The 57,671-nt window shown below is 72.5% G+C and carries 46 protein-coding genes (2 of these 46 running past the window's edge); 28 read left to right on the top strand and 18 right to left on the bottom strand.

The genetic code is table 11. The annotated features are described in order from the left end of the window. Window positions 1-250: the 5' portion of a hypothetical protein gene (locus ACWGKT_RS05385; protein ID WP_453272549.1), read on the bottom strand. 158 nt of this gene lie to the left of the window's left edge; the window shows 250 of its 408 coding nt (coding positions 1-250); the start codon lies at window positions 248-250; its stop codon lies off the left edge, out of view. Between the two features lie 74 nt (window positions 251-324). Between ACWGKT_RS05385 and ACWGKT_RS05390 the strand changes: the two genes are divergently transcribed. Next, window positions 325-864, top strand: a complete 540-nt coding sequence (locus ACWGKT_RS05390; protein WP_453272550.1) for a GNAT family N-acetyltransferase — start codon at window positions 325-327, stop codon at window positions 862-864. A gap of 92 nt (window positions 865-956) precedes the next feature. Here ACWGKT_RS05390 and ACWGKT_RS05395 read toward each other — a convergent pair whose 3' ends face one another. After that, on the bottom strand, window positions 957-1,796 hold the full coding sequence (locus tag ACWGKT_RS05395; RefSeq protein WP_453272551.1) for an SDR family oxidoreductase: 840 nt from the start codon (window positions 1,794-1,796) through the stop codon (window positions 957-959). A 127-nt stretch (window positions 1,797-1,923) separates the two neighbouring features. Between ACWGKT_RS05395 and ACWGKT_RS05400 the strand changes: the two genes are divergently transcribed. The 3 genes from ACWGKT_RS05400 (at window position 1,924) to ACWGKT_RS05410 (ending at window position 4,661) form a co-directional block, all read left to right on the top strand. Continuing rightward, window positions 1,924-2,355, top strand: a complete 432-nt coding sequence (locus ACWGKT_RS05400) for a MarR family winged helix-turn-helix transcriptional regulator (protein ID WP_453272552.1) — start codon at window positions 1,924-1,926, stop codon at window positions 2,353-2,355. A gap of 115 nt (window positions 2,356-2,470) precedes the next feature. After that, on the top strand, window positions 2,471-3,328 hold the full coding sequence (locus ACWGKT_RS05405; RefSeq protein ID WP_453272553.1) for a DMT family transporter: 858 nt from the start codon (window positions 2,471-2,473) through the stop codon (window positions 3,326-3,328). A gap of 100 nt (window positions 3,329-3,428) precedes the next feature. Continuing rightward, window positions 3,429-4,661: an FAD-dependent oxidoreductase gene (locus ACWGKT_RS05410; RefSeq protein ID WP_453272554.1), complete on the top strand. Its 1,233-nt coding sequence runs from the start codon at window positions 3,429-3,431 to the stop codon at window positions 4,659-4,661. Between the two features lie 24 nt (window positions 4,662-4,685). On the opposite strand, the gene ACWGKT_RS05415 is transcribed toward ACWGKT_RS05410, so the two are convergent. Further along, the gene (locus ACWGKT_RS05415) at window positions 4,686-5,492 is read right to left on the bottom strand and encodes a hypothetical protein (RefSeq protein ID WP_453272555.1); all 807 of its coding nucleotides are present in this window, start codon (window positions 5,490-5,492) and stop codon (window positions 4,686-4,688) included. A gap of 306 nt (window positions 5,493-5,798) precedes the next feature. Between ACWGKT_RS05415 and ACWGKT_RS05420 the strand changes: the two genes are divergently transcribed. The 15 genes from ACWGKT_RS05420 (at window position 5,799) to ACWGKT_RS05490 (ending at window position 29,901) form a co-directional block, all read left to right on the top strand. After that, on the top strand, window positions 5,799-6,671 hold the full coding sequence (locus tag ACWGKT_RS05420; protein ID WP_356141144.1) for a Crp/Fnr family transcriptional regulator: 873 nt from the start codon (window positions 5,799-5,801) through the stop codon (window positions 6,669-6,671). A gap of 230 nt (window positions 6,672-6,901) precedes the next feature. Next, on the top strand, window positions 6,902-8,584 hold the full coding sequence (locus ACWGKT_RS05425) for a hypothetical protein (RefSeq protein WP_453272556.1): 1,683 nt from the start codon (window positions 6,902-6,904) through the stop codon (window positions 8,582-8,584). Next, window positions 8,581-9,156, top strand: coding sequence for a hypothetical protein (locus ACWGKT_RS05430; protein WP_453272557.1), 576 nt, complete (start codon window positions 8,581-8,583; stop codon window positions 9,154-9,156). The genes ACWGKT_RS05425 and ACWGKT_RS05430 overlap by 4 nt, the downstream gene beginning before the upstream one ends. A 66-nt stretch (window positions 9,157-9,222) precedes the next feature. After that, window positions 9,223-11,871 carry a dynamin family protein gene (locus ACWGKT_RS05435; RefSeq protein WP_453272558.1) on the top strand — a complete coding sequence of 883 codons (2,649 nt, stop codon included), beginning with the start codon at window positions 9,223-9,225 and terminating at the stop codon, window positions 11,869-11,871. 1 nt (window position 11,872) lies between these two features. Next, the gene (locus tag ACWGKT_RS05440) at window positions 11,873-15,343 is read left to right on the top strand and encodes a hypothetical protein (RefSeq protein WP_453272559.1); all 3,471 of its coding nucleotides are present in this window, start codon (window positions 11,873-11,875) and stop codon (window positions 15,341-15,343) included. After that, window positions 15,343-16,863, top strand: a complete 1,521-nt coding sequence (locus tag ACWGKT_RS05445) for a hypothetical protein (RefSeq protein ID WP_453272560.1) — start codon at window positions 15,343-15,345, stop codon at window positions 16,861-16,863. Before ACWGKT_RS05440 ends, ACWGKT_RS05445 begins: the two co-directional genes overlap by 1 nt. 3 nt (window positions 16,864-16,866) lie before the next feature. Next, a complete protein-coding gene (locus tag ACWGKT_RS05450) occupies window positions 16,867-18,315 on the top strand; it encodes a hypothetical protein (RefSeq protein ID WP_453272561.1) in 1,449 nt (482 codons plus the stop codon). Then, window positions 18,312-19,640: a protein phosphatase 2C domain-containing protein gene (locus ACWGKT_RS05455; RefSeq protein ID WP_453272562.1), complete on the top strand. Its 1,329-nt coding sequence runs from the start codon at window positions 18,312-18,314 to the stop codon at window positions 19,638-19,640. The genes ACWGKT_RS05450 and ACWGKT_RS05455 overlap by 4 nt, the downstream gene beginning before the upstream one ends. Beyond that, entirely contained in the window at window positions 19,637-20,326 is a 690-nt protein-coding gene (locus ACWGKT_RS05460) for an Hsp70 family protein (RefSeq protein ID WP_453272563.1), read from the top strand. The genes ACWGKT_RS05455 and ACWGKT_RS05460 overlap by 4 nt, the downstream gene beginning before the upstream one ends. Further along, window positions 20,281-22,125, top strand: a complete 1,845-nt coding sequence (locus tag ACWGKT_RS05465; protein WP_453272715.1) for an Hsp70 family protein — start codon at window positions 20,281-20,283, stop codon at window positions 22,123-22,125. Before ACWGKT_RS05460 ends, ACWGKT_RS05465 begins: the two co-directional genes overlap by 46 nt. Before the next feature lie 10 nt (window positions 22,126-22,135). Then, complete coding sequence (locus tag ACWGKT_RS05470; RefSeq protein WP_453272564.1) at window positions 22,136-23,002, top strand: hypothetical protein; 867 nt, start codon at window positions 22,136-22,138, stop codon at window positions 23,000-23,002. Window positions 23,003-23,076: 74 nt separating this feature from the next. After that, on the top strand, window positions 23,077-25,137 hold the full coding sequence (locus ACWGKT_RS05475; RefSeq protein WP_453272565.1) for an Hsp70 family protein: 2,061 nt from the start codon (window positions 23,077-23,079) through the stop codon (window positions 25,135-25,137). A gap of 80 nt (window positions 25,138-25,217) precedes the next feature. Beyond that, entirely contained in the window at window positions 25,218-27,323 is a 2,106-nt protein-coding gene (locus ACWGKT_RS05480) for a dynamin family protein (protein ID WP_453272566.1), read from the top strand. Continuing rightward, a complete protein-coding gene (locus tag ACWGKT_RS05485) occupies window positions 27,323-28,882 on the top strand; it encodes a dynamin family protein (RefSeq protein WP_453272567.1) in 1,560 nt (519 codons plus the stop codon). Before ACWGKT_RS05480 ends, ACWGKT_RS05485 begins: the two co-directional genes overlap by 1 nt. Continuing rightward, window positions 28,879-29,901: a hypothetical protein gene (locus ACWGKT_RS05490; RefSeq protein WP_453272568.1), complete on the top strand. Its 1,023-nt coding sequence runs from the start codon at window positions 28,879-28,881 to the stop codon at window positions 29,899-29,901. The genes ACWGKT_RS05485 and ACWGKT_RS05490 overlap by 4 nt, the downstream gene beginning before the upstream one ends. Window positions 29,902-30,114: 213 nt before the next feature. Here ACWGKT_RS05490 and ACWGKT_RS05495 read toward each other — a convergent pair whose 3' ends face one another. Together ACWGKT_RS05495 and ACWGKT_RS05500 are read right to left on the bottom strand one after the other, a co-directional pair. Then, window positions 30,115-31,713: a glycerol-3-phosphate dehydrogenase/oxidase gene (locus ACWGKT_RS05495; protein WP_453272569.1), complete on the bottom strand. Its 1,599-nt coding sequence runs from the start codon at window positions 31,711-31,713 to the stop codon at window positions 30,115-30,117. After that, the gene (locus ACWGKT_RS05500; protein WP_453272570.1) at window positions 31,710-32,309 is read right to left on the bottom strand and encodes a TetR/AcrR family transcriptional regulator; all 600 of its coding nucleotides are present in this window, start codon (window positions 32,307-32,309) and stop codon (window positions 31,710-31,712) included. The genes ACWGKT_RS05495 and ACWGKT_RS05500 overlap by 4 nt, the downstream gene beginning before the upstream one ends. A gap of 77 nt (window positions 32,310-32,386) precedes the next feature. On the opposite strand from ACWGKT_RS05500, the gene ACWGKT_RS05505 reads away from it, so the two are divergent. The 4 genes from ACWGKT_RS05505 (at window position 32,387) to ACWGKT_RS05520 (ending at window position 37,342) form a co-directional block, all read left to right on the top strand. Then, on the top strand, window positions 32,387-33,982 hold the full coding sequence (locus ACWGKT_RS05505; RefSeq protein WP_453272571.1) for an FAD-binding oxidoreductase: 1,596 nt from the start codon (window positions 32,387-32,389) through the stop codon (window positions 33,980-33,982). Window positions 33,983-34,073: 91 nt separating this feature from the next. Next, entirely contained in the window at window positions 34,074-34,955 is an 882-nt protein-coding gene (locus ACWGKT_RS05510) for a YegS/Rv2252/BmrU family lipid kinase (protein ID WP_453272572.1), read from the top strand. 415 nt (window positions 34,956-35,370) lie between these two features. Then, a complete protein-coding gene (locus ACWGKT_RS05515) occupies window positions 35,371-36,525 on the top strand; it encodes a glutathione-independent formaldehyde dehydrogenase (protein WP_356141106.1) in 1,155 nt (384 codons plus the stop codon). An 82-nt stretch (window positions 36,526-36,607) separates the two neighbouring features. Next, window positions 36,608-37,342 carry a DUF899 domain-containing protein gene (locus ACWGKT_RS05520; RefSeq protein ID WP_453272573.1) on the top strand — a complete coding sequence of 245 codons (735 nt, stop codon included), beginning with the start codon at window positions 36,608-36,610 and terminating at the stop codon, window positions 37,340-37,342. Between the two features lie 34 nt (window positions 37,343-37,376). On the opposite strand, the gene ACWGKT_RS05525 is transcribed toward ACWGKT_RS05520, so the two are convergent. Both ACWGKT_RS05525 and ACWGKT_RS05530 read right to left on the bottom strand, forming a co-directional pair. After that, the gene (locus tag ACWGKT_RS05525; protein WP_453272574.1) at window positions 37,377-37,604 is read right to left on the bottom strand and encodes a hypothetical protein; all 228 of its coding nucleotides are present in this window, start codon (window positions 37,602-37,604) and stop codon (window positions 37,377-37,379) included. Then, window positions 37,601-38,578: a nucleotide-binding protein gene (locus ACWGKT_RS05530; RefSeq protein WP_453272575.1), complete on the bottom strand. Its 978-nt coding sequence runs from the start codon at window positions 38,576-38,578 to the stop codon at window positions 37,601-37,603. The genes ACWGKT_RS05525 and ACWGKT_RS05530 overlap by 4 nt, the downstream gene beginning before the upstream one ends. On the opposite strand from ACWGKT_RS05530, the gene ACWGKT_RS05535 reads away from it, so the two are divergent. Together ACWGKT_RS05535 and ACWGKT_RS05540 are read left to right on the top strand one after the other, a co-directional pair. Then, window positions 38,499-39,809: an MFS transporter gene (locus ACWGKT_RS05535; protein WP_453272576.1), complete on the top strand. Its 1,311-nt coding sequence runs from the start codon at window positions 38,499-38,501 to the stop codon at window positions 39,807-39,809. The genes ACWGKT_RS05530 and ACWGKT_RS05535 overlap by 80 nt on opposite strands. Window positions 39,810-40,293: 484 nt before the next feature. Continuing rightward, window positions 40,294-41,586, top strand: coding sequence for a cytochrome P450 (locus ACWGKT_RS05540; protein WP_453272577.1), 1,293 nt, complete (start codon window positions 40,294-40,296; stop codon window positions 41,584-41,586). A gap of 18 nt (window positions 41,587-41,604) precedes the next feature. Here the strand turns inward: ACWGKT_RS05540 and ACWGKT_RS05545 are convergent, their stop codons facing one another. The 3 genes from ACWGKT_RS05545 to ACWGKT_RS05555 form a co-directional block, all read right to left on the bottom strand. Then, complete coding sequence (locus ACWGKT_RS05545) at window positions 41,605-42,192, bottom strand: GNAT family N-acetyltransferase (RefSeq protein ID WP_453272578.1); 588 nt, start codon at window positions 42,190-42,192, stop codon at window positions 41,605-41,607. Continuing rightward, complete coding sequence (locus ACWGKT_RS05550) at window positions 42,189-43,595, bottom strand: FAD-binding oxidoreductase (RefSeq protein WP_453272579.1); 1,407 nt, start codon at window positions 43,593-43,595, stop codon at window positions 42,189-42,191. Before ACWGKT_RS05550 ends, ACWGKT_RS05545 begins: the two co-directional genes overlap by 4 nt. Before the next feature lie 69 nt (window positions 43,596-43,664). Beyond that, window positions 43,665-46,889 (bottom strand): tetratricopeptide repeat protein, encoded by a 3,225-nt coding sequence (locus tag ACWGKT_RS05555; RefSeq protein ID WP_453272580.1) that lies wholly within the window; start codon window positions 46,887-46,889, stop codon window positions 43,665-43,667. Between the two features lie 200 nt (window positions 46,890-47,089). On the opposite strand from ACWGKT_RS05555, the gene ACWGKT_RS05560 reads away from it, so the two are divergent. Then, window positions 47,090-47,599 carry a DoxX family protein gene (locus tag ACWGKT_RS05560; RefSeq protein WP_453272581.1) on the top strand — a complete coding sequence of 170 codons (510 nt, stop codon included), beginning with the start codon at window positions 47,090-47,092 and terminating at the stop codon, window positions 47,597-47,599. Between the two features lie 48 nt (window positions 47,600-47,647). On the opposite strand, the gene ACWGKT_RS05565 is transcribed toward ACWGKT_RS05560, so the two are convergent. Both ACWGKT_RS05565 and ACWGKT_RS05570 read right to left on the bottom strand, forming a co-directional pair. Beyond that, a complete protein-coding gene (locus tag ACWGKT_RS05565) occupies window positions 47,648-48,778 on the bottom strand; it encodes a PP2C family protein-serine/threonine phosphatase (protein ID WP_453272582.1) in 1,131 nt (376 codons plus the stop codon). Continuing rightward, window positions 48,771-49,898, bottom strand: coding sequence for an FUSC family protein (locus tag ACWGKT_RS05570; RefSeq protein WP_453272583.1), 1,128 nt, complete (start codon window positions 49,896-49,898; stop codon window positions 48,771-48,773). Before ACWGKT_RS05570 ends, ACWGKT_RS05565 begins: the two co-directional genes overlap by 8 nt. Window positions 49,899-50,003: 105 nt before the next feature. On the opposite strand from ACWGKT_RS05570, the gene ACWGKT_RS05575 reads away from it, so the two are divergent. Further along, on the top strand, window positions 50,004-50,990 hold the full coding sequence (locus ACWGKT_RS05575; RefSeq protein WP_356141085.1) for an LLM class flavin-dependent oxidoreductase: 987 nt from the start codon (window positions 50,004-50,006) through the stop codon (window positions 50,988-50,990). A 29-nt stretch (window positions 50,991-51,019) separates the two neighbouring features. On the opposite strand, the gene ACWGKT_RS05580 is transcribed toward ACWGKT_RS05575, so the two are convergent. The 3 genes from ACWGKT_RS05580 to ACWGKT_RS05590 form a co-directional block, all read right to left on the bottom strand. Beyond that, the gene (locus tag ACWGKT_RS05580) at window positions 51,020-51,802 is read right to left on the bottom strand and encodes a calcium-binding protein (RefSeq protein ID WP_453272584.1); all 783 of its coding nucleotides are present in this window, start codon (window positions 51,800-51,802) and stop codon (window positions 51,020-51,022) included. A gap of 76 nt (window positions 51,803-51,878) precedes the next feature. Beyond that, entirely contained in the window at window positions 51,879-52,961 is a 1,083-nt protein-coding gene (locus ACWGKT_RS05585; RefSeq protein ID WP_453272585.1) for a M23 family metallopeptidase, read from the bottom strand. A gap of 84 nt (window positions 52,962-53,045) precedes the next feature. Continuing rightward, on the bottom strand, window positions 53,046-53,642 hold the full coding sequence (locus tag ACWGKT_RS05590; RefSeq protein WP_356141079.1) for a TetR/AcrR family transcriptional regulator: 597 nt from the start codon (window positions 53,640-53,642) through the stop codon (window positions 53,046-53,048). Window positions 53,643-53,836: 194 nt separating this feature from the next. Here ACWGKT_RS05590 and ACWGKT_RS05595 point away from each other — a divergent pair, with 194 nt between their 5' ends. Further along, window positions 53,837-54,628, top strand: a complete 792-nt coding sequence (locus ACWGKT_RS05595; RefSeq protein ID WP_453272586.1) for an SDR family NAD(P)-dependent oxidoreductase — start codon at window positions 53,837-53,839, stop codon at window positions 54,626-54,628. A gap of 57 nt (window positions 54,629-54,685) precedes the next feature. Here ACWGKT_RS05595 and ACWGKT_RS05600 read toward each other — a convergent pair whose 3' ends face one another. The 3 genes in view from ACWGKT_RS05600 to ACWGKT_RS05610 are tightly spaced (at most 25 nt apart) and all read right to left on the bottom strand, a layout consistent with a single transcriptional unit that may run on beyond the window. After that, window positions 54,686-56,119, bottom strand: a complete 1,434-nt coding sequence (locus ACWGKT_RS05600; protein ID WP_453272587.1) for an aminobutyraldehyde dehydrogenase — start codon at window positions 56,117-56,119, stop codon at window positions 54,686-54,688. Then, complete coding sequence (locus tag ACWGKT_RS05605) at window positions 56,112-57,431, bottom strand: flavin monoamine oxidase family protein (protein ID WP_453272588.1); 1,320 nt, start codon at window positions 57,429-57,431, stop codon at window positions 56,112-56,114. The genes ACWGKT_RS05600 and ACWGKT_RS05605 overlap by 8 nt, the downstream gene beginning before the upstream one ends. Before the next feature lie 25 nt (window positions 57,432-57,456). Further along, window positions 57,457-57,671 carry the 3' portion of an ABC transporter ATP-binding protein gene (locus tag ACWGKT_RS05610; RefSeq protein WP_453272589.1) on the bottom strand. 856 nt of this gene lie beyond the right edge of the window, so 215 of the gene's 1,071 nt are visible here — the last part of the coding sequence; its start codon lies beyond the right edge, outside the window — the gene reads right to left on this strand; it ends in the stop codon at window positions 57,457-57,459.

Below are 57,671 nucleotides of genomic sequence, written 5' to 3' on the forward strand. Positions count from 1 at the left end.
ACTCGGCGTCCGTCCAGTCGACGCCGTGCTTCCACGGTCGCGGGGACGCCTGGAAGGCCAGGGACGCGAACTTCTGCTTCGCCGCATGGAGTTCGTAGTCGGGGAATTCCGCGACCACCGCCTGGTGGCACTCCAGCAGGAGTTGCCGCCAGCCGGGTCCCACGTCGAAGTCGTACGCCGGATCCCGGTGCCGCAAGTGGTGCCTGACCGGCTCCAGCATGTCGCCCGGAGCCGGAGAATGCGCAGACATCCGTCCCCTTCCCGCAGTTACGATGCCCGATGCTACGGGTCGGGGCTCGCACGACCACCTGTTAGCGTGCGTGGATGGAAGATCTGGGACCCGTGACGTGGCCGCCGGAGCCGGTCAGGACCAAGAGGCTCGTGCTGCGTGAGCCCGAGACCCGGGACCGTGAGGCGTTCATCGAGCTGTACGCCTCAGCGGAGGTGCACACCTACCTCGGCGGCCCCCGACCACGTGACGAGCTTGAGCAGGAGATGCCTGAGGTGCCCGGGCGGCGGCCCGGGAGTTTCGTCGTCGATCTCGACGGGGCGATGATCGGCCAGATCCTGCTCAGGAGAGCAACCGGGCACAGTCACCCGGCTGCCGAGGGGAAGGCCGATCTCGGCTACCTGTTCCTGCCGCGGGCGTGGGGATTCGGGTACGCCGCCGAGGCGTGCGCGGCGGCACTAGGCTGGCTCGCCGGCGTCCTTCCCGGCGAGCCGGTGGTGCTCACCACCCAGACCGCCAACCTCGGCTCCATGCGCCTCGCCGCGAAGCTGGGGTTCACCGAGGTGGAGCGGTTCGAGGCCTGGGGCGCCGAGCAGTGGCTCGGCATGCGGTCCCCGGTCACGCCGTCCGATTGAGTTAGTGACGGGACCGCCGGGGAGCACCGGCCCATCCATGCGCGCGAGCGGCCTGCAACCGCGAACTGCCCGCGCGCAGGCCCGGCCTCACCTCAGCCGAGGTACGCACCCGTGAGCGCGAGGACGGCCGAGCCGTCGTTGTCGGCGAGCTTGGTGGCCGTGAAGGTGCGCGACCAGTCGGAGGTCTGGAGCCGGAACGCGGGACGCTCGGCGGTGAGTGCCTCAAGAACGGTGACCGCGGCCTGTTCGGGGGTCTGCGCGGCGTTGGCGAACTGCCCCTGGGTGCGGGTGACGTAGGCGCGCAGCGGCTTCGCGTAGTCGCCCGCGGCGGCGATCACCTCGGCCGGGTCGAGGCCGATGTTGTTGACGAACTCGGTGGCCACAGCCCCGGGTTCGACGACGGAGACGGTTACTCCGAGGGTGCCGACCACGGGGGCGAGGCTCTCCATGAAGCCCTCGACCGCGAACTTGGCCGCGCAGTACGCCTCGTTGAAGGGCTGGCCGACGACTCCGCCGACCGAGGTGACGGTGATCAGCCGGCCGCCGGCGGCGCGCAGGTGCGGCAGCGCGGCCTTGGTGGTCTGTACGACGCCGAAGAAGTTGACCTCCATCACGCGGCGTACGTCCTCGACGGTCTCGTTCTCGATCGTGCCGACGTGGCCGGCGCCGGCGTTGTTGACGAGGGCGTCGAGTCGGCCGTAGTCGGCGACGACGCCTTCCACCGCGGCGGTCACCGAGTCCGGGTCGGTGACGTCGAGCCGGCGGATGTCGAGCGTGACCCCGGCGCGCTTCGCGGCGTCCCGGAGCGCGCCCGCCCGGTCCGGGTCGCGCAGGGTGGCGACGGTGGTCCATCCGGCGCGGGCCGCTCCGACGGCGGCTTCCAGGCCGATGCCGGAGGAGGTGCCGGTGATCAGGACGACTTTGGAGGACATGGCTGCGCCTTTCTGGGGCGTACGGAGGGGGCACAGGGTGCTCAGAAAGCTCGTAGAGAATACTTATGGAGTACCACCATTATTGTCAACCGTGGTGGTCGGTGACTGGTTGGCCTAGGCTTCGGGCATGAACGCCCCGGACCAGCTCACCGCCGAGGTGATCGCCCTCTTCGCGAAGATCACCGCCCTGTACAGCCGCGAGTACGAGACGGCCTCGGCCCATCACGGCCTCACTCCGCAGCAGGTCAAGGTGCTGCTCACGCTGGACGAAGCGCTCCCCATGCGGCGCATCGCGGAGCGACTGGGTGCCGACCCCTCCAACTTCACGGGGATGGTGGACCGGCTCCAGAGCCGCGGCCTGGTCGAGCGCGTGCCGGACCCCACCGACCGACGGATCAAGCGCATCGCCGCCACCGAGGCCGGCAAGGCGGCCGCACAGGACCTGCGCGACCGCCTCCGGTTCGCGACCGACCCGCTGGTCGCCCTCGACGGCGCCCAGCGGCGGGACCTGCGGGACCTGCTCCAGCTGATGGTCGACTCCCAGCGCCCGGGCGGCTGACCGGCGGCTGAGCGGCAACTGAGGGCGTCCGATCCCGAGGCGCGGGTCCGCGACACCCGCCACCGGTGCCGGTGCGTACCGGGAAGTTGCGCGGGGGTGCGGGCATGGTGGACATGTGATCGTGCTTGCCGTCGTCAGCGCCGTCGTGGGCGCCGCCAGCAATGCCGTGGGGACGGCGTTCCAGCGCAAGGCCGCCTCCTCGGTGTCCCGGGGCGGCGGCCTTCGTCTGCTGGCCGCGCTCGTCCGGCGTCCCGCCTGGATGGTCGGCATCGCCGGCGTCACGGGCGCCGCCCTGTTCCAGGCCCTGGCCCTGGTGAACGGGCCCATGGCGCTGGTCCAGCCGCTGTTCATCCTGGAGCTGCCGTTCGCCCTGCTGATCGCGGTTCCGCTGATGCGTCGCAGGTTGCCCGCCGCGGGCTGGTGGGCGGTCGCGGCGGTGGTCACCGGGCTCGCCGTGGTTCTCGCCGCCGCGGCGCCGGAGGGCACCCGGAACCAGGCGGGCATGGACCGCTGGGTGCCAGTCCTGGCGCTGGTGCTGGGCGCGATGGCCGTGGCCGTCGTCCTCGCCCGCCCGTCGCGCTCTTTGCTGTTCCGCGCGGCCGCGCTCGCCACGGCCGCCGCGCTCGGAAACGCCCTGACCGCCGCGCTGATGAAGTCGGCCACGGGGAGACTCGCCCAGGCCGGTCTGCCCGCGTTCCTCACCAGCTGGCAGACCTACGGCTTCGCGCTCGTCGGCGTCAGCGCGCTCCTGCTGCTGGAGAACTCGCTCCAGGCCGGTTCCCTGGCCGCCTCTCAGCCCGCCCTGACCATCGGTGACGCGACGATGAGCCTCGCGCTGGGCGTGGCCCTGTTCGACGAGCGGATTCGCACGGGCTGGTGGCTGGTGCCGGAGCTGGCCGGCGCCTTCCTGATCCTGTGGGGCGTCGTCCGGCTGACCCGCGTGGTGCCCCGCCTCGTCGAACTCGCGCATTAGGGGCAGTGCGGCGGGCGCGCCGCCTTGTTTCTCCGGAGAGCGCGAAGAGTAAGGTATTCATCGACTGATGAATTACTGCTCTCCGAAGGGTGGGGCCGTGATGGAGCGGACAACGTGTTGTGTGGTCGGGGGTGGCCCCGCAGGCATCGTGCTCGCCCTGCTGCTGGCCCGGGCCGGCGTCGATGTGACGGTGCTGGAGAAGCACGGCGACTTCCTGCGCGACTTCCGCGGCGACACCGTGCACCCCTCGACGCTGGCGCTGCTGGACGACCTCGGACTTGCCGAGCGCTTCGCCCGGTTGCCGCAACGCCGGGTGCGGACCGTCCAGTTGCCCGTCGGGCCCGGCCGGTCGCAGGTCACGGTCGGGGACCTGTCGGTGCTGCGCGGACCGTACAACTACGTGGCGATGGTGCCCCAGTGGGACCTGCTGGACCTCCTCGCGGACGAGGCCCGGCGCGAACCGACCTTCCACCTGCGGATGAACACCGAGGCGATCTCCTTCCTCATGGAGGGCGGAAGGGTGAGCGGGGTGCGCTACCGAACCTCCGACGGCGAGGTCGGTGAACTGCGCGCCGTCCTCACCGTCGCCTGCGACGGCCGCGGCTCGCTGGCCCGCTCGCGGCAGGAACTGGGACTGCACAGCTTCGGCTGCCCGATGGACGCATGGTGGTTCCGGCTGCCCCGGCGCGACGGCGACCCGAGCGGACTCGTCGGCGGGGCCGGCGACCGCTTCCTGACTGCGATGATCGACCGCGGGGACTACTGGCAGTGCGCCGCGCTCATCCCCAAGGGTGCGGACCGCGAGCGCCGCGCCGCCGGTCTCGACCGGTTCCTGGCCGACTACGGCGCCGCCGTCCCCTGGATCGCGGACCGTACGCACCAACTGCAGTCGTGGGACGAGGTGAAGCTCCTCGACGTACGCCTGGACCGGCTGCGCCGCTGGCACCGCCCCGGACTGCTGTGCATCGGTGACGCCGCCCACGCGATGTCCCCGGTCTTCGGCATCGGCATCAACCTCGCCGTCGAGGACGCCGTGGCCGCCGCCCGCCACCTCATCGAACCGCTGCGGCGCGGGAGCGTGGGGCTGCGCGATGTGCGGGGTGTGCAGCGCCGTCGCCTTCCCACCACGGTTCTCACGCAGACGCTCCAACGGGCCGCCCACGCCCGGTTCATCGCGCCCGTCCTGCGGGGGCAGCCGCCGCTCGGCAATGTGGACAGGGCCCGGCGCGTGGCAGGCCTGCTGGCGGGGTCACGGTGGGTACGACGTCTGCCCGCCTACTTCATCGGGTACGGCGCACGGCGCGAACGCCCGCCGCACGCGGCCGTGCGCTAGCGGATCCCGCACGGGCGCGGCCGGTCAGAAGCTCGGTACGTGGGTCAGGAGGCCCGCGAGGCGCTCGGCCGGTTCGAACAGGGGGCACAGGCGGGCGTATTCGGCTGTCGGGCCGGTCGCCGGAGTCAGCCGACGGGCGGGGGCGATGACCGTCTGCAGGGCCAGACCGCGGCCCGCGATGGCGTGGTGGAGGCTCCACAGTACGGGAATCGTGATGTTGACCGGCTCGCGCCCGCAGGAGACGAGGGCGACGGCGCCCCGCAGATGCTCGGTGGCCGCCACCGCCTCGACGAGTTCCGTGAACGGGGCGGTGAGGTCGTCGAGCAGCGTCGTGCGGGCGATGCCCGGCACGTGCGCACGCGGGACGAGGTCGCACTTGGTGAACGCGAGGACCAACGGGGTGAGTTGACGGCCGCGCTCGGTGAGGGCCTGCCGCAGGCAGTCCGCCGCCCGCCGCAGTTCGGCGCGGTACGCCGTGTCGTCGAGGAGCCGGGGCGCCTCGGCGAAGAGCACGAAGCCGTCCGCCGTGAGGGCGCGGCGACGCAGTCGGCGTCCGGTCGGCCCGCTCAGCTCCCGGTACTCGTGCCAGCGCAGCGGAAGGACCGCGCGCCCGCGGTAGTGGAGCGCGAACTCGAACACACTGCGCTCCCCGGGGTGTTGGGGGCGGCGGCCCGCCAGCACGTCCTCGGCCGCGGCGGTCAGCGTGTCATGGTCGGCCGAGGCCCGGGCGCGCAGGCCGAATCCCTTGATGCCGTCCCGCATCGCCGCGTACATGAGCGAGACATAGGTGGTCTTGCCGACCCCGCTGTGGCCCAGCATGACGAAGTCCATCGGCCTCCTTCGGACAAGGGGAGAGCGGCGCGGGCGGGGGAGCGCGGGAGAGGGAGGGCAGGTGCGGGGCGGGCGGCGGCGATGCGCGCGGCCACGCTGCCATGGTGCCGGGATCGCCCCGGTGAGAAACGGTCAAGTGACGGGATGCGGCCCTGGTGAAGGGCGGCGGGGGCGATACGGAAATCGCCCACATGTGCTATCTCGTCCGTCTGATACTCGGACAGGCTATTTATGCGCTAAGTTCCTCGCATCCCTGCATCGCCCGCCTGCCGCGTCGCGGGCGGTGGGGGACGAGGGGGGACGTCCGTGCATGTTCAATCCAGCGGCAGGGTCCGCGCGGCCACCGGGGGGCGGTGGCCGCAGGGCACGCTCATGGTCAATCTGGCGGCTGACGACCGGGAGGCGTTACTGAGTCTGGGGCGCACCGTTCGGTACGAGACGGGTGACGTCCTGATCCGGGAGGGGAGTAGCGACACGACCGTACTCCTTCTCCTCGACGGCTGTGTGAAGGTCGTCGGTGTCGCCGAGGACGGCGGCATCACCCTGCTCGCCTTACGGGTGCGCGGGGAACTCGTCGGGGAGGTGTCGGCGCTCGACGGCCAGCCACGGTCGGCCACGGTGATCGCCGCCCGCCCCACCGTCACCCGCGCGATCACCGGCGCCTTGTTCCGTGACTTCCTACGGGACCGTCGCGGCGCCGCCGACGTCGTACAGCGGTCCGTCCTGGGCAAGTTGCGGGGTGCCACCCGCTATCGCATCGACGGAAGCAGCGGTACGGCCGCCGTCCGGCTGGCCCGGGCGCTCGACAACCTGGTCCGCAGCTACGCCCGTGCCGTGCCGGAAGGGCTGCGGATCGACGTACCGCTCAGCCATTCGGACCTGGCGGCCCTGGCCAGTGTGTCCGAGGCGAGTGTCCAGCGCGCCCTGCGCAGCCTGCGGGCCGCGGGAGCCGTGACGACCAAATACCGCATGGTCGTGATTCGCGACGCGGACATCCTGCGTGCCATCGCCGGACAGAGCGGCTGGCCGGCCGCCGACGGCCCCGATGTGACCGCCGCTCCGCGTCAGCCCAGGCCGCCCCGGCCGAAACGGGCCACACCGACGTCGCCGTCCGCCGCGGAACCCGTGCGCGTCGAGTCCGGAGTGAGCGAGGGCGACCCGCTGTCCGAGGCGGGCTGAACCCACCGGGCGACAGCCTGAAGTTGTTTCGGCGCATTGCTGTGAATGCGTCACCTGACCACATCTGGCCGTGCCACCCCACTGACAGTGGACCGGTGACAACCGGCCACTCAGGGGGGTGCGGTGTGAGACGTCCCGCATGGTTTCGGTTCCGGTCGAAGGAGAGCACGTCGGCGAGTCCCGCACTCCCGGGCCCGACGTTCCGTCAGCCGCAGAACCTGGCAAAGGAGTTGGAGGAACTCTCGGTCCACCCGAGGCTCGTCCCGTACAGCAGGGCACTGGCGGAACTGGCGACATCGGTACGGCAGGGCACGGGCCTGGAAGTGTGGGCCGGTGGCAGCCTGGTCGCGGCCTACGGCGGGCCCGACGCCGTCGCTCCCGGCGACGGGGGACGCAACGGGGGCCGGTTCGGGTTGCTGCCCACGGGCCTGGTCTTCGTCCCCCTGATCATCACCTGGGCGGGGCTGGGGGCGGCCGCCTGGGCGAACCAGCGGATGAGCGAGCGGCCCGGCGACGCCAAGGGCACCTTCCTGACACTGTGGCAACAGGGCTTCGACGGCCATCTGTGGTCCGTTCTGCGCTTCGACATGATGGCGCTGTGGACCGTGCTCACCCTGCTCGCGCTGGCCACCACGACGATGCTGCGCCACCGTTGGGAACAGCGGGACGAGGACGAACGCCTCGCCCTGTCCCGACGGTTGTCGAACGCCCTGGCCCAGACCGAGGCACTTGCCGCGCGCGCCGCCATCGCCGCGCCCCGCGAGTTCACCGAAGTACTCCAGCGGTCGGCCGAACAACTGCGTGACCTCATCCAGCGGGTCTCCGGCCTGCAGGAGAACGCCCGTACCGTCGTCGGCCAGGCCGACGGGGCCACCGACCGGGCCACGACCGCGCTGACCACGCTCAACTCGGCACTCGCCGCCCTGCGCGCCGGTGCCTCCGAGGTGCGGACGGCCGTCCAGGGCGCGACCACCGCCGCGGGGGTGGTGGCCCGCAGTGCCCAGGAGATGAAGGAGGGTCTCGCCGGTTCCGTGACCGGTCTGCGGGACGCGGTCGCCGATGCCGGCCGCGTGGCCGCCGAACAGATCGGCGCCGCGGGGGAGTCGGTCGCCGCCCGGTTCGACGCGATCGCCTCGGCCGCGGACCAGCGCGAGGCGGCGATCACCCAGCACGCGGCCGCCTCGCTGGAGCAGGTGGGCGCCGAGGCGCGGGGCGTCCTGGAGAAGACGCGGGCGTCCATGGCCGAGTCGTCGCAGATGCTGACGTCCTCGGTGCGCGACCTGGACGGGACCATGGCGGGCCTGCCCTCCGCCCTGGAGACATCGGCTGCCGAGGGCGCCGACCGCATCGGCACGGTGTACGACATGGCCGTCACCGCCCTCGCCTCCTCGCTGCGCCGCGAGGTACTCGCGGTCTCCGCCGAACTGTCCAACCGCATCACTCAATTGCACGTCGTGGTTTCCGCCCAGGAAGCCGTGCAGCACCAGGTGCGCAAGGACCAGGACCAGGCCGAGGATCATCTGCGGTCCACCCTCACGGAGTTCGAGGAACTGCTGCGCCGGGTCACCGCAATCCTCCGGGAGGCGGTTCCCGCCGAGCCGGCCGACGACCCGGGATCGGCGCATACGTCCGGACACCCGCAGCACGCCCGCGCGCGAACCGCACCGGCCGCACCCACGACCCACACCGAGGTGGGCGAACCTACCGAGGACGGAGAACACCGGGCGGGCGACGACCACTTCGTGGGCGGCGACCACCCCGAGGACGCGGTACACCCCGAAGACGCGGTGCCCTCCGAGGACGTGGCCCATCACGAGGTCGGGGGACACCCCGACGACGATCAGAGCCGGGCGCCGCACCCGCCCACGGCCGCGTCCGCTCCCGCCGACGAGACCAGGGAGCCGATCCGGTGAGCAACCGGTCCAGGCGCGGCGCGGCGCCCTACTTCGCGGGATGGCTCTTCGCCGATCTGTTACTGGTGATCGTCCTGGTGGTCCTCGGCAGCCAGGTCACCCAAGCGGGCGGGGCCGACCAGGGGAAGGAGACGAAGAGCCCGACGCCCACGGCGGGGGAGAGCGGGCGCCCCGAGCCCACCGACTCCGGGAGGCCGACGTCCTCGCCCCGGCCCGCCGGACTCGACCCCACGACACAGTCGATCAGCGTCCGGGCGGACGCGGACGAGGTGATCGCCCAAGACGCGGACGCGACCGCCTCCGTGCGGCATCAGGTCGACCGGAAGATCACCCGGTTCGACGGGCGGACGGCCGCGTTCGTCATGGTCTTCGGCACGGTCCGCGGACCGGGCGGCGGCATGGACATCGGGCGCAGCGACGCCTACGCCACGGCGGTGGCCAAGCTGCTGCCCAAGTCCGCGCCCGCGTTCTTCCCGCCGTACTCCAAAAAGATCATCCGCGGCTATCACGACGGCAGTCCCGCCATCAAGAACGGGACGGCCCGGATCGAACTGTTCTTCCTGCAGCGGTGACCGACCCCGCTGACTCCCCTCGCACAGCGAAGTACCCCGACGCAGCCCAACGGAGCGTGGACCGACGTGACCGCCTTCAAGAAGAACCCGACACTGACCGACCTGCGTGACTTCACCGAACAGACCCTGACCATGTTCAGCGGGCTCGACATCCCCGACATTCCGGAGGCGTACGCCTCGCGCGACCGTGCCCAGGCGCTCGCCGCCGAGCTCCAGTCGCGGCTGGCCGCACCCGTCACCATCGGTGTGGTCGGCGAGTACTCGGTGGGCAAGTCCCTGCTCCTCGGCACCCTGCTGGGCAAGCCCGACCTGCTGCCCGTGGAGGCCGGCCCGAGCACCGGCAACATCACCGTCCTCGAACTGTCGCGCGGCGAACCGGGCAGCTCGACCCGGAAGTCCGACACCGCGGAAGTCACCTTCCTCACCGAGAGCCAACTCGCCCAGTGCGTGGGCGTGATGCTGGAGGAACTCGTCCGCGCGCTGGACGAGCGGCACCCGCAGCTCGGCGCGGCCGCTGCGCTGGCCGGGTACAACCCCGTGACGGACGAGCGGGGTTGGGGGCCTTTCGACGCCTGGTACCCGCGCCTGTGGCCGTCCCCGGGCGGACCCGTGCAGCACGAGGCCATCGGCGCCCTCTACCGGGACGCCGTCACCGAACTGTGCCGGATCCGGGACGCGGCCCTCAGCCAGCGCGACCTGCTCGGCAAACCGGTCGGCGTGGCCACGGCCGTGATGGACGAGGCACTGACCCTCGAAGCCGCCCAGCGCACCCCCGAGGTTCCGCCCAAGCGGGTGGTGCGGCCCTTCGACATGGCGCAGCTCAGGCATTCCGACGCGGGCGCCGCCCAGGAGGCCATGCGCCGTGCCTTCCCGCTCGTCGAGCGGGTCACCGTGCAGGTCACGGTGTCGCCCGACCACTGGGACCTGGCCGGACTGATCTCGGACGACACCCCCGTACGGCTGATGGACTTCCCGGGCATCAACGCCGCCGGGTCCTCCGGCCGTGACACCTTCCTCAGCCGGCGCGAGATGGTGTCCGTGCACACGATCCTGCTCGTGATCAGCGCCCTGCGCCCGGAATCCAAGGGGGCCTCGGCGTTCTGGGACATGCTCACCGCCGACGGCCGCGAGGCCCAGGCCCTGGCCAGCGCCGCCCTCGTCGCGGCGAACGCCTTCGACCTCGCCAAACCGCCCGCCCTGCGCGCCGTACCGGACGGACCGCTGCCCCTGCGGCAGTTGCTCGCCCACTCCGCGGAGATCAATGGCATCCACGTCTACGGCAACAAGTTCGTGCAGCACCGGGAGAACGGGATCGTCGTCACCTCCTCGATGGCCGCGATCCGCGCCTACCAACTGCCGTACACCAAGACGTCCGAGGAGACCAGGGACCGTATCCAGAAGGCTCTGCGGGACCTCGATCCCCCCGGAGTCAAGCGCTGGGAGGACATCGCCGGCCGGCTGCGGCAGGCCGACGAGGGCAACCCGTGGTCGGACCGGCTGCGCGCGTACGACAGCGACGGCGGCATCGAGCGGCTGCGCCGGCTGGTCGAGAGCCACGTGCGCGAGCACGGCCTCGACCAGAAGCTGGAACGAGCGCGCAGTTCGCACCGCAAGCTGTGGCGCGAACTGGCCGTGCTGCGGGGCCTGGTGCGCCGGGCGCGCGGCGAGGAGCCCCCGGAGGAGTACCGGGAACTGGCCGAGAAGCTGGGCGAGTTCCGCGAGCTGCTCGACCAGATGCTGCCCACGCTGTACGAACTGCGGTCCTCCGGCAACAGCGTGAACGGCGGGTACGACGGCGCATCGGCTGCGGACCTGGGCGGACGGCCGCCCCAGCGTGAGGACATAGCGGCATCCGTGCGCGACGACGTGTTCGACTGGCGGGAGTGGCAGGAGCTCCTGGGCCGTGCCGAGCGCGACGGTCACCATCTGGTGCCGCGCAGCCAGCCCCCCTCGCGCACGGGCATCAAGCCGATCGTCAGGCCGGGCCGCAGCCCGTCCGTGAACGAGGACCCCGACGCGGTCGAGGACACCGCGGACGTCACGGACGCGTTCCTGACGAAGTTCCGGACCCTGGTGGACCGGCGCATCACCGATGGGCAGGCGCAGCTCCGGGTCTGGTTCGAGGGCTGGGCGGCCCACTGGCAGGACGAGTTCGGACCGCTGCGCGAGTGGATGCTGGACCCGTCCGTCGACAAGCTGCTCGGCGACCTCTTCACCCGGCTGCGCGGCGGTGAACGCAAGGCCGACCGGCAGCTGGACCACCTCTGGACGGCGCTGAACCCGGCCGAAGTGCGCCCGCAGATCGAGGACCTGGTGGTGGCGCCCGGTCCGACGCCTCAGGAGCAGGAGAACCGGTTCCCGATGCGCGCCCCGCACGCGCTGCCCTGGGACCACCGGATGCCCAGGCTCGACGACCAGCGTTCCGAGGAGCGCGAACGGCACCCGATGCTCGTGGTGCAGCTGCGCCAGCACACGGCCGACGCGGCCGCCCGGCTCGTCACCGAGCACCTCGGCCAGGCCCTGGCCCGCGTGGAGCGGGACCTGGTCGGCCTGTACTCGAAAGCCGCCGACTTCCTGCCCCAGGAGAACGAGATCCGCCCGCCCCGCAAGCCCCGCTCCACCGGCACCGGTGCGACGGGGGATGCCCCCGAGACCCCCGAGACCCCCGCGGAAGAGCCTCTCGACACGCTGATCCGAGACTGGAGCGCCGACTGACATGAGCAACGAGCTGACCATCACCTTCAGCGTGCCGCCGGGCGGCCCGGCCTCCGGTGTCGTCCCCATCGGACGCAAGCAGTTCCGGCTGCACACCGGACCGGACGGCATCACCCTGCCCGAAGTCCTCCTCCAGTCGGAGGAGGAGAGCGGCGGCAGCCGCATGGTGACCGTCCACCTGCCCGCCCGCATCGAGGTCCTCACGCCCAGCGGCGGGCTCGTACCCGCCCATGTGGCCCAGGCCCTGGTGGACTGCTGGGTGTCCCAGGAGTTCACCTCGCTCACCGTCGACGGGCCGCGCACGCTGTCCTCCGGCACTCCGCTGCCGACGGCCCTCGTCCACCCCGTGTCCGGACCGCCGCTCGCCCCCGACGACGAACCGCTGCGCCTGGAGGTCCTGTGGAGCGTGGACTTCGCGTCCGACGACCACGCGGGCACCGCGCGAGGCAGGGTGCTGCTGGAGTTCGCGCCGCCGGGCGAGGCCCCGGGCCCGCCGCCACCGGTGGAGGACGACGAGGAGTTCCTGCTCCTGCGGGACGTCACGGGCAGCACCCACGAGCACGAGTTCGTCGTCATCGACTTCGGTACGACCGCGTCCACCGCGACCCTGCACGATCCGACGCGGATCCGGGCCCGGCTGGTCGACCCCGCGCAGACCATGTCCCTGGCGGAGAACCTGACCGAGCTGCTCGCGCCGCCGGCCGACGCACCGGTCGAGTGGCGCAAGGAAGTCGAAGGACTGCTCTCCGGCACCGTCGCGCTCCCGCGCCGCGGCGCGGAGATCTCCGGTGCCGAGGCACTGGCCCGGGTGGGCGACGCCGACGTGGCCGACGCCCTGATGCTGCGCGTGGAGGCGCTGCGCGAACAGGCGGGCTCGGAGCTCCGTCAGTGGCTGAACCGGCGCCTGCACAGTGGTTACGCCGACGTCATCGGCACTCCGCCGCTGCACCGGCACGGCCTGCGCTCCGTCGAGTACCAGGACGAGTCCGGCCAGCTCACCAGCGCTCCCGCCAGCACGCTGCGCGAGAAGGAGTACGAGGACGGGACCACCCCCGACCATCCCAGAGACCGCCGCTTCGCCCTGCACGGGGGCCTGACCGGCATCAAGCGCGCGGCGCTCCAACTGACCCCGGAGTCGGTCGTGGGCACCGACATGTCGGCCGACCACCTGGCCCAGCACATGTACCTGTTGTTGGTGGACGGGGCCGAACAGACCACGCTCAACCCGGCGTTGAACACGATGAGCAGGTTCGCCACGGTCGTCGTGACGTATCCGACGACCATCCTGCCGGAGGTCCGGGAGAAGCTGGGCAAGCTCGTCCGTGCGGCACTCGGCGGCCCACGGGTCGTCATGGACTTCGACGAAGGTCTGGCCGCCGGGCTCTTCTTCCTGATGAGCGACCTGACCGACAACCTCAACGCGGGCCTGGAGGCGCTGCGCGCACGCTGCCGCCGCGTCGGGGAGAAGCAGGACCCGCCCACCTGGCAGCGCATCATGCTCGTGATCGACATCGGGGGCGGCACCACCGACATCGCGCTGCTGCGGCTGACGCTGGTCGACCAGACCCCGAAGCTGGAACCGAGCCAGGAGTTCGTGGCGGGCCGCGACTACCGGCTGGAGCCCGAACTGCTGGGCTCCACCGGCCACGAGCGGCTCGGCGGTGACCTGTTGACGCTCCAGGTCTTCTACTGGATCAAGGCTCGGCTGGTGGACGAACTGAGGCCGACGGCACGGCCGGAGACGGACGACGCCGGCGGCGCCGGGGCGGCGCAGGGGAGCGCCCCGACCGCGACGGCCGACCCCAAGCCCCGCCGCTCGTACGCGGAGACCGTGGCCGAACAGGCCGCGGACGAGCTGGACACCATCGTGTCCGACGAGGTCCGCCGGGTGCTCGCGAGCGAACTGCCCACCGACTGGATCGGCGTGGAGGACTCGACCGAGTGGAGCCGGCGCAAGCAGCGCTTCGACCAGTTGTGGCGGCTCGCGGAACAGAAGAAGCGGGAGCTGGGGGCGCCGGGTGCGAAGCAGGCCGTACTGGAGCCCGACACGGTGGCCAACATCCTCAACGCGGGACCGCACCGGCTGAGCGAGGTGCGCGGGGAGATCACCCTGGACTCCGGCCAGTTCGACAAGCTGGTGCAGCCGGTGCTGCGGCGGGCCGCGGCGCTCGGCGCCGACCTGGTCCGCGGCTCCTTCCGGCGGATCCTGCAGGAGAACGCGCTGCGGCGCGAGCAGGGGCTGCGGGAGCTGCCCGAGCCGCAGCTCGACCAGGTGGTGCTGTCGGGCCGTACCAGCCGGATGGCGCAGCTCAAGCTGCAGGTCGAGGCGGAACTGCGGCAGAACGGGACCGACGGCGAGGGCGAGGGGAAGCTGGGCTGGCACGAGGCCACCCAGTTGTCCGCGGAGGTGGCGTTCGCCAAGCAGGCGACCTCGCTGGGCGCGGCCTGGGCCCACACGGTGCGCAACGTCGCCGGACAGATCGACCACGACACCCACAACGGCGGACGCGCCGGAGCCACCGTCCGGCTGAGCGACCTGGACATCAGGCTGCAGGGCCTGTTCTCCAGCCTGCCGGCCGACTTCGGGCCGCGCGGCCACATGGAACGCGTCACGCCGCTGTTGCGGGCGGGCGACCCCTACATCGAACTGGACGGCTCGGGCCGGCTCGGGGTGCGGACCGGCTGGAACCCGCCGAGCCGGGTCCTGTCGATCCACCGCTACATCGGACCGGGCGACTCCCTCCAGTGGGGCGTGTTCGACCTCGCCCTCGCGGCGAGCGCGGAGGGCTTCATCCCCAGCCCGTCGGTCTGGCGGCCGCCGAGCGGCAGCGGACGCGGGGTGCGCTACCAGCTGGAGCTGGACAACCGGCTCGTCCCCCACATCCTGCTGTGCAACGGACCGGCCCATCTGCTCGTCGAGGGACGGGCGCTCGAACTCGACGGCGCGGCCCCCGGGCTCGCCTTCGACGCCGACCTGCCCAGCTGCTCCGTACCGGGCCGGATCTGCGTGAGCGCCGGCACGAACGACAACGGCGAGCGACAGCTGGTCGAGGTGTTCCCGCCGTCCGAGGCCGAGCTGGACGGAGACGCCGCCGTGTCCCCGACCGGCTACCTGCCGGAGTCCTTCCACGAGACGCTCGACCTGCACGAACTGCCCCAGCCGGGACGCCGGGCACGGATCACCGTGCCGCCCACCGAGGTCAAGGGCAGCTTCACCTACGAGTTCTACCTCGACCGGGGCGACGGCGCCCCCGTCTACCTGGGCTACCTCACCGCCGTACAGGACGGCCAGCACCACGCCACCCTCGACGCCCGGGGACGGCTGCGCGTGCACCGGGGCGTCGTTCCCTACCTGCCGGCCGGATCGCTGCGCCAGGTGGAGGAGTTCCCCGGACGGGTGCTGCGCGAGCGGATGGACCGCCCGACCACCAGGTTCAACCACCACTGGGACCCCAACAGCGGGAGGCACTGATGAGCGACGCGGAAGCGGTCGCGGCGGAAAGGGGAGTCCGCGGGCGGCTCATGGCCTGCGCCGAAGAGTTGGCCACGGTCATCGACGCGCGGTCGGAGTGCGGCCGGGCCGTCGTCGTCGCACTGGACGGGTTCTGGCGCTCCCTGCAGGCGATCGCGGGGCACGAACCGCCGTACGTGGAAGACCCCCATGAAGTCCTGGTGTCCCTCGACCGGTCACGGTTCGAGCTGAGCTGGGCCTTGCGCGAGGTCGCCCTGCTCGATGTGAAGACACCTCCGGAGGCGGGGCGGGGCGACGGCGCACCGGTGGTCGTGACGAAGACGACCGGCGCGGCGGACACGGGCACGAGCGACGGTCAGGCTCGGACGCAGGACGAGCCGGACCGACCGCGGACGCCTGAGGCGGATCCGCTGAACAAGGAGTCTGCGGGCACCCGTCGCGATGTCCCCACCGGAACGGGGCAGGGTGAGGTCGAGGGTGCGGAGTCCGGGGCCGACGCCCAGGACGGCACGGCCGAGTCCGAGTCCGAGGACCCGGACGGCGATCCGCTCACGGACCTCGTGACGACGCTGGAGGGTCTCGAAGAGGGCCTTCTGAAGGAGCAGAAGGGTTACCTGCCGTCGCCGCAGCGTCGGACCGATGCGGCGGTCGAGTCACGCGCGGAACTGATCGCCCGCATGTGGCAGCGCTTCCACGTGGCCCTGCTCCGGCTGCCCGCCGACGCCCGCGTGAGGTGGCGTACCAAGGCAGCGGCGACCGTGTCGGAAGCGGGCTTCGCCGTGCCGCGCAAGGATGCCGTCGATCCCGACGTGGTGGTCCCCGGGCTGCCGGACGGGCTGTGCGAGGCCCGGCGGCTTCCTCTCGACTTCGCCGACCCGGCGGAGACCGCCGCACAGTCGCGCCCCGAGATCCTCCAGGAGCTGGGGCTCTCGCAGGAGGGGATCGGCAGGCTGGATTCGACCGACCTCCGGCTCGCGTGGGCCGCCCGCGCCGAGCAAGCCCTGTGCCTGGTGGAACTCGACCCCCAGTTGCGTATCGCGCTGGTCCACGACCAGCAGCCCGAGGGCCTCGCCACTCAGGAGCAGCGCGGTGCCTACACCATCGCGTTGCTGGGACATCTGCGCTCCGCCGGCCAGGGACTGCAGGAGAAGGGATGGAGCGAGGACAGCCGGCTGGGCGCCGCGCACAAGCTGGACATGGTGCTCGGCGGCCTGGTCCATCAGCGGCCCGCCGCACCCGACAGCTGGTGGTTCGACTGGCGTACGCGCGTCTCGCGGCTGCTGATCCCGCTGGCGATGTCCGCGAAGTACGAGGTGATCATCAAACCGCTGGAGGAGCTACGACGGGACACCCTGAAGGACTGCACGATTCCGCTGACCGTCAAGGGAGTGTCCGGGGCGAGCGAACCCGACGTGCAGTGGGTGGTGTGGACGCCGCTGCGGTCCTACGCGGGCGGAGGGCCCAACGACCACAGGGGCCGTCTCGTCGTACGCCCCGCCGACGTGCGCTCCCGGGGGTGAGCGATGACGTCGGAACGCACCGGGAGCGCGCACGGGATCCTCCCCGTGTGCCACGCGCTGGCCGCCACGGTGACGGGGCCGGCGAACGGCCTCTCGTCCCGGCTGATGGAGGACCTGACCGCGACGGCGGATCCGTCGCGGTGGGCCGACGCGCCGCCGCCGGTCGTGCTGCGCGTCGTCGTGCTGCGCACCGGAGCCAGTACGGCCGGTCTGGTCCCGTTGCTGACGGGGGCCCGGCTGTACGAACCGGCCGCTGTGCCGGGGCCCGTACCGCTCGCCCACTCCCATCTGCCCGGCAGCCAACCCGAGTTACGCCTCGACGCCGAGCAGCGCGGGACACTCGACCGGCTGGCGTGGCGGCTCCTGCGCGCCGCGACCGAGACCCCGGGCGGGCGGTCCGTGACCGTCGACCGGTACGAGACGGTCACCTGGCTGCGGGTACGGGCGGCTCAAGGGCGCCGTTCCTTCTTCCGCGCGGCGTACGCGGGAGAGGACGCCGTGGCCCGCACCTGGCGGCGCGTCCAGGACGTGACGTCGGCGGGCCTGGCCCTCGGCGTCCCGGCGGCCGAGACCCTGACCCGTACGCCGGTGGCCCTGGCCGTCGGCTTCGCCGGTGAGCCGCTGCCGTGGCCCCTGGCCGACGCGCTGGGCGTGGGCGTGACGGTGACGGACGTGCCCGTGCAGGAGAGCGCGGCCGGCCTCCGGCGGGCCCGGGACCTGGTCGACGGCGCGCATCTCGTGATCGCGGCGGCGCCGCATGCGGAACTGTCCGGCCGGGAGGCGCTGCCCGGTCCGTTCCGCACACTGCTGGCCGCGGCCGTGGGCGGCCCGTGCCATGCGCCGGTGGCGTTGGTCTCCGCCGTGACGCACCATCGGGGCCTCGCTCTGCTGGACGGCCTGGGCGGCTGGCTGCGCGGCGCCGTCCCGGACACGGTGGGCCCCGCCGCCCGGGGGCTGCCCGTGTACGCCGTGGCGCTGCCGCGCGCGAGACACGCCCTGGACGTCCTGCTGCGCCCGGAGGACCGCGGAACCCCCGTCGTCCAACGGGCCCGGCACGCCTGGGCGACGTCCGGCATACCGGCCCTGTGCTCCGCCGTGCTCGGGCCCGCCCTGCACGAGGCGCGCACGGTGGCGGCCGAACTGAGCACGCGTCGCCTGCGGGCGGCGCTGCACGACATCCGGCTGGAGGCCGGCGCCGGGACGGGCGGCGCGAGCCGGACCGCCGAGGAGGCGCTGTCGCGGGACGTGCCTCCCGGCCAACTCTGGGACGAGCTGGACCGGTTCGTGACGGTGCCACTCGCCCGGCGGGCCGTCCAGCGGCTGGAGCGAACGGACCGCAACCGTGCGACCGCCGCGTGCGGCGCCGATACCGCCGCACAGTTCTCCGGTCCCGTCCCGCCGCGGTACCGGGCCGACCATCCGGACGACACACGGGGAGCCACCAGAACATGACCACCACCACCTGGCTGATCGTTTTTCTCGTCCTGTCGCTCGCGGCGAACGCCGTCCTGACGGTGTGGCTGACCAGGCTGCGCCGTATGCCGCGGCCGGTGCCGACGAGGCCGGCCGCGCCGGTCCTCGGGCCTTCGACGCAAGAACTCGCGGATCTCCGCGCACAGTTGGAGGTGGCGCGGCAGGAGAAGGGTTCGGTCGAGCAGCTGTTGCGTGGCCGCGAACAGGAACTCGCCCGGCTGCGCACGCTCTACCGGGAGGCGCAGGACAAGGGGACGGAGTCCCCGGGGCGGGAGGAGATCGCCGCCGCACTGCGGCAGGTGCGGGCGCTGCAGGACGTCGTCCGCAAGCTGACCGCCGAGCGGGACGCGGCCCGGTCGGACGTCGAGCGGATGAGACATCGCCTCGCGGAGGCGGAGGCCCGCGGCGACGCGCCGTTCGGGCCGGACGCGGTGTCCCCGGCGATCCCGCGCCGCATCCCGCTCGGCCGGGACGCGACGTCGGACAGCAGCGTCGACGGGGCCGACCTCGGGCCCGTCGTCGTACGGGCCGCGTCCGTGCGCGGGGCCCGCGCACGGGAGGAGGGCGAACACCGGCGCGACGCGTTCCTGTTGCGGTTCGTCGAGGAGCTGCCCACCCCGACCCTGCTGAGCGCCGTCGCCGCCGGGGCCCCGCACGGCCGCCGGACACAGTCGGCCGCCGACCGCGCCTGCCGCAACCTCGCCGAACAGGTGGCCCGGTACGGAGAGGCGCTCGGTCATCAGCTGTTCAAGCCGACCGGGTCCGACGACGACCTGACCGCGCTGATGCGGACCGCGCTGCAAGGAGTCGCCCACTCCATGCGGTTGCTGACCAGGGGAGAGGGGCCGGAGGGCGAGTCCGACGACGCGGCCCTCGAAGTGGCGCTGACCGGACTGCTGTCCCGGCTCGGAGACAGCCGGCAGCGCGAGCACGTGGCGTTCGGCGTCGGCGACGGCGCCCTCTTGCTGCTGCGCGACGGCACCTGGCGGCCCGTCTTCACCCCGGGGACGACGGCGACCGAGCAGGCGCTGCGCCTGCCCGCCGCCGCGCCGAAGGTGCGCTGCGCACGTCTGACGACACAGCCCGGCGATCTCGTGGCCCTGTGCAGCGCCCCCATGGCGGAACTCCTGCTGCGCGCCGAGGCGGGGGACTGGTTCGCCACCCGGTGGGCGGGCCGCCAGCCGTACCTCACGACGTTCCTCTCCGAGGTCAACGTGCCCGTACGGGTGGCCGGGGGAGACCGCAGCGTCGTCTGTCTCTGGGACTTCGGCGACGCCCGCGAGGCCAGGTCGGCCGCCTCATGACCGGTGGAACCCTCGGCACCGGAATGCGCATGGACGCCGCCTCCCTGCTCCTCGACGACACGGCGGTCCGGGGCGGCGAACGGGAGGAACACGTCCTGGCGGTGGACTTCGGCACCTCCACCACCCGTGCCGTCCTCGTCGGCGCCGACGGCCGTGACCGGGTGGTCAAGGACCCGATGAGCGGCTCGTGGCGCTGGGCGTCGGCGGTCTTCGCCGACGAGACGGGGCTGCGTTTCGGAGCGGCGGCGCAGGCCGGGCAGCAGGTCGACCCGGCACGGTACCTGCGGGAGTTCAAACGGCTGCTCGGCCGGCGGGAGTCGGTGCGGCTCGGCGGGACGGCCGTGTCCTGCACGGAGTTGGTGGCACGGCTGCTCGCCGCCGTACGCGACGAGGCCACCGCCATGCTGCCCGCGGGCTCCCGGGTAACCCGCGCCGTCGTCACGGTGCCCGCCGGCTACGCCCCGGAAGGGCTCCAGTGGACCGCCATGCTCCAGGCCTGCGAACGCGCCGGATTCGAGGACACCGAGCTGCTGTCGGAACCGGTGGCGGCGGCGCTGGGCTGCCGCCCCCGGACCACCTGCCGGCCGGAGCGACCGCCCTCGTCTACGACCTCGGCGGCGGCACCTTCGACACCGCCCTGCTGCGCTACGACGCCGACCCGCGCGAGCACGGCCGGGCGGCCCTGATGCCACGGGTCCTCGGCCACGCCAGCCTGGACTCCTGCGGCGGCCGGGACATCGACGGCGCCCTGATGAGGTGGCTGCGCTCGACGTGCGCGCAGTGGCTGGAACCGCTGCTGGCCGAAGGCGATCCGGCGGCCCTGGGCCGGGTCCTGGCCCTCGCCGACTTCGCCCGCAAGGTCAAACACCGGCTCAGCGGCGTGGACGCGGTGGAGGACAGGCTCTTCCCGGAGTCGCCGGTGGTCCAGCTCAGCCGGGAGCGGCTCGTCGTGCTCTGCCAGGATCTGATCGCGCGGACGGTGGACTGCTGTCGAGGTCTCCTGCACCGGCACGACGTCTCGCCGGACGACATCACCCACGTCCTCATGACCGGTGGCGGCTCCCGAATGCCCGCCGTCCGCAGTGCCGTTGAGGCTGCCCTGCGGCGCCCGCTGACGCATGCCGAGGACCCGGACCTGGCCGTGGTGCTGGGCGCCCGGCTGTGGGCGGCCGGACAGGGCGGCCGACGGCTGCCGGCGCACCGGCCCGCCCCTGGCACGGAGGCGTTGTCGTGGCGCATCCCGGGCGGTTCCGCCCGGCTGGTCCGCTGGCTGCGCGCGCCCGGAGACGCGTACGGCGCGGGGACCACGCTGGCCCGCGTGCGCCTGACGGACGGTTCGCTCCACGACCTGACGGCCGCCGGACCCGGCCGCGTCCTGCGCCGGCACGCCGCGCCCGCCCAGCGCGTGGCCGACGGCGACTGGCTGGTGACCAGCCGAAGGCCGCCGCACGTGGCGGAGCTGCCGGCGGTGCCGCGGCCGCTCGCGGACCACGAGGTCCAGGGCCCGGTGCTCGCCGTGGCGTGGAGCCCCGACGGACGCAGGCTGCACGCCGCCGGAGACGGCTGGGCGCACACGTTCGACGCCTCCGCCTGGAAGCCGTCGGGTGCCTTCCCCGAGGCAGGCCAGGGCAGGTTCCTGGCCGTCGACAGCTCGGGTCTGCGGATCGCGTTCGTGACGCGGGACGGGGAGGCCGCCGTCGCCGCCGTGGACGGCCTCACCGCCGCGGCGGCGCTCGGCATCGGCCCGGTACCGGGACCGATGGCCTTCGGACCGGTGGGCGGCGTACTCGCCGTCGCCCGCCATGACGCGGCCGTCGACCTCCGTGCCGTCGGGACGACGGGAACGACCGATGCCGTACGGGTCCTGCGCGTCCCGGCCGACGACGTCACCGACGGCGCTCCCCGGCAGGCGGCACGGATCAGGGACCTCGCCTTCGACCCGACCGGACGGCGGATCACGGCCGTCAGCCGGGTGCGCCGAGCGGAAGGGCGCGTCACCACCTGGCGGGTGGGCGACGGCGAGGTGCTCGCCGACCTGCGGCTCGACACACCCGTCGAGAGGGTGGCGTACGGCAGCGAGGGCCGGCTCGCCGCCTCGGGGCCCGGAGGCGGTCCCCGCTCGCGCCTCGGTCCCGAGGCCGTCGTATGGCTGTGGGAGACGGACGAAGCGGGTGTTCTCCACCCGGTGTCCGCTCCCGACGGCACCCCTACGTTCCTCGCGCGCAGAAGCCACGGGTACGCGCCGGCCGTCGCGTTCGGCCCCGACGGGTTGCTGCTCGCCGAGGGCGGCCAGGACGGCTCGGTCCGGCTGTGGGACGCGGAGTGCCGCCGCGAAGTACGGACCTACACCGCCGACGGTGTGGTCCGGACACTCGCGTTCTCGCCCGACGGCCATGTGCTCGCCGTCGGCACCGACCAGGGACTGACCACATGGGCCCTGGGAGCGGTGCCGGATCCCCAGCCCCCGAAGAACGACTGCCGATAGCGAGGAAGCCGTGACGACCATCCGTCTGCTCGACCTCTACAGCAAGGCGCTCGACGAACTCCAGGCGTCCCTGGGCGAAGCGGCGCCCGCGGACGAACTCGCCAACACGCTGGCCACGTTGACGCCCCGGCCGCCCGACGGCCGGGCCGACCCGCGGGCGGCCGCGTACGCGGACGCCGTCAAGTCGGCGCTCTCGCTCACCCTTTACGCCGTACGCGAGGCCCGTGCGCCGCGTGTCGGCCCTTCGTCCGGGCACGCCACGAGCGCCCGTGACGTCAAGGCGTCGGGGCACGCGAGGAGCGCCGCACCCGGACCCGTGAGGGCGCTGGGGACGGTGCTCCGGACCTTGCTCGCCCCGGGCAAGGCCGCGCCCGCTCCGGTCCCGGCCCCGGTCCCTCCTCCCGGTCCGGTCCTGGTGACGGTCGCCAAGGTGCTCGACGGGTTCCGTGCCGCGCTGGAGGAGGCGGACCAGGCGGCCGCCGCCGCGGCCCCGCCTTCCCGGTCGCCCGAACGGGCTCCGTGGAGTGAGGACGACGAACTGATCGACCTGCTGCACGACGTCCTGGCGGCCCGAGCGCGGGGGCGCGAGGGGTTCGCCCTGGCCCGCATCGAGGACCTGGCGGAGAGCCTGTCGTCGCGCGGCATCCAAGCGCTGTCCTACGACCCCGAGGACACCGGCTTCGCGGGTGACGCTCGGTGCTTCGACTTCGTCGAGGGCGCCCGGCCCGGCGCCCCCGGCATGACGCTGATGCCCGCACTGATCGACGACACCGAGGACGACAGGATCCTGCGGCGGGGCCGGGTCAGGCCGGCTCCGGGGCCCCGCCCGACCGTGGGAGACACAGACGCACCACCCCGCAACGAAGCAACCCACTGAATTCCGCGGATCCGCTGTCCGAGCCCGGCCACCCGGCCACCGGACGGCGTCACTTCACCACAAGGGGGACCCACGTGACCGCCGAGACCTACACGAGCACCACCACCCCAGGCACCACGACCGAAGGCACCACAGCCGCCGCGATCACCACCGGTGAGGAATCCACCATCGCCGTCATCGGCTTCGATCTCGGCCACGGAGACACGGCGCTCACCAAGGTCCATGTGGGTACCCGCGCGGGCGGTGCCTCGCTCGGTGACCGCAACGCGCCACCCGAGATCATCGAGTTGGGAGGGGACCGCAAGCAACTCGTCACGGCCGTCTCGGTGACGGACGACGGCCAGGTCCTGATCGGTGAGGACGCACTCGATCACCAGGGCACCCGAAAGTACGTCGCCTTCAAGTCCCCGGACCTGGAAAGGGAGGAGGTCCGTACGCCGCTGGAGCTGTTCGCGCGCCGCGTCGTCCAGGACGTACGCGCGGCCCGCCTCGGCGACGCCTCCAAGGTCCGGTGGGTCTTCGGCCACCCGTCGGGCTGGACGGCGGACCAGGTCGCCGCCTACCGGGACCTGCTGGGGGAGATCTGCGCACCCGACGACGTCAGCCTCGTCCCGGAATCGCGGGCCGCCCTGCTGTACGCCCGTGACGCCGGCGACATCCCGGAGGCCGGCTCACTGACCAGTTCCGCCCTCGTCGCGTCGACACTCATCGTGGACATCGGTTCGTCGACCACGGACTACACCTCGGTCGTGGACGGTACGGGGCGCCCGGTCGACCACGGCAACGTCGTCCTGGGCGCCCACCTGATCGACAAGACCCTGCTCGCGCTGGCCATCGACCGGTCGCCGGACGCCCCGCGCCTGCGGGCGGAGTTGGACCGGACCCCTGGTGCGGCCGAGCAACTGGAGATCTCCGCCCGCAAGCTCAAGGAGAGCTTCTTCGCCACCAACCCGCAGCGCTTCCAGCGCAATCCCAAGTTGCGGGTGCGCAGGACCGAGGAGGTCTTCACGGCGGACAACGACGTCATCGAGCTGCTCCTCGCAATCGGGCAGGACGACATGGACCGCATCCTCTCCCAGCCTCTTCCCGCTCTCGCCGACCGGACCTGGCCGGAGGCCTTTCGCCAGGACCTCGCGGCGGCCCTGGAGCACGCGGGCGAGGACCTGGAGTTGGTCCTGCTCACCGGAGGGCCGTCACGGATGCGTTTCGTCGCTGAGATCGCCCGCGAACTGGCGACCGACGCCCGGGTGATCCTCGGCACGGAGCCGGAGTTCGCCATCGCGCGGGGGCTGGCGCTCGCCGGCCGGATGGACCAGCGCACCCGGGGCTTCCGCGCCGACGTCGAACGTTTCCTCGCCACGGACGCCGTGAGTCGTCTCGTCGAGGAACGACTTCCCGACCTCACCGGGAAGATGGCTCAGACCGTGGCGGGCGGCCTCACCGAGAACCATGTCATCCCGGCGGTCCGTGCCTGGCGGGACGGCGACATCGCGACGATCGACGACATGCGCGATCGGATCGTGGCCGGGGTCGGCGCGGACCTCAACACCACCCACAACGCCGCCCTGAAGAAGATCCTCTCCGACTGGATGGCCGAACTGCGCCCCGAGCTCACCCAGCACACCGCGGTGATCTGCCGCCGCTGGAACCTGGAACCCTCGGCACTGACCCTGCCGGAAGTCACCATGAGCGGCGGCCAACTGACGGTGGAGGTCGACACCTCGGCGGCGACCGACGTGCTCAACAACCTCAGCAACCTGGTCAACGTCGTGATCTCCGGGATCATCGCCGCCACCCTGTTCGGCTCCGGTGCCGCTCTGCTCATGGCCACCGGCCCCTTCGCGGTCCTGGTCGCCGGGGCGGTCATCTTCGCCGGCGTCGACAAGGTCAAGCAGGGGATCATGAGCCAGATCGGGGACAAGGACGTTCCCCGGGTGCTCCGCCGTCTGGGTGGCGAGGCCGGCATGGTGCGCAAGCTGCGGGAGCAGTCCTCGCGGCAGGAGTCCGAACTCGCCGAGGCGCTCTCGTCCAGCCTCCGGTCCGGCGACGGGGGCCGGCTCGCGCGGGAGATCACCGCGTCCATCGAGAAGCAGCTGACCCGCGTCGCGGCCGACGTCGAACTGCTCATCCGCTGAGCGGAATTCCGGGCCACATTCACCAGTCTCCACAGCCGCATCCGGCCCCGCCGGGCCGTCCGACACCCCACGGAGTCACCATGAACAGCGCCAACCAGTCCAGCCCGACGGAGCCTCCCGACAGCGGCGTGGGCTCCGCCGCGGACGCCGCGTGCGCCGCGGACACCGAGTTCGGAGACAGCCGCGCGGAGACGTTCGAGCAACTGCGCCGACAGATCCTCGACCTCTTCCCCGACCTGGCCGACCGCGCCCGGCACCAGGCCGGCGAGGAGGCGTTGGCGAGGCTGGAGACCGCAGGCCTGCGCCTGGTGGACGGGCACCTGACCGTCCTCGTCTGCGGTGAGTTCAAGCGGGGCAAGTCCACCCTGCTCAACGCCCTGTTGGGGGAGACGACCGCTCTCTGCCCCGTCGGCACCTCGTTCACCACGAACGCCGTGACCACCATCTCGTACGCCCCGGAAGAACGCATCACCGTCACCCTGGAGAACCCGGACGGAACCACCGAGGAGCGGGAGATCGGGCGAGCCGAGATCGCCCGCTACGCCACCGAGGGCGCCGGACCGCCCGGCGGCGCACACGTCCTCTCCGTTCGGGTGCTCACCCCCAACAAGCGCCTGGCCGGCGGCTTGACGCTGGTCGACACACCGGGCGTCGGCGGCGTCCACCGGGACCACACGGCGGCGACGGCGGCCTTCCTGCCCGTGGCCGACGCGCTGCTCTTCGTCACCGATGTCCTCAAGCCACTGAGCGAGGGCGAACTGGCCTTCCTGCGGCGCGCCATGAAGGCCGCGCGCACGCTCGGGGACGCCGAGGGCCAGATCTTCGTCCTCAACAAGACGGACGCGGTACCCGACTACGACGAGGTCCTGCGCAACACCGTCGACAAGCTCGTCCGTACCACCGGTGTCCCCGCCGACCGGTTGACCGTGGTGCCGGTCTCCAGCCGCGCTCGGCTCGACCACCTGGTCTCCGGGGACCCCGAAGACCTGGAGCTGAGCAACTTCGTCACCCTCCAGGACGTCCTGTGGTCGGCGCTGTCCCGGCGCCGCGCCCAGGTGCTGCTCGGCGGCGCGCTCGACGCCCTGGACGCCTGTGCCTACGCGCTGATCCGCCCCTGTGAGGCGGAGGCGGCCGCGCTCGGCGAGCACCAGGACGAGGAGGTCAGGCGCATCACCGCACAGGTGGAGGAGCAGCGGCGCCGCCTCGCCGAGCTGGACGACAACACGTCCGAGTGGCGCACTTCGCTACGGGACGCCCTCACCGCGATGCACACGAAGCTGAAGCGCCATGCCCAGGACGGACTGTCCCAGGCGTGGGCCCTCGTGAACGCCGAACACCTCTACGACGCCGCCTATCTGGAGAACCCGGACAGGCTGCTGTCGGACATGACGCTGGAGCTCGCCCAGCTGCTGGGCACCGCGAACGAACTCGCGGCCCGTGAAGCCGCCCGTGTGGTGCGGGAGTTCACCACCTTCAACGGCCTGAAGCTCACGCCCGCGCCGATCGGCCGGGTGCCGGTCCCGCCCGTGCCGGCGTTGCCGCCGGTGGCCCGCCCCGAAGCGAAGTCGGACGCCGAACGACGCAAGCTGATCGGTTCCAGCGCGGGCCTGGCGGCGGGCAGCTCGGCCGGCGGTGCCGCCGGGTTCGCCGTCGGGGCGTTGGTGGGAACGCTGTTCATGCCGGGGCTCGGCACGGCGGCCGGGGGGCAGTGGGGAGCCTTCATCGGCTCCGCGCTGGGGGGTGTGGTCGGTACCGCGGCCGGCTACGGCAACGCGGGGCGGACTCTGGACAAGGAGCAGACCGCCGCGAAGCGGGAAGCCCTGCGCCGCGCCCTCGCGCCCCTGCGCAAGGACCAGCAGGCGCAGCTCGACCAAGCGATCGCCGAGGTGGTCGCGGAGTGGAGCAAGGCGGTGGCCGCCGAGCTCAACAGCCGCATCGCGCAGGCCCGCGAGACGGCCGCGAACGAACAGGAGCGGCTGAGCAAGGCCTGCGAGACCACGGCCCGCGACGCCCTCGTCCGCCGCCGCGAGCTCGACCAGGAATTGCACGAACTCGGGCGGCTCAGGCTGCGGATCGCGGCCCTGGCGGAGGAAGCCGCCGGGCTCTGTCGGCCTGCTGACGCAACGTCGGACCAAGATCCGGAGTCGGCCGACGCCCCGTCCCGTCCCGACGACGAGGCCGAGTGATGCTGAAGGACCGGGCCTGGGCGGCCTTCGACCGGGCCGAGAAGCACCTGCCCGGGGAAGACCTCGCACCCGCCCGGCGCCGGCTGGAGGAGATTCGGCAGGGCTTCGAGACCCGCCTGCGGGTCGCTCTGGTGGGCCGGGTCAGCTCGGGCAAGTCGACCCTCGTCAACGCCCTGCTGGAGGAGGAACGCGTCCCCACCGGCGTGACCGAGCTGACCTTCCATGTGACCCGGCTGCGCCGAGCCGAGCGGGAGTCGCTCACCGTGCACTACCGCGACGGCCGTCCGAGCCGGCGGCGCGGTGTGGACGAGTTCCGTGAACTCGTCGTGCAGGCGCACCACGACCCCGCCCGGCAGGCCGAGCTGCGCGCCGTGGACTGGCTCGACCTGGACCTCCCGAGCGCCGCCCTCGCCCGCTTCGACCTGGTGGACACCCCGGGTCTGGACTCATGGCTCGGCGAGGACTCGGCGCGGACCCTGCGGTTCCTCGGCCGTACCGGGGCCGACGTGGCCGATGCCACGGTGGAGCACGCGAGCCGGGCCGACGCGCTGGTCCTGGTGTTCGCCTCGGGACTGGCCGAGTCCGAGGAACGCCTGCTGGAGGACGTGACGGGCGCGGGACTGCGCAGGGTCGAACCGCTGACGGCGGTCGGCGCGCTCACGAAGGTCGAGTACTACTGGCCTTACTGCGCCGATCCGATGGCCGAGGGACGGCGCATCGCGGACCGCCTGATGCACCACTCGGGAGGCCACCGCACCATGTTCGAACTCGTCCCGGTGGCAGGCCAGTTGGCGACGGGTGCGACCGCCGGGACGGCACAGGACGTGGCTGACCTCACCGAGTTGGCACAGGTGGCGCCGTCCCTGCTCGCCACACGCGTCAGCCGCGGTCCGTTTTTCGTCTCGCGCGACTACGCGGACCTGCCCGTACCGGCGCGGCGCAGGGAGGCGTTGTTCCGCCGCTACGGAGGCTACGGCATCGTCCTCGCCTGCGACCTCGTCCGCGAAGGACTCACGGACCGCGACGAGCTGATGGCCGAACTGCGCCGCCGCAGTGGCGTGGAGCACCTGCGCGAGCTGCTTCTTGAGCACTTCGGCAACCGGGTCACCGCGGTCAAGCTGGACCGCGCCGTCCACGAGGCCCACGCACTGCCCGCCCTGGCGGCCGCCGACGCCGATGCCTGGGTGCGCTGGAGGCTGGAGGAGGCGGCCGAGGAGGTGACACGCCTGCGCCTGACCGAGCACGTGTTCCGGGAACTGACGTTGCTGCGGCGCATCTACGACGGCTCCCTGGCCTGTACCCCGGACGAAGTCGCGGAGGTTCTGCGCGTGACCGGCGAGAAGGGCGACGCCCCCGCGCAGCGGCTCGGGCTGGCGGAGAACAGCGGGACCGACACGCTCGTACGGACCGCTCTGCGGCGGCAGGCGTACTGGGCCGGCGTGGATCTGGACGTCGCCCGGGGGCCGGAGGTGGCCGAGGCGGCCCGGACCGTGCGGCGCAGTTACGACTTGCTCCTGGACCGGATCCAGGGAGCGCGGGAGGAAAGGAAAGAACCATGAGCCTGGTGCCCCCAGGAATCACACGGCTCGTCTTCGCCGTGGACATCGAGAGCTTCAGTGCCCGGTTGCATCTGGAGCAGATACGGGAACAGGACCGGCTGGCCCTGGTGATGGAGCATGCCCTGGCCAACGCGGGAACCGAGGTCTTCGCCCGTCAGGAGAGCGGAGACGGCATGCTGCTGATCCTCCCGGAGGGCATCGACCAGGCGTGGGTGGTCCCGCGCCTGTTGACCGGGCTGCGCGAGGGCTTGGAGGTGGACAACCGGGGGCGCAGCGGATCCGCGCGCCTGCGGATGCGCGCGTCGGTCGGCGAGGGCACGGTGCACGTGGCCAAGAACGGCTTCGCCAGCGGGGCCGTCATCGACGTCTGCCGCCTGCTCAACTCGGGTCCCCTCAAGCAGGCGTTGCGCGACGCCCCGGACCGGGACCTCGTCACGGCGGTCACCGAACACACCTACGAGCAGGTGGTCCAGCACCACTACCCGGGTCTGGACCCCAGCCACTTCCGGCAGGTCGAAATCAACATCCCGGACAAGGGCTTTCGACGCCTGGCCTGGATCGACGCACCCGTGCGGGACAACCCCGAGGCGGGGAAGGGCGGCCCAGGGACCGGGGGAAGGGCGCCCGTACCGAGCGGCCCCGCGGCTGTGGAGCGTGGACCGGTCGCCCGGCTCCAGTCACCGGCCACGCCCGACAGCCCCCGGCGCTCCCCGCGACACGCGGCCCGCGAGGCACTGGACGTCGGCGTGCGCCTTGGCGAAGGCGTCTACCTCGCCAAGGAACTGATGGGCCATCACGGCGAAGCGGAGAACCGGCACGAGCAGCACGACAGCGGCCCGGGACGCGACTTGGGGCACGACCCGCGACACGGATCGGGGCATGGATCGGGACACGGGCCCGGACTCCACGACCACGGCCACGAGGGCGCGGAGCAGGCGGTGCACGTCGAAGACCTCCACGACACGGCCGGGGACGACGTCGACGACGACATGGACGACGACATGGACGACGTCTTCTAGGAGTCGGGCGGGGCGGGGCAACCGGACATCACCCCAGCCGTCCGGCAGGACGTCATCGCCCAGCCGTCCAGCAGAGCGGCCCCCGTGCCGGACATCCGCGACCTCCTCGGACACACGGCACGGGCCGGCGTCCCCGCGCCTGCGGCCGCCGCCACGAACCCCAGCCACTGCCCCGTGCCCGCGACTGAGGTCATGCCCAGATTGCGCGTTGTCTCAGTTCTGTCCCGCCAGGGCCTCGCCCAGGATCTCGTCGGCGGTGCGCAGAGCCTCGGCGCGGTCCTCGGGGACCAGGCCGATGCGCGTGCGCCGGTCGAGCAGATCGGCCGCGTCGAGTGCGCCCTCGTGCCGTACGGCCCACAGCAGTTCGGCGCGGGTCACGGGGTGACCGGGCAGCACGGGTTCCTGCCCGTGGGCGTCGTGGGCGCCGAGTGCCTGGACGGCCTCGGCCTCGGTGCCGTAGCGGCGGACCAGGCGCGCGGGCGCGGCCAGGGCGGCGAGCCGGGCAGGCGCCGTGGCGCCGACGAGCGGGAGCATGGTGGTGGGCGAGGGACCGGCCTGCAGGCGGCGGGCCGAGACGGCGGCGTCGACGGCGTCCTCGGCCATCCGCCGGTAGGTGGTGAGCTTGCCGCCGACCACGGTGACCACGCCGTCCGGTGACGTCAGGACCGCGTGCCGGCGGGAGATGTCGGCGGTCCGGGACGGTTCGCCGGAGCCCTCAGGCGTGGTGTCCAGCAGGGGCCGCAGACCCGCGAAGGCGCCCACGACGTCGTCGCGGTGGACCGGGGTGTCCAGGACGGAACCGAGGACGTCGAGCAGGAAGCCGATGTCGGTCTCCGGTACCTCCGGCACGTCGGGGACGGGACCGTCGACCGGTTCGTCGGTGAGCCCGACGTACACCCGGCCGTCCCCCTGCGGCAGGACGAGGACGAAGCGGTTGGTCTCGCCGGGGATCGGTATGTGCAGCCCGGCGGGCAGGGAGCCCAGCCGTTCGGCGCGCAGCACGAGATGGGTGCCCCGGGAGGGCCGGATCCGGATGCCGTCGATCAGCTCGCCCGCCCACACGCCGGAGGCGTTGATCACGGCCCGGGCCCGGATCTCGCCCTCCTCGCCGGTGAGTTCGTCGCGGACGCGGGCGCCGGACCCGGTCAGCTCCAGCGCCCTGACGCGGGTGAGGATGCGCGCGCCGTGTGCGGCCGCGGTGCGGGCGAGGGCGGTCACCAGGCGGGCGTCGTCGGTGAGCCGGCCGTCCCAGGACAGCAGGCCGCCGCGCAGGCCGTCGGTACGCAGGGCCGGGGCCAGGTGGCGGGTCTCGGCGGTGGACAGCCGGCGCGGGCGGGGCAGGGTGGCGCGGGCCGTGCGCGCGGCCAGTCGCAGGGTGTCGCCGGCCCGGAACCCGGCCCAGGCCAGGGCCGCCTGGGCGCGCGGGACCAGCGGGGTCAGGGGGAGGACGAACGGCTGGGCGGACACCAGGTGGGGTGCGGTGCGCTCCATCAGCACCCCACGTTCGACGGCGCTCTCGTGGGCGACGTCGAGCTGTCCGGAGGCCAGGTAGCGCAGTCCGCCGTGGATCAGCTTCGAGCTCCAGCGGGAGGTGCCGAAGGCCAGGTCGTGGGCGTCGATCGCGGCGACGGTCAGTCCACGCGCGGCGGCGTCGAGGGCGGCACCGGCGCCGGTGGCGCCGAGTCCGACGACCAGGACGTCCACCTCCGCTCCGCCGACGGTTTCGGCCAGTTCGCGCGTGCGGCGCGCGGCGGACAGCGACGAGCCGGGGACGGGGCCGGCGGCGTGGGCCGGGCTGCTGGTGGGGCTCATGGGGTGAGGGTCCTCTCCAGGATGGTCCGCAGCTCCGCGAGGAAGGTGGCGGTGGTCAGGTCCGGGTCGTCCTCGTCGGTCATGGTCCGCAGCGACAGGGTGAAGGACTGGACGATCAGCAGCAGGGACCGCGCCTGCAGGTGGGGGTGGCCGGCGCGCACCGATCCGTCGGCGTGACCGTCGAGCAGTCCGCTGGTCAGCAGGTCCAGGAGCGCGTCCTGGCTGGCCCCGCGGCGGTCCAGCACGTAGGGGAGGAGCAGTTCGGGGTCGACGTCGACGATCTTGCTGAAGAGCGGGTGGGCGCGGAACGCCTCCACCCCGGCCACGAGCCCCTCGACGATCGTGTCGCGCGCCGAGCGGTCCGGCCCGGCCTCGGGCATGGCACGCAGGGCCACCCCGACCCACTCACGCGTCATCAGGTCGCCGACGAGGGTGCGCACGTCCGGCCAGCGCCGGTAGAGCGTCATGCGCGAGACACCGGCACGGCGGGCCACGTCGGTCAGGGTGGTGCGGCGGACGCCGACGGCCAGGACGCAGTCGCGCACTGCGTCGAGCACCGGATCGCTGTCCTCATGGTTGTGACGAATAGGCGTCATGTGTAACAGTGTAACGCCCTTGCGGCGGCGCCCGGCAGACGGGCACGGCGCGGAAACGAGCGATGAGGACAACCGCCATGGACATGCTGTGGAGTGGCTGGGGCGACCCGGCCAAGGCGGCACCGCTGCCCGAGACGGTGATCGGGCTGCTGCGCGATCTGCTCGGCGTCAAGCCGCGCGGTGCCGAACCGCTCCGGCTGGAGGAGATCGCCGTCCCCGCCACGCCGCTCGACGCCGCGGTGCTCCAGGAGCTGTACGCCACCGTCGGCGACGAGGCACACGTCCGTACGGACGCGGAGACCCGGGTCCGGCACACCCGCGGCAAGTCCACGCCCGACCTCCTGCGCATCCGGGTCGGAGACGTCGCCGACACCCCGGCGGCCGTCGTCCTGCCGGCCACGCACGCCGAGGTCCTGGCCGTCCTGCGGGTGTGCGCCCGATACGGGCTCGGCGCCGTCCCGTTCGGCGGCGGCACCTCCGTCGTCGGCGGCCTGGCCCCCGAGCGGCGCGGCCCCTTCATCGCCCTCGACCTACGTCGCATGGACCGGCTGGTCGAGGTCGACCCGGTCTCGCGCACCGCCACCCTGCAGCCCGGCCTGCGCGCCCCCGAGGCCGAGCGCCTCCTGGCCGAACACGGCTTCACGCTCGGCCACTTCCCGCAGTCCTACGAGTGGGCCACCATCGGCGGCTTCGCCGCGGCCCGCTCCAGCGGACAGGCCTCCGCCGGATACGGGCGCTTCGACGAGATGGTGCTGGGCCTCACCGTCGCCACGCCCGAGGGCACCCTGGAGGTCGGCCGCGCCCCGCGCTCCGCCGCCGGCCCGGACCTGCGCCAGCTGATCCTCGGCTCCGAGGGCGCGTTCGGCGTGATCACCTCGGTCACCGTCCGCGTACGCCCCCAGCCGCGGGTTCGCCGGTACGAAGGCTGGCGCTTCGCCTCCTTCGAGGAGGGCGGCGCCGCCCTGCGCCGGCTCGCCCAGGACGGACCGCGCCCGACGGTGCTGCGCCTGTCCGACGAGACCGAGACGCTGATCGGTCTCGCCCAGCCCGACGCGATCGGAGCCGACGGAGCGCAGCAGAACGCCGGCTGCCTCGCGATCGTCGGGTTCGAGGGCACCGAGGAGGACACCGCCCGGGGCAGGGAGGCGGCCGCGGCCGTGCTGCGCGAGTGCGGCGGCACGTTCGCGGGAGACGAGCCCGGCGAGCGCTGGGCGCACGGCCGCTACTCGGCGCCGTACCTGCGGGACGCCCTGCTGGACGCGGGTGCGTTCGCCGAGACGCTGGAGACGGCCGCGTTCTGGTCGCGCATCCCCGAGCTGTACGCCGGGGTCCGTACCGCCCTGACCACCGCGCTCACCGACGCGGGCACACCGCCGCTGGTCATGTGCCACATCTCCCACGTCTACGAGAACGGCGCCTCGCTGTACTTCACCGTGGTCAGCGCGCAGGGCGACGACCCGGTCGCCCACTGGGCCCCGGCCAAGCAGGCGGCCAACCATGCGATCCTCGCCGCGGGCGGCACGATCAGTCACCATCACGGTGTGGGCACGGACCACCGCGACTGGTACGTCCGCGAGGTCGGCGCCCTGGGCGTCGAAGCTCTCCGCGCGGTCAAGCGGCGGCTGGACCCGGACGGGCTCCTCAACCCGGGCGTCCTGCTGCCCACCGACTGACCCGCTCGACCACCCTGCCCCGCCCCCCGCACCACCCGTTCACACTGCCCCAGTACACCGATTCCCGTATCCCGCCCCCGGAGGCTCACCCATGCGACAGTTCACCGCCGTCGTCAACCCCACCGCGGGCGGATCCAGCGCGGCCGCCGCGCTGCTCCAGGTGGCGCGCGTCCTGCGGGAATCCGGGGCCGAGCTGGAGACGGAGTACAGCCGCAGCCTGGCGCACGCCCAGGACATCGCCCGCGACGCGGGGGAGCGGGGGCGGGTGGTCCTCGCGGTCGGCGGTGACGGGATCACCGGCGGTATCGGCGGCGCGCTGAGCGGCACCGACACCGTGTTCGGCATCGTCCCGGCCGGCCGGGGCAACGACTTCGCCCGGGCGCTGGAGCTGCCCTCCGACCCCGACGCCCTGGCCCGGATCCTGCTCGACGGTCAGCCGCGGCCCGTCGACACCATCGAGGTGCGGTCGGCCGTCCACGACGGGACGGTCGTCCTCGGCAGCGTGTACGCGGGCGTCGACGCGCTGGCCAACCGCCACGCCAACCACGCCCGGCTGCTCAAGGGCGCCGCCTCCTACTACGCGGGCGGACTGCGCGCCGTGACCACATGGCGCCCGGCGGACTACCGGGTCACCGTCGACGGCGAGGAGCACGCGGTGCGCGGCTACACCGTCGTGGCCGCCAACTCCGCCTACTACGGCTCCGGCCGGATGATCGCCCCCGGGGCCCGCGTGGACGACGGCCTGCTGGAGGTCGTGATGATCCGCGACGCTCCCCGCCGTCTGTTCTTCGCCATGATGAACGAGCTCAAGTCGGGCACCCATGTGGCGCGCCCCGAGGTGCTCGTCCTGCAGGGACGCGAGATCCGTATCGAGGCCGACCGGGCGGTGCCCTACGGCGCCGACGGCGAGGTGGACGCCGTCCTCCCCGTCACGGTGAAGGTCCTGCCCGGCGCGCTGAAGGTGCTGTACTGACGGACGGCCGCGGGCCGGCGCCACCGCTGCCGGGCCGGTCGCGCGAAGGCCCGCTGACCGGGCACCCTCGCCCGGCGGGAGCACCGCGTCACGACGCCTCGGCCCGCAGGACCGGAGGCCCGAGGTACGGGCACGCGAGCAGCGCCACCCCCAGATCGGTGCGGCGCTCGTGGACCGACTGGCCACCTCGGCGCGGGCGGCGCGGGCAGTGCGGGCCCCGACGGAACGCGGCCGCGGGTTGCAGGCCGCGTGCTGGGGGCGTTGTCTGGAACTGCACCGAAAATGACCGGCGGCGGAGCCGGTGCGCCCGGCCCGCGGCACTGGTCCAGTCCCACTGCTGCCGCCCGTGCCGCCCCGTCGGCGTCCGGCCGTCCGTCGCCGCCGTCATGCGAGTTTGACGCGGAGGTGACCCCGAGTGAAAGCGGTCGTCTACGAAGAACCGTTCAGCGTGACCGTGAAGGACGTCGCGGATCCCACGATCCAGCACCCCAACGACGTGATCGTACGGGTCACGTCAACCGCCATCTGCGGTTCGGACCTGCACATGTATGAGGGCCGCACGGCGGCCCAGTCGGGCATCGTCTTCGGACACGAGAACCTCGGCATCATCGAGGAGACGGGTCCCGGCGTGACCTCCTTGTCGAAGGGGGACCGCGTCGTGATGCCGTTCAACGTCGCCTGCGGATTCTGCAAGAACTGCCTCGCCGGCAAGACGGGCTTCTGCCTGACCGTCAACCCCGGCTTCGCGGGCGGCGCCTACGGATACGTGGCGATGGGCCCGTACACCGGTGGCCAGGCGGAGCATCTGCGCGTGCCGTTCGCCGACTTCAACTGCCTGAAGCTGCCGCCGGGCGAGGAGTTCGAGACCGATTTCGTGCTGCTCGCCGACATCTTCCCCACCGGCTACCACGGCTGTGAACTCGCCCAGGTCTCCCCGGGCGAGAGCGTGGCCGTCTTCGGCGCCGGACCGGTGGGACTCATGGCCGCCTACTCGGCGCTGCTGCGCGGGGCGTCCAAGGTGTTCTCCGTCGACCGCGTGCCCGAGCGGCTCGCCAAGGCGGAGGAGATCGGCGCGATCCCCATCGATTTCACCAAGGGGGACCCGGCCGAGCAGATCAAGGCACAGACCGGAGGCGAGGGCACGGACAAGGGCGTGGACGCCGTCGGCTACCAGGCCCAGTCGCACAAGGACATCAGCCACGAGGAACCCGCCGTGGTCCTCAACACGCTCGTCGAGACGGTACGTCCGACCGGCATGCTCGGCATACCGGGTCTGTACGTACCCTCCGACCCGGGCGGCCCCGACGAACACGCCAAGCACGGCCAACTGCTGGTCTCCATCGGCAGGATGTTCGAGAAGGGTCAGCAGATGGGCACCGGTCAGTGCAACGTCAAGCGGTACAACCGCCAGCTGCGTGACCTGATCACCGCCGGGCGGGCCAAGCCCAGCTTCGTGGTCTCCCACGAACTGCCTCTGGACCAGGCGCCGTTGGCATACGAGAAGTTCGACAAGCGGATCGAGGGCTACACCAAGGTCGTACTGCACCCCGGCCACGCCCTGGCGGCGTGACGGACCCGGGCGCCGCCCGCACCCGCGGGCGGCGTCGGCGGGCCCCGCCCGGACCGGACCGCACCGGAAGGTGGGCGCCACCATGAAGACACCTCCGATCGTCTCGCAGCAGGAGTGGGACACCGCGCTCCAACAGCTGCTCGTGGAAGAGAAGAACCTGACCCACGCCCGTGACGCACTGGCCGCCAGACGCAGGCGGATGCCGTGGGTCGCCGTCGAGAAGGCGTACGGGTTCGACGGACCCGACGGCAGGGCGAGTCTGCTCGACCTCTTCGAGGGGCGCCGTCAACTGATCGTCTACCGTGCCTTCTTCGAGCCCGGCGTCTTCGGCTGGCCGGACCACGCGTGCCGCGGTTGCTCCATGGTGGCCGACCACGTCGGCAACCTCGCGCATCTGAACGCCCGCGACACCACCCTCGCCTTCGTCTCGCGCGCGCCCCAGCCGGAGATCGAGCGGGTGAAGGAGCGGATGGGCTGGCTGATGCCCTGGTACACGATCACCGACGACTTCGACCGCGACTTCGGCGTGGACGAGTGGCACGGCACGAACGCGTTCATCCGCGACGACGACCGCGTCTACCGCACCTACTTCATCAACTCCCGCGGTGACGAGGCGTTGGGGAGTACCTGGAACTACCTCGACATGACGGCCCTCGGACGCCAGGAGACCTGGGAGGACTCACCCGAGGACTACCCCCGGACCGCCCCGTACGAATGGTGGAACTGGCACGACGCCTACAGCTCCGCGGAGCCGGCACCGGAGTGGGTGGCCCTGACCCGCCGGGGCGTCGAGGCGCAGTCCGCGCCGGACAGCTGAGCAGCTGGTCAAGGGCCGTAACACTGACCGTGGGCTAGAGGCGCCAACTCGTCAGCGGGCGCAGGACAGCGGCGCCGACGTCCACCAGGGCGGAGACCGGCGATCCGACCCAGCGGGTGAGGTCTTGCGGGAAGGTCGGGTCGAGTTCGATGGTCACTCGTACGTATCGGGTGTGCAGCCGGGCGACCTTGGACTGCCGGGGTGCGGCGGCCTGCGGTTCACGCCGCAGGGCGGCTCGGTAGGTGTCCTTGCGCTGGTTCACGCCTTGTCCTGACGCTTGATGAGCTCGTCCGCGAGATCCATGTAGGCCGAGGACTTGACCTCGACAGGGCTGCCGAAGGACTGGGCGTACAGGTCGAGCCGGGGAATGTGGGTGGACAGTACGTCGAAGCCACGCTCCGTCAGAGCCTCGCGGGCGTCGGCGTCGGGTCCGGTGCGGGTGGCGTCCGGGCGGTTGGTGCGGTTCAGCAGTACGGCGGCGCGGGCCGGCGTGGCGCGCAGGGACTGCATGTCGCCCATCTCGCCGCCGATGGGTGCCATACGGTCCAGCTCGATGGGGGCCGGAGTCACCGGCACGATCCACTCGCTCGCGTACCGCATGATGCTGCGGGCGATGTGGGCGTGGTCCTCCAACTGCGGGGCGTCGAACACCACGGCCTGCCGGTGACCGAGGAAGTCGTTCACGCGCCGGTGCACGTCACCCACCGGGAGGGCGATGACGGGGAAGGGGAAGCCGCCCGCCAGCTCGCTCCAGCGCAGTGCGGAGGAAGCGGGGTCACTGTCCACCAACAGGGGTGGGATGCCCGACTCGTGAAGTGCGTGAGCCAACCAGACCGCGCTGGTCGTCTTTCCCACTCCGGGTTTCAGGTTCACGAAGGCGTAGCTGAACAACACAGGAGCCGACGCTAATGGTCGCGGGCGGCCGACCGGCGTCGGCGCGAGGCACGGATCGCCTCGTTCACCCGGCGGCGCGGGCGACTCGTTCGAATGGGCTAAGCGGCCGGCAGGGGGAGGGAGGCAGGGTTCCTTAACCTGGCTCGTGCAGATCCCTGCGGACGGACGGAGTCGGAACGTGGCGTGCGCGGGATCGACCGACGGCGGTGAGCCCGAGCGACGGTCCCTGGTGCCGCTGCTGGCGGTGTGCGCCGGGTACTTCATGGTGATCCTGGACGTGACGATCATCAATGTCGCGGTGCCGGTGGTGGGCCGGGACCTGTCCGCCTCACTGACCGGCATCCAGTGGATCACCGACGGGTACACCCTCGTCTTCGCCGGGTTCCTGATGACCGGCGGCGCGCTGGGCGACCGGCTCGGCAACCGTCGGGTCTTCTGCTCGGGCGTGGTGGTGTTCACCGCGTCCTCGGCCGCGTGCGCGTTCGCGCCGAGCGCGCCGTTCCTGGTGGCGGCCCGGCTGGTGGAGGGGCTCGGGGCGGCGCTGATCGTGCCCGGTTCCCTGGCCCTGCTCCAGCAGTCCTACCCGGCGCCGGCCGCACGCGCGCGGGCGTTCGGGCTGTGGGGTTCGATGGCGGGCATCGCGGCGTCGGCCGGCCCGTTGCTGGGTGGGCTGTTGGTCTCCACCGTGGGCTGGCGATGGGTCTTCCTCATCAACCTGCCCGTCGGCGTGGCCTGCCTGGTCCTGACGCTGCGGCAGGTGGCGCCCTCGCCCCGGCAGGCCGACCGGGCCCTGGACTGGCCGGCGCAGTGCGCGGTGGTGGCGGCGGTGGCACTGCTGACCGCCGCGCTCAACGAGGCCGGACGGCGCGGATGGTCCGATCCCGCCGTGCTCGCCGGGGTGGGCCTGGCCGTGCTCGCGGCCGTGGCGTTCGTCGTGCGCGAGCGGCTGGCCCGGTCGCCCGCCCTTCCACTGAGCCTGCTGCGCTCGCGTGCGACGAGCGGCGGTGCCACCATCGGTCTGCTGTTCAACTTCGCCTTCTACGGCATGGTGTTCACCGCCAGCCTGGACTTCCAGCGCCAGCGCGGCCTCAGCGCCCTCGCCACCGGGGCGGCGCTGTTCCCGGCGGTGGCGATGACCATGTTCGCCTCCGTTCTGTCCGGGCGGCTGAGCCGCCGTACCGGCGATCGTCCGCTGGTCACCTCGGGCATGCTCCTGGCCGGACTCGGGCTGGCCGGCTGGGCCGCGGCGGGAGCCGCTCCCGCCTACCCGTTGCTGGTGGCGCCCATGATGGCGGCGGGATTCGGTACGTCCTTCGCCCTCACCGGCACGACCGCCACCGTGATGGGCGCTGCGCCCCCCGCGTACGCGGGGGCGGCCTCCGCCCTGTTCAACACCACCCGTCAGATCGGCAGCGCGACCGGCGTGGCACTCGGCGGCAGCCTGCTCGCCACCCACGGCGACTACAACGCGGGACTGCGCACCAGCATGGTCCTCGGCGCCCTCGCCTATCTGATCGCCGCGGGCATCGCCCGGCGGTGCGTACCGGCGAAGCCCGACCAGGCCGCGGCATGACCGCACCGCTCAGGGCCGCCACCTCGCCCGCGGTGTTCCGGCGCCCGCCAACAGGCCGTCGGCGAGGGCGACGTGACCGTGCGTAGCTGCCGGCGACCGCTCCGCCACGCGCGCGGCGCGGTGATCCGGCCTCGGCCGCGCGGGCTCCGGGCCCGGCCTGCAAGAACCAGCTTTTATATCCATATCCATACGTAGGGCTTACATTCCGAATATTCCAAATGTGGCAGCATGGGGTATGTGGCATTTGGTGCTGAAGACAGGCGAGAGGAGTGAATCATGATCGCCAAGCTGCTCAGCAGGCTGTCCTTCACCCGCCACTACGGTGCGTACGGGGCCCACGAGTGGGATGCCTACGCCGGAGACGAGGGGGTCTGACCGCACTACCGGCGGGCGCCCCCGGGTGCCCGCCGGCTCCCAGCCACGCTCCCGACGATCTCGGCCTGGACAGGTACGAGAGCCAGGCAGGGACGATCCCATGGGCCGAATGAACGAGCCGCCGCGGTTGCCCGGAGGCGGCTTCTCCGCCTGGAACCGCGACCGGCTGGCAGTGGCGCGCCGTGGCGCTGACGAGTGCGGAGACGTCTGGCAGCTGGAGCCGGGTGTCTACGTCGCCGCTACGGCCGAGCCGTGTGAAGCCGTCCTGCGCCGCTCACAGGACTTCCCCAAGGCACCCGCGCCTCTCTTCCCGCCGTTGAAGCGGTCGAGCGGAGCACCGACGCCCGAGGAGCGCGCACGCGCTCACGCGGCTCGCATGCGCGGACTGCGCGCGCAGGCGGTCGCGGCCCGGATCGGTGAGATCGCGCCCAGGACCGCGCAATTCGTCGACCAGTGGCCCACGGACCAGGACGTCGAGATTCTGCCCCCGGTCCGGCACGCCCTGGCGGAGATCGGCGTGAGCTACCTCTACTCCGAAGACGCGCCCACCCTGCTGCCCTTCGCCGCACAGCTCTTCCTGGCCCGGGAGGTGCTCGTACGCCCCTCGCGCTGGGCATGGCCTCGCTGGATCCCCACACCGGCACGGCGATTTCGTACCCGCCAGCAAGTCGCCTTCATCGACGCTCTGCGGCCCATCGTCCGCAGGCGCCGTTCAACGGGCCGACTCGGTGACGACATGCTGGGACAGATGCTCCGGCCCTCCCCCCGCTACGGCCTGCTGCCGGAGGAGGCCGTCCTCGACACGCTCCCCGGAATCACCGTCGCCACCTTCGAGACACCCTCCCGGGCAGCCGGATGGATCCTCCTCCACCTGGCCCGGCACCCCCGGGCGGCGGACCGCGTCGCGGCCGAAGCCGCCCTGCTGCCCGCGGATCCGGCCGCGACGACCAGCACCCACCTCGACAGCCTGCGATACACCCAGGCACTGGTACGCGAGGTGCTCCGGCTGTACCCCCCGAGCTGGCTGCTGACCCGGCGCGCCACGCGGCAGACCGAGCTCGCCGACTACACGATCGACGCCGGGTCCACCGTTCTCGTCTGCCCCTACACCGCCCACCGCGACGCACGGGAACACGCCGAGCCGGACGAGTTCCAGCCCGAGCGCTGGCTCGACGATTCGGGCTCGCCGGCGAAACCCGGGGTCTTCCTCTCCTTCGGCACCGGGCCGCACGGCTGCGAGGGAACCGCGCTGGCCATGGCGATGCTGACGCTCCTCACCGCGCAGACCGCCCGCCGCTACCACCTGAGCGAGCCGCCCGGACCGGAACCCGGTTACCAGGTCACCACCTTCGAAGGTCTCGCGACTGTCGGCCTGCGCCTGCGCGCCACCGCCCGCAGCTGAGGGCGGATCCGCTGTCGGCTACGGGTGACCAGCTGATGGTTCGCTCATCGGGTGCCGCCGGTCGAACTCGTTGGCGAGCATGCCCATCAGGACGAGGTCGTGGTGCCGGCCGGCGAAGAAGACGTGCTCCCGCAGGCGCCCCTCCTCGGTGAAGCCGAGCCGACGAAAAAGTGTCAGCGACGGCTCGTTGTGGGCGAAGATCGCCGCCAGGCATTTGTGATAACGCCGCTCGGCGAACATGAAGCGCAGCAGGAGCACTACGGCTTCCGTCGCGTAGCCCTTGCGCCGGTGGTCGGCGCCGATCGTGACATCGAGCTCGAACCAGCCCGAACGACGACCGGTGCGATGTGAGCCGACCGTGCCGACCAACTCCCCCGTGGCCGTCGTTTCGACTGCCAACCGGAACCGGTCGTCATCCCACTTGGCGACGGCCTGCTGCTTCGCCCAGGCACGGTAGCTCTCGGCGGACCGCGGTAGATCCAGCCGGCCGCCTCGCCGCCCGGCCTCGTCGGCGAGGCGCATGAGCGCTGTCCAGTCCTCGGGCTCGACAGCGCGCAGCCGTACCCGCTTACCGGTCCAGGACGATGCCGTACCCAATGCGATCACGCCGAGGGGCGGATGTTCTGGTTGAGACGGAACAGGTTCGTCGGATCGTAGGCGTCCTTGACCCTGACCAGCCGTTCGTGAACCCCTTCGGGGTACGAGGCGTGCACCTTGTCCTCGGCGGCCTCACCGGTGAAGTTGACGTACATGGCCCCGCGGCCGTGGCGTGCGATGTCCTCGCGGGCGTCGCGGGCCCAGGCGACATGCCCGTCGAAGCCGGCCGCTTCCGGGGACCGCGCGACCACGTTGAGTAGCACGCTCGCGTCCCGCTGGCTGAAGGCCGTGTCCCCGACGGGCACGCGGGCGAAGGCACCGCCCAGTTGGTGCAGATGCAGTTCGCTGAACGGCGTGGGGGTCGCCAGGTGATGGCGCAGCACGGCGTCGAGCGTGTCGTCGGTCGGCTCGATGAACGCCGACGTGAAGTAGTTGTGGGCGCCGGCCGTCCACATCGGGTCGAGCAGTGCCTGCATGCCCGTGTACGGCATGGGGCCCATGGCGTCGGCGATGGGGGTCCCCAGCGTTCGCAGCGGAGCGACGGACGCCTCACCGGCCGCGGGGTCGCCCGCGTACATGCCGATCACCGCCACGACGCGGGTGCCGTGGACCTCCGGGGGCAGGAAGGGCAGCGGCGGCGCCGTGACGAGCGAGACCACCGTCGTCAGTTCGTCGGGCATGCGCTTGGTCGCCTCGCGCCAGCCCGTGATCACCTGCCGGGCCTCTGCCAGGGGATAGAAGATCAGGCCGGCGAGGACCTGCGGTCCGACCGGGTGCAGCTGGTACTCGAACGAGGTCACGACACCGAAGTTGCCGCCGCCGCCCCGCAGCGCCCAGAAGAGCTCGGAGTGCTCGTGTGCGTCCGCGCGCACCACGCGGCCGTCCGCGGTGACGACCTCGGCCGCCGTCAGGTTGTCGCTGGCCAGACCGTGGCGGCGCAGCAGCCAGCCCACACCGCCGCCGAGCGTGAAGCCGGCGATCCCGGTCGAGGAGACCAGCCCGCCGGTGACGGCGAGCCCGAACGCCTGGGTCTCATGGTCGAGGTCGCCCCAGGTCAGGCCGGCCTGGGCGACCACCCGGCGCCGCCCCGGGTCGACGAAGGCGCCCTTCATCGGCGACAGGTCGATGACGATGCCGTCGTCGCAGGTCGAGAAGCCGGCGATGCTGTGCGAGCCGCCGCGCACGGCGACCAGCAGGTCCTGGCTGCGGGCGAACTCGACGGCGCGGATCACGTCCGCGGTCCCGGCGCAGCGGACGATCAGGGCCGGGTGTTTGTCGTGGGCGGCGTTCCAGATCGCGCGGGCCTCGTCGTACTCGGCGTCGTCGGGCCGGACGACGGTGCCGCGCAGACCTGCCTCCAGCTCGGCGATGGTGGCGTCCCCCAGGATGCCCTTTGCCGTGTCGATCGACATGGTCGGCTCCTCGGTGTGAGTGCGTGGAACTGATGGTCAGGACCGTAGGCGGCACCTCTTAGCAACCACTCAGCAGCCGCTTTGGACGGTCGGCGCCCAGGGCAGTGCGCGCCGCAGAACCGCCTGGCCGCGGGTGTCGTCGAGTCGGACGAAGAGGTCACGGGCCCGGACCGCCGTCCGCTCGGCGGGACTGCGCTCGCCCGCCTGCCACAGCAGCTGCGCCAGCAGCAGGGAGACCCAGCCGGCGGCTGAGGGGGACCCGGCGACCTGCTCCAGGCCCTGGGCGCGGGTCAGCAGAGCACGGGCGCGCGCGGAGTCGCCCATGCTCCGGGCCACCAGCCCGAGGTGCAGCAGGCTGTTGGTGGTGCCCGGGTTGTCGTCGGTCTCCTCGAAGCCCGCGAGGACATGCCCGATGGTCGCCTGAGCGCCTTCGGTGTCCCCCTCGGCCAGCAGGACCAGACCGAGGCAGCCGAGCGTGATGCCCTCCTCCCGGCGGTCGCCGAGCCGGCGCCTGATCGCCAGCGCGGTGTCGAGGTACTTCCTGGCCGCGTCGTAGTCGCCCCGACTGCGGTGGATGTTGCCGAGCGTGTTGAACGCCAAGGACTCCCCGTGCGGATCGGCGAGCGCGCGGAAACAGTCGACACCGCGCTCGGCGGCTTCGACGGCCGCCTCGGCGTCGCCCTCCACGCGGGTGGCCCAGGCGAGATTCGTCAGGACGTAGCCGCGTGCCCGGGACGGGCCGACCGTGCGGCCGGCGAGCACCGTCTCCTCGAAGGACACCGACACCTGCCCCGCCCCGTCGTCCTCGATCCCGTACCCCGGAGTCATGACGGGCAGGAAAGGGAGGCTTGCGGCGTCCGCGTCGTCCAGCAGCCGGAGACTCTCCAGACAGGCCTCGCGCGCCGCCGTGCCCTCGCCACGGCAGATGGCCCACACGCTCTCCAGGTGCGCGGCGGCCGCGAGGACCGTGGGGTCGCTCGCGTCGCGGGCGAGGGCGCGGGCCCGGTCCAGGGCGGTGCGGGCGCGTCCCCAGTTGCCGCGCATCCACAGCAGGATCGCCTGCTGGAAGTGGGCGTGCGCCAGTCCCGCCGGGTCCGGCAGCCGCTCGTGGATCCCGACGATCCGGGCGGCGATGTCCTCCAGCGGGGAGGCGTCACCGAGCCGGATCGCCAGCACGGCCCGCCCCATCAACGCGCGTGCCCGCTGCGGGCTGGGCTCCGGTGCTGCGGCCAGGGCGTCGTCCAGCCAGCGCCGGCCCTCGGCGAGCCGGCCCCGTTCGGTCCAGAACCAGCGCAGGGCGACGGCCAGCCGCAGCGCGCTGTCCGGTTCGTGGCTCAGGAAGGAGCGCAGGGCGGCCCGGAGATTGCCGTAGTCGGCCTCCAGTTCCAGGGACGTCACCCCGGACACCCCGGTGGGCGGCTCGCGGTCCCGGGCCTCGGCGAGAGCCAGGTAGTACCGCCGGTGCCGGGCCTCGATGTCCGTCAGCTCCCCGGCGGCCCGCAGCCGGTCCGTGGCGTACTGCCGGATCGTCTCGAGGAGCCGGTAGCGGACCTCGTCCTGCCGGGGCTCCACCCACACCAGGGACTTCTCGGCCAGTCGGCCGAGCAGGTCAAGCACCGAGGTGTGGTCGGTCGTGTCGGCGCACACCTCCTCGGCCGCGGCGAGCGAGAACCCGCCCGCGAAGACCGCGAGCCTGCGGAACAGGCACCGTTCCTCGTCGTCGAGCAGCCGGTGGCTCCACTCCAGCGTGGCGAGCAGCGTCTCCTGGCGGGTCGCACCGTGCCGGCTGCCGTGACCGAGCAGGGCGAGGGCGTCGTCGAGCCGTTCGGCGATCTGGCGCGGGGCCAGTACGTGCACCCGTGCCGCCGCGAGTTCCAGGGCCAGCGGCATGCCGTCGAGCCGGAAGCAGATCTGTGCCACCGCCTCCGCGTTGCCCGGGGTCAGCCGGAATCCGGGTGCCGCGTCGGCGGCGCGCTCCACGAACAGCCGCACGGAGCCGAACCGGCCCAGTTCCGCCACCGACGGCAGCCGGCGCGGGTCCGGCAGCCCCAGCGAGGGCACCCGGAAGGTGCGTTCCCCGTAGCTGCGCAGGGGCTCCCGGCTGGTCGCGAGGACGAAGACCCCCGGGCAGTGGGCGAGGAGCTCCGAGGCCAGGTCGGCGCACGCGTCGACCAGGTGTTCGCAGTTGTCCAGCACCAGCAGCAGCTCCCGGCCGCCGAGCTGGGCGATCAGCGCGTCCCGGCCCCCGCCGGACGGCGGGAGCCGCAGCCCCAGGGCCTCGGCGACCGCCTCGGGGACCAGGTGCGGTTCCGACAGCCCGGCGAGGTCCACGAAGGACGCCCCGTCCCGGTGGTCGTCGCCGCGACGGGCCGCCACGGCGAGCGCGAGCCGGGTCTTGCCGCAGCCGCCGGCCCCGGTCAGCGTCAGCAGCCTGCTCAGCCCGAGCAGCTTCTCGATCTCGGCCAGCTCGCGCTCCCGGCCGATCAGGGGGGTCGCCGGCACGGGCAACTCGTGCCGTGGGGCCTCCGCCGGCTGCTCCCGCGCCTCCACGGAGTCGGCCAGCAGCTCGCGGAAGAGGCGGCGGGTCTGCGGGTCGGGGTCGGCGCCGGTGTCCTGGCGGAGCGCGTCCCGCAGATGCTCGTAGTCGGCCAGCGCCTCCCGGCGTCGCCCGGCCTCGGCCAGGACCCGCATCAGCGCCCGGTGACCCGGCTCGTGCAGCGGCTCCTCGACGATCAGGGCCCGCAGTACGTCGATGGCCTCGTCCATGTGGTGATCGTGCTCCAGCAACTCGCCGAGCCCCAGCCTGAGTGCCGTGCGCCGCGTCTCCAGCGCCTCGGCCGCCTCGCCCACCCAGGGCTCGTACCGGTCCTCGGGCAGCAGACCCGGGTCGGCCAGGGCGAGCGCGGCGCGGTAGTCCGCGGAGCCGCCGCCGTCCGCGGCCCGGCGGGCCGCCTCGTCGAACTCGTCGAGGTCGATCCGCACACCGCCGCCGGGGTCGAGCAGCACCATGTCGTCGCGCAGCACGACGACGTCGCCCGGCGCACCCGTGGCGGTCAGCGCGCGGCGCAGGGCGTACAGCACCTGGTGGAGGTTGTTCGCCGCGGCCGTCCGGTCGAGGTCCGGCCACAGGAGGTCGTAGAGCCGTTCCCGGTGCATCTGGTGGCCCGGGGACAGGCACAGGAGTTTGAGCAGGCTACGGGCCTTGCGCAGCCGCCACGCCCCGGCGGCGACCGGGCGGTCGGCGACCGCCACCGCGAATCCGCCGAGGAGTTGGATGTGTACCTGATCGGCCATGGCTGCCTCACGAGCAGGCTACCGCCAGACCCGGGCCGGGACCTGCCGTGCCCAGATGCATGACGATGCCCGCTGCGGAAGGATCGGGCAGGGGCGGTCCGCATTCCGTGCTGCCGCACGAGCCCACCGCCCACCGGTGCCTCGGCGTCTGTCCGAGCTGGGGGTGACGCCCGTTCCGGCGCTCCTACCGGAGCATTCACATGCACACGAAACACTTGACGCCGACGCCGTCCGCCGGTGACTTCGGCCTGCTGCTCGTCCGGCTGACCTTCGGGCTGCTGATGGTCGGGCACGGAGCCCAGAAACTGTTCGGGTTCTTCGGCGGAGGGGGCCTGACGGCGACCGGCCAGGGGTTCGCCCGCCTCGGCTTCCACCCGGGAAAGCTGTTCGCCGTGATCGGCGGGCTGTCCGAATTCCTCGGCGGCCTCGGCTTCGCCCTCGGGCTCCTCACGCCCCTGGCGGCCGCCGCCCTGATCGGCGTGATGATCAATGCCATGGCGACCGTCTCCGGCGCCCACGGATTGTGGGACACGAACGGCGGCGTGGAGTACAGCGTCTGCATCTGCGTGGTCGCCCTGGCCGTCGCGGCCATCGGCCCGGGCCGGCTCGCCCTCGACCGGTTCTTCCCCTGGGGCACGGGCGGTTGGGCCGAGGCCGGGTTCGCCCTGGGCCTGGGCGGTATCGGCGCTGCGATAACGCTGAGTCTGTGAATCAGGGCGCGAGCCGTGGCGGCGTGTGGGCTCCGTACCCCGCGTCGGCTACCCCCGCTGCGCCGCGTCGGGTCGGCCGCACCGCTCCAGGACCACGAGCGCGGCGTCGTCGGTGAGTCGGCCGCCGGTGTGCCGCAGCAGGTCTCCGCGCAGGCCTCGCACCATGTCCTGAAGGGACTGCGCGCTGCGGTCCCGGGCGTGGGCGCCGAGGTCGTGGTAGCGGCCGCCCCGGTCACGTGCCTCGACGAACCCGTTGGTGTAGAGGAGCAGTCGGTCGCCGGGACGGAACGCGATGGTCTGGGTCACGGGTTCGGCGCCGACGAGGTGGGCGAGCCCGATGGGCGCACCGGGCGGAGTGGGCGCGTGGACACGCACCGTTCCACCGCGCAGTGTCAGTGGCTCCGGGTGCCCGCAGTGGATCATCCGGACCACGGGCTCGTCGTGGGGGAGCTCCAACAGGACGGCGGTCACGTAGCGTTCGCTGAACGGCTCCTCCTGCGGCGCGTGCAGCTGCCGGGCGGCGCTCGCCTCCAGCCGGCCGCACACGTCGGCCAGTGCGCGTTCCTCGTACGCCGCCTCACGGAAGCTGCCCAGCAACGCCGCGGAGGCCGCCACCGCGGACAGCCCTCTGCCCCGGATGTCTCCGACGAGCACCCGGATGCCGTACGGGGTGTGCAGGGCCTCGTAGAAGTCACCGCCCTCGCTGTGGCCCTCGCGCCGATCGGACACCGCGGGCACGTAGGTGGCGGCCAGGTTCACGGAGCCCATACGGCGGGGCAGGGGGCGCAGCGCGGCGCGCCGGGCGGCGTCGGCGACCGACCGTGCCCGCCGCAACTGCCGTTCGCGCCGGCACCGCACCGAGCATGCCGGCAGCCCGGCCATCGAGACCACCGCCAGCGTCAGGATCGTCACGTCACCGCCCGGTGTGCCCCACCGTCCCTCGACCAGCTGGACCAGCACGGTCGTCGCCATGGCGGCACCGGCCAGCACGCTCGTCACCGCGACTCCGTTCAGGGCGCCGGCGAGTACCGGAACGGCGGCCATGACGGGCAGTACGTGCAGCCGGTCGCTCGTCACCAGGTCGGTCAGCGCGACGGCGGCCAGCAGCAGGAGCGGTGCGCCCCAGCGCGCGACTGGGGAGAGAACGTCCGGGTGCAGCGGCGAGCGGATCTCAGCCATGGCGGCTCACCTCCACGGAGGTCCCCGCGGTACGTGGGTGCCGCGTCGGCGAGGTGGCGCCGCGGTCGCGGTCCAGGCACGCGAGCATGTCCTCCAACTGGTGCGCCAGACCGCGGTCCTTGCTGGAGTCGGCCTCGGCGTGCAGATGCTGTCCCGCCCATCGGGCGGCCGGCAGGATGGGGTGGGCACGGCCCCCATGGAAGGTACGGACGCACATCGCCGTCCCGAGGAGCAGGCGGGCCCCGCCCGGGCGGAAGTCAGGCGTGACGGGATCGCTTCCGTGACGCCTCGTAGGGGGCCCGGACTTGCTCTCCTCTTCGAGCAACTGGCCAACGTCCCGGGCCCGGTCGGCGACGCGCGCGAGCGTGTCCAGGACGGTGTGGTCCAGATGCCAGACCGATGTACGGGCCGCCGACCGAAGGTTCCACCGGCGGCTCTCCCGCGCCGCGATCAATTCGGTGTCCGCCCGGGTCACCGCATCGGTCAGCCTCGCGGTCCAGTCGTCGCCCAGCAGTTCCCGCGGGGGCCGCTGCTCGCGGAGTGCGCGCGCGAGGAGTTCCAGTACCCGGGACAGCCGGCCGCGGAGATCGTCCAGGGCCCGCTCGGCGGAGCGAAGGTGGAGCGGCGGAAACAGTACGGCGTTGACCGCGGTGCCGATCACCACGCCCACGGCGGTTTCGATCACGTGCGGAGCCAGGTCGTCCCACAGGTGGCTGCGTGCCATGGCGAAGGCGAACAGCGCGGTGATGGGTACGTGGACGCCGTGTTGTCCGAGGCGGTCGTATCCGGCGAGGACGATGGACGCGAACACGACGATGCACAGGGCAGGGAGCGTGGGGCCGACGAGGATCGCGGCGGGGACGGCGACGAGAATGCCCAGGGCGCAGCCCGCCGCGTACTGGGCCGCCGCAACCAGTGAGCGGAACGCCGAGGACTCGGTGATCAGGAGCGCGGCCAGCGCGGCCGGATACGGGCTGTGGCTACCGAATGCCGTGCCGCACACCACCCAGGCCAGTCCGGCCGCGGCGGCGGCTCGTACGGGAGGCTGCCAGCGGCGGCTCGGCGGTGCGGCGAGTTGTACATGATCGAGTGCGCTCCGTATGAGAGGTGCAGTAGACATCCCGGTCGTTATTGCCGCGTCTGCACCGCGAAAACCCATATGTCCCACTTGATGGATTCTTTGCCTGACGGCTGGGTGTCCAAGAGCGCTTCCTATACTGACCGAATGATCACCGTCCCGCTCAGCGCGCTCGAAGTGGCCACGGTCCAGGAGGGCGCCCGAGCCGCCGACACGTTACGTGACACCACCGAGTTCGCCCGCCGCCTGGAAGACCTCGGATACCTGCGACTTTGGTACGCCGAGCATCATCATTCGCCGGCCATAGGAGCGTTCCCGCCCGTCGTCCTGACCGCCCACGCGGCCGCGCTCACCTCGTCGATCCGCCTCGGATCCGGGGGCGTACTCGCGCCGCACCACGCGCCGATCATGCTGGCGGAGCAGTTCGGCACGCTGGCCGCACTCCACGGGGGCCGCATCGACCTCGGCATCGGCCGGGGTCCGGGCACCTTCGACGAGGCGACGGCACGCGCCCTGCGGCGAGGTGCCGGACCGGCGACGGACGACGAGTACCGGAGCGATGTGTCGGCGACTCTGCGTCACCTGGTGGACGAGGTCGTACTCGATCCGCTCCCGGAGCCCTGGCTGCTGTCCTCCAGCACGGCCGGCGCCGCGCTCGCCGCGGAACTGGGACTGCCGGTCGCCTTCGCCCATCACATCCGCCCCGACAACACCCTCACCGCTCTCGACCACTACCGCGAGCACTTCTCCCCGTCCCGCTGGTGCGAGCGCCCCCGCGTGCTGATCTGTGTGGAGACGATATGCGCCGACACGCAGCGGGAGGCCGACCGGCTGGCGGGCCCCATGAACGTGGTGAAGGCCGCGCTCCTCAAGGGGCGGGGCGACATCGCCTTCCCCACCCCCGAACAGGCGGCCGCGCACACCTTCACCGACGAAGAAGCGCGGGCGCTGGCCGGGTTCCGTGCCCAACAGGCGTACGGCTCACCGGAGTCCGTCGACAAGCGACTGACGGACCTGGTGGGCGCGACCGGCGCGGACGAACTCATGCTGGTCACGCCCGTCTACGAGTTGGCCGCCCGCCTGAGGTCGTACGAACTGGTCCAGCAGCACATCGCGGTGCCCACGGCGTCGTAGCGAGGGCAGGGTGGATCGCGCCTGCCGGATCAGCCGCCCGTGACGTCGACGAAGTCGGCCGGGGAGGTGGCCGATCCGGTGGTGCTGGACCCGGCGAAGCTCCAGCGCCAGTAGCCGTCCACCGTGGCCTTCGCGGTGGCCTTGAGAGCGCCGCCGACACCGCTGGTCACCGTCGTCACGGTGGTGTAGGTGGTGGTGCCGGCCTTCCGGAACTGCAGTTGCGCGGGTTTGCCCACGTAGCCGCCGTTGGTGCCGTTGTCCCAGTTGGCGCGGGTCAGGGCGCCCTTGACGGTGATGACCTTGCCCTTGGCCACGGGCTCGGGAGAGGCGTCGGCGGTCAGCTTGGCCGCACGCTTCATCAGGAAGGTGCCCGCGCTGTCCTTGTTGACGTAGTCGAAGTCGTTGGCGTCCACGGACGTCCAGACGTGCCAGGTGCCGGCGGTGGCGTTGGTGTGGGGCGTAAGGGGGCCGACGGTGATGTCGGTGGTGCAGATGGAGGTGCTCTCGCTGCGGGGGTCGGGGGAGCAGGACATCGGAGTGTCGGAACCGGGCCCCGCATGGCCGTCGGGGTTGTCGAACGAGCCGTGGTAGACCCAGCCGAAGGCGTCCTTGATCCCCGAGTTGTCGCTCGCGGTGATGCTGAGCGTGAACGTCTTCGTCCCGGTGGCGCCGAGCACGACCGCCTTGCCGTTGTTGACGACGACCTTGAGGACCTGGGTGTCGCCCGAGCCGGAGTCGGCGTCGGCGGGCGAAACGGCGAGGGCGGAAAGGGCCAGCGCACCTGACGCGGCCACGACGACGGAACGTCTCAACTTGGGTCCTCGGGGAGAAGAAGTGGTGTGCCCGAAACGGGGCGTGATCCGAAACGGATCGCATAGTAGCCCGCGTTCAGTGCCCCGAGGAGAGCCAGGGCTGGGGGTCGGTGTAGTAGCCGCCGTAGATGACTTCGAAGTGCAGATGCGGGCCGGTGGACAGGCCGGTGGAGCCCACGCGTCCGATGGGGGTGCCCGTCCGCACGGTCTGGCCCGCGGTGACCTGGAGGGCGGACAGGTGGCTGTAGGTGGTCTCCAGGCGCTTGCCCTGGATGGTGCCGTGGTCGATGACGATGCGGTTGCCGTACGCCTTGGTCAGGGCGGCGAAGACCACCCGTCCCTGCCGCGCGGCGGAGACCTGGGCGCCCTGCGGCGCGCCGAAGTCCACGCCCGTGTGGAGCTTGGTCACGCCGGTGAGGGGGTGCACCCGGGAACCGAAGGGGGACGTCACGGTGAGGGTGCCGACGGGTGCGGCGAGGACGGCGCCCGCCGTCTGTCCGGTGCCGTCGCCCGCGTCCTCGTGGTCGAACCCCGCATAGCGCGCCAGGCGCGACTTCACCTCGCCGACGTAGGTCGACGCGCTCGCGGGGACGCGTCCGGCCTTCACCACCTCGCCCTCGCCCACCGCGTATGCCGCCAGGGTCAGTTCGACCAGGTCCCCGGAGACGGTCCCGTCGGTCCGCAGCGTCGTGACCTTCGTCGCGAGGGCACAGTCCTGTCTGCCGAGCGCCATGATGGCGTCCGGCCGGTCCAGGGGTGAGGAGCGCCCGTTGCCGTCGTCGTCCTTGCCCCACCGCTTCCACGCGGCGTCCGTGAAGGCGGCGATGCCGGACCTGCCCGGCTCACCCGAGTCGCTCTCCCAGCCGGAGAGTTGGTCGATCTGGGCGGCGAGCACGGACGGGCTGAGGACCGCACAGGCGCCGGCGGCCTTGCGCAGCCAGGGGCCGTACGACGCGTTCACCTGGTCGGCGCTGTTCGGCTGCGCGGTCGCGGCCTGCGTCGAGTCGGGGTCGAAGCCGCCGGTCAGGGTGAGGAAGCCGGCGACCGCCAGGGCCGTGACGAGTCCTGGTAGCACCAGGAGCGTGAAGGGGCCGGGACCGCGACGGCGGGGGCTGGGCGTACTCCCCGAAGGGCCGTGCGGGTGGGGCCTGTTGTTCACAGGCGGACGCTAACCCGCCTCCCCCGCGTGCCGCAGCGGACGCGGAGGCAGGGTCGGCTGCCCGTAGGGGCACACCTGGTGGCCCTACGTCAGGAGACCGGGTTCGGGTGACTGGGCGATCGCTCCCCGCGCCAGCAGCAGGAGGGCGTCGACCAGGTCGTCCGCCGGGCTGCCGGTCGCCAGGCGCCGCAGTTGCAGACCCATCACCAGGGCGACCGTCGTGGCCGCCAGGTGTTCCGCGTCGGGGACGCCCAGGGCGGTGAGGATCTGGGCGGCGAGCCGGTCGTAGGCCCGGAACGCCTCCGACGCCGCCTCGCGCAGCCGCTCGTCGCGTCCGGCGTGGATGTACAGCTCGAACGGCGCGAGATGCGCGCTGTCGAGCGCCGTACCGCAGGCCACCTGGCCGGCCAGGGACGCGGCCTCCTCGATGGCGAGGCCCTCGGTCTGGCACTGGTCGGCCAGCTCGGTGAAGTGCCGGGCCTCCTCGCGCACGAAGTGCAGCAGGCTCTCGCGCAGCAGATCGTGCTGCGTCTCGAAGTGGTACGTGACCGAGCCGAGCGAGACCCCGGCCTCCTTGGCGATCCTTCTGTTGGTGAGCGCCGCGAGCCCGCCGTCGCCGATGATCTGCAGGACGGCCGTGATGATGCGCTGACGTGTCGGGGCGGGGGCGGCGTTGGACATGTCGCTCATTGTTCCATCGGTGCGTCGCGGCTTCGGACAGGGGCGCAGGCCGCGGCACGTGCGACTCCACCGAACCGCCCCAGCTCCCTTACGAATGGGACCTGTTGGCGTGGGCGTGAGTGGACGGGATCACCTGGACAGGAGCACCGGTCCTCCCTATTGTTCGTTCGAACGAACGGAATCGGAGGGCAGTCGTGCACATCGCTGGGGCAACCGTTCTGCTGACCGGAGTCACGGGAGGCATCGGCGGGCAGCTCGCCGCCGAACTCTCGGCCCGGGGCGCAGACCTCATACTCACCGGACGGCGTCGCGAGGCGCTGGACCCCATCGCCGAACGCTTCGGTGCCCGGACCGTCCTGGCCGACCTCGGCGACCCGGACGACGTGCTCCGCCTGGCCTCGGAGGCCGCCGGTACGCAGATCCTGGTCGCCAACGCGGCCCTGCCCTCCAGCGGCGACGTGCTGGACTACACGCCGGAGCAGATCGACCGGTCGATAGCGGTGAACCTGCGCGCCCCCGCGGTGCTCGCGCGACTGCTGGCCGGGGACATGGTGGCCGCCCGGCGCGGGCACATCTGCTTCGTCGGGTCGCTGTCCGGGCTCGCGGCCACCAAGTCGTCGTCGATGTACACCGCGACCAAGTTCGGGCTGCGGGGCTTCGCCCTCTCCTTCCGCCAGGACCTGCACGCCACGGGCGTGGGTGTCTCGATCGTCCAGCCCGGTTTCGTCCGGGACCTCGGCATGTTCGCCAAGACGGGCTCGCCCACCCCCGGCGGCGTACGCACCGTCTCGCCGGAGCGGGTCGTCAAGGGAGTCGTCCGGTCGATCGAGCGCAACGTCGCCGAGATCAACGTCGCGCCGGCCGAGCTGAAGTTCCTCACCAGGATCGCCTCGCAGTTCCCCGGATTCGCGGAGCGAGTGCAGCGCAGGGTGGGGGCGGAGGAGACCATGGAGGTCATCGTGGAGGCCCAGCGGTCGAGCCGCTGAGCCGCAGGGGGCCGCGCAAAAGTTGCGTGCCGGGGCGTGTCCCCACGCCCCGGCGCCTCACAGCATGACGTGCTTGACCTGCGTGTAGTCGAGCAGTCCGGTGAGCGAGAGGTCGCTGCCGTACCCGGAGTGGCGCACACCCCCGTGAGGCATCTCCGAGACCGTCGTGCCGTGGGTGTTGACCCAGACGATGCCGGTGTTGAGCGCGCGAGACGCGCGCATCGCGCGGTCGTGGTCCCGCGTCCAGACGCTCGCGGCGAGCCCCTGGGGGACCGCGTTCGCCAGGCGGAAGCCCTCGGACTCGTCGGCGAAGGACTGGACGGTGACGACCGGCCCGAACACCTCGCGCTGCACGATCTCGTCCCGCTGCTCGACCCCGGCGACCACCGTCGCCTGATGGAAGTAGCCGGGGCGGTCCAGGGCCGCGCCGCCGGTGACGACCTCGGCATGCGCCGGGAGCGTCTCCAACAGGCCTTGTACTGAGGACAGTTGGGCCACGTTGTTGAGCGGTCCGAAGGCGGCGTCCGGGTCGTCGGGGTCGCCCGGCGCGAGGCGGGCGGCACGGTCGGCGAAGGCGGCCAGGAAGCGGTCGTGGATCCGCTGATGGACCAGGATCCGGGTGGCGGCCGTGCAGTCCTGGCCCGCGTTGTAGTAGGCCAGTGACGACAACTGCTCGACCGCGTCGTCGAGATCGGCGTCCTCGTGGACCAGCACCGGCGCGTTGCCGCCGAGTTCGAGGTGCAGCCGCTTGAGGTCGGCGGCCGCCGCGGCGGCGATCTGCTGACCGGCGCGGACGCTGCCGGTGACGGCGACCAGCCGGACGGCGGGATGCGCCACCAGGGAACGCCCCGTGTCACGGTCGCCGCACACGACGTTCAGCACCCCGGGCGGCAGATGCTCGGCGGCCAGCCGGGCGAGCAGCACGGCGGAGGACGGTGTGGTGTCGGAGGGTTTGAGGACGACGGTGTTGCCGGCGGCGAGCGCGGGGGCGATCTTCCACACGGCCATCATCAACGGGTAGTTCCACGGGGTGATCTGCGCGCAGACGCCGACCGGCTCGCGCCGCAGGACGGAGGTACGGCCCGGGGTGTACTCGGCGGCGGCGGCGCCCGGCAGGTTCCGGGCGGAGCCGGCGAAGTACCGCACCACGTCCACGATCGCGGGCAACTCGTCCGCCAGGAACAGGGCGCGCGGCTTGCCCGTGTCGGCCACCTCGGCGCTCGCCAGCGCGTCGGCCTGCGCCTCCAGGGCGTCAGCGATCCGCAGCAGCGCGGCCTGCCGCTGCTGCGGAGTCGTCACCGACCAGCCGACGAAGGCCTCCTCGGCCGCCCGGCAGGCCGCGTCCACGTCCGCCGGCCCGGACAACGGGGCACTCCCGTGCGGGAGTCCGGTGGCCGGGTCGACCAGCCGCAGCGTGGTACCGGAAGCGGCGGGCCGCTCCTTGCCGTCGATGTGGTTGAGGACGGTCGTGAACCGGTCGGTGTCAGCCACGGCGCAGCGCCTCCTCGGCGGCGGCGCGACCGGTGCGGACGGCGCCTTCCATGTATCCGGCGACCCACTGGTCGGAGCCGCAGACGTAGAACGGGGGTTCGTGGGTGCCGTGCAGCGGGCCCACGGCCATGACCTCGCCCGGTGGCCACTGGGTGACGTAGCCCTGGGTCCACGGGTCGGTGCCCCACAGCCGCAGGTGGCAGGCGGTCGGCCGGAGTGCCTCGTCGCCGAACAGGGCGGCCATCTCGGCGAGCAGCTCCGGGGTGCGCAGCTGGGGCGGGACGCCGAGCAGCACGCCGTAGCGCTCGGGCGGAATCAGCGCCGACAGGACGCCCTCGTTCTGCGGCCAGGTGCTGCCCAGCACGCCCTCGCATTCGGACAGGCCGTTGAGACCGTCGGCGCGCCAGAAGGGCCGGTCGTAGACGGCGGCGAACTTCGCGGCCGTCGCGTGGCGTTGCCGGTGCAGGGAGGCGAGCCGCTCCTCGCTCACGCCGCTGAAGGCGACGGACCTGAGCGGTCCCACGGGCAGGGCGCTCACCACCGCGCCGGCGGTGAGGACCTCGCCGGTGACCAGGCGCACGGCGCAGCGGCCGGGTCGTATGTCGAGGGCGGCGACGGGGGAGCCGAGCCGGACTCGATGGCCCAGCTCGCTGCCCATCACCTCGGCGAGCGTCGCCGATCCCGCCGCCAGCCGCAGTCCCTCCCAGTCCTCGTAGTCGTAGTCGCCGCTGCCCGAGCCGGGGACCGCCGCGCTCTTGCGCAGCGCGGCCAGCAGCGAGATCCGCTCGTAGGAGCCGCCGGCCAGGCCGAGTTGGCCGATCTCCCACAGACGTACCACGCCCGGCGTGGCATGCCGGGAGCGAAGCCAGTCGGCCACGGACAGCCGGTCCAGGGCCGCCGCGTCCGGATGCGACCACGGGTCGTCGAGGTCGACGGTCGCGGCCAGGGCGGCGAACTCCGCGCCGAGGCGCTCGTGCAGGGCCGTGTCCCCGGGGCCGAACCAGTGCGGTGGGTCGCCGGCCGAGCGGCCCTCCGGTGTGGCACGGGTGATGCAGCCGGGTTCGGCGACATAGCTGGGGATCAGGTCGAGGCCGAGTTCCTTGGCCAGTTGCAGGTAGGCGGTGTGCCCGTGGCCGACCACTTCACCGCCCAGCTGGACGGTACGGCCGTCGGGCGTACGGGTCTGCTCGACCCGCCCGCCGACACGGTCCCGGGCCTCCAGGACCAGCACGTCGGTGCCGCCGGCCGCCAGGTCCCGGGCGGCGGCGAGCCCGGCCAGCCCGGCGCCGAGCACGATCACGTCGTGATGCATGAGCTTCGCTTTCGTCGGGGAGGGGTCAGGCCAGGACCAGGCAGTGCTCGGGACGCCAGCCGAACTCCACCGTCTCGCCGCCGCTCCAGCGGTCCTCCATGCGGGCCCGGGCCGTGTTCTGCTCCAGGACGGACAGCGTGACGCCGGGGGCGAGTTCGATCAGGTAGGTCGTGGTCGGGCCGCTGTAGACGGTTTCGCGGATGACACCGCGCAGCATCGACATGTCCGGTTCGAAGTCGG

The sequence above is a fragment of the Streptomyces sp. NPDC054794 genome (genome assembly GCF_053611585.1).

Excerpts from the sequence above, each read along its gene's own strand:
- ACWGKT_RS05415 (WP_453272555.1), bottom strand. The coding sequence starts at position 5,492 with ATGGACTTCGTCATGCTGGGCCACAGCGGGGTCGGCAAGACCACCTAT.
- ACWGKT_RS05480 (WP_453272566.1), top strand. The coding sequence starts at position 25,218 with ATGAACAGCGCCAACCAGTCCAGCCCGACGGAGCCTCCCGACAGCGGC.
- ACWGKT_RS05505 (WP_453272571.1), top strand. The coding sequence starts at position 32,387 with ATGGACATGCTGTGGAGTGGCTGGGGCGACCCGGCCAAGGCGGCACCG.
- ACWGKT_RS05485 (WP_453272567.1), top strand. The coding sequence starts at position 27,323 with ATGCTGAAGGACCGGGCCTGGGCGGCCTTCGACCGGGCCGAGAAGCAC.
- ACWGKT_RS05455 (WP_453272562.1), top strand. The coding sequence starts at position 18,312 with ATGACCACCACCACCTGGCTGATCGTTTTTCTCGTCCTGTCGCTCGCG.
- ACWGKT_RS05400 (WP_453272552.1), top strand. The coding sequence starts at position 1,924 with ATGAACGCCCCGGACCAGCTCACCGCCGAGGTGATCGCCCTCTTCGCG.
- ACWGKT_RS05500 (WP_453272570.1), bottom strand. The coding sequence starts at position 32,309 with ATGACGCCTATTCGTCACAACCATGAGGACAGCGATCCGGTGCTCGAC.
- ACWGKT_RS05550 (WP_453272579.1), bottom strand. The coding sequence starts at position 43,595 with ATGTCGATCGACACGGCAAAGGGCATCCTGGGGGACGCCACCATCGCC.
- ACWGKT_RS05395 (WP_453272551.1), bottom strand. The coding sequence starts at position 1,796 with ATGTCCTCCAAAGTCGTCCTGATCACCGGCACCTCCTCCGGCATCGGC.
- ACWGKT_RS05510 (WP_453272572.1), top strand. The coding sequence starts at position 34,074 with ATGCGACAGTTCACCGCCGTCGTCAACCCCACCGCGGGCGGATCCAGC.
- ACWGKT_RS05520 (WP_453272573.1), top strand. The coding sequence starts at position 36,608 with ATGAAGACACCTCCGATCGTCTCGCAGCAGGAGTGGGACACCGCGCTC.
- ACWGKT_RS05460 (WP_453272563.1), top strand. The coding sequence starts at position 19,637 with ATGACCGGTGGAACCCTCGGCACCGGAATGCGCATGGACGCCGCCTCC.
- ACWGKT_RS05450 (WP_453272561.1), top strand. The coding sequence starts at position 16,867 with ATGACGTCGGAACGCACCGGGAGCGCGCACGGGATCCTCCCCGTGTGC.
- ACWGKT_RS05495 (WP_453272569.1), bottom strand. The coding sequence starts at position 31,713 with ATGAGCCCCACCAGCAGCCCGGCCCACGCCGCCGGCCCCGTCCCCGGC.
- ACWGKT_RS05540 (WP_453272577.1), top strand. The coding sequence starts at position 40,294 with ATGAACGAGCCGCCGCGGTTGCCCGGAGGCGGCTTCTCCGCCTGGAAC.
- ACWGKT_RS05490 (WP_453272568.1), top strand. The coding sequence starts at position 28,879 with ATGAGCCTGGTGCCCCCAGGAATCACACGGCTCGTCTTCGCCGTGGAC.
- ACWGKT_RS05605 (WP_453272588.1), bottom strand. The coding sequence starts at position 57,431 with ATGCATCACGACGTGATCGTGCTCGGCGCCGGGCTGGCCGGGCTCGCC.
- ACWGKT_RS05535 (WP_453272576.1), top strand. The coding sequence starts at position 38,499 with ATGGTGATCCTGGACGTGACGATCATCAATGTCGCGGTGCCGGTGGTG.
- ACWGKT_RS05570 (WP_453272583.1), bottom strand. The coding sequence starts at position 49,898 with ATGTCTACTGCACCTCTCATACGGAGCGCACTCGATCATGTACAACTC.
- ACWGKT_RS05555 (WP_453272580.1), bottom strand. The coding sequence starts at position 46,889 with ATGGCCGATCAGGTACACATCCAACTCCTCGGCGGATTCGCGGTGGCG.
- ACWGKT_RS05565 (WP_453272582.1), bottom strand. The coding sequence starts at position 48,778 with ATGGCTGAGATCCGCTCGCCGCTGCACCCGGACGTTCTCTCCCCAGTC.
- ACWGKT_RS05440 (WP_453272559.1), top strand. The coding sequence starts at position 11,873 with ATGAGCAACGAGCTGACCATCACCTTCAGCGTGCCGCCGGGCGGCCCG.
- ACWGKT_RS05575 (WP_356141085.1), top strand. The coding sequence starts at position 50,004 with ATGATCACCGTCCCGCTCAGCGCGCTCGAAGTGGCCACGGTCCAGGAG.
- ACWGKT_RS05390 (WP_453272550.1), top strand. The coding sequence starts at position 325 with ATGGAAGATCTGGGACCCGTGACGTGGCCGCCGGAGCCGGTCAGGACC.
- ACWGKT_RS05445 (WP_453272560.1), top strand. The coding sequence starts at position 15,343 with ATGAGCGACGCGGAAGCGGTCGCGGCGGAAAGGGGAGTCCGCGGGCGG.
- ACWGKT_RS05560 (WP_453272581.1), top strand. The coding sequence starts at position 47,090 with ATGCACACGAAACACTTGACGCCGACGCCGTCCGCCGGTGACTTCGGC.
- ACWGKT_RS05410 (WP_453272554.1), top strand. The coding sequence starts at position 3,429 with ATGGAGCGGACAACGTGTTGTGTGGTCGGGGGTGGCCCCGCAGGCATC.
- ACWGKT_RS05530 (WP_453272575.1), bottom strand. The coding sequence starts at position 38,578 with ATGCCGGTCAGTGAGGCGGACAGGTCCCGGCCCACCACCGGCACCGCG.
- ACWGKT_RS05590 (WP_356141079.1), bottom strand. The coding sequence starts at position 53,642 with ATGTCCAACGCCGCCCCCGCCCCGACACGTCAGCGCATCATCACGGCC.